Origin of the sequence: Nitrospira sp., from assembly GCA_030692565.1 — a bacterium.
In the GTDB taxonomy this organism is placed as follows: Bacteria; Nitrospirota; Nitrospiria; order Nitrospirales; family Nitrospiraceae; genus Nitrospira_D.
Genome location: JAUYAO010000059.1, coordinates 1 through 57,671, shown reverse-complemented (window position 1 = coordinate 57,671; position 57,671 = coordinate 1). Strand labels below are relative to the sequence as shown.

At 58.0% G+C, this 57,671-nt stretch carries 50 protein-coding genes and 2 tRNA genes (1 of these 52 running past the window's edge); 44 read left to right on the top strand and 8 right to left on the bottom strand.

All coding sequences use genetic code 11. The features are described 5' to 3' along the window. The 6 genes from Q8N04_20135 to Q8N04_20110 form a co-directional block, all read left to right on the top strand. Window positions 1-292 carry the final stretch of an FAD-binding protein gene (locus Q8N04_20135; GenBank protein MDP3092987.1) on the top strand. It extends 1,292 nt beyond the left edge of the window, so only the last 292 of its 1,584 coding nucleotides appear in the window; the start codon falls outside the window, past its left edge; it ends in the stop codon at window positions 290-292. Window positions 293-304: 12 nt separating this feature from the next. Then, window positions 305-1,483 (top strand): ADP-forming succinate--CoA ligase subunit beta, encoded by a 1,179-nt coding sequence (gene sucC / locus Q8N04_20130; protein ID MDP3092986.1) that lies wholly within the window; start codon window positions 305-307, stop codon window positions 1,481-1,483. Between the two features lie 76 nt (window positions 1,484-1,559). Beyond that, a complete protein-coding gene (locus Q8N04_20125; GenBank protein MDP3092985.1) occupies window positions 1,560-2,132 on the top strand; it encodes a hypothetical protein in 573 nt (190 codons plus the stop codon). Between the two features lie 196 nt (window positions 2,133-2,328). Continuing rightward, window positions 2,329-2,868 carry a hypothetical protein gene (locus Q8N04_20120; protein MDP3092984.1) on the top strand — a complete coding sequence of 180 codons (540 nt, stop codon included), beginning with the start codon at window positions 2,329-2,331 and terminating at the stop codon, window positions 2,866-2,868. 29 nt (window positions 2,869-2,897) lie between these two features. After that, a complete protein-coding gene (gene sucD / locus Q8N04_20115) occupies window positions 2,898-3,770 on the top strand; it encodes a succinate--CoA ligase subunit alpha (GenBank protein ID MDP3092983.1) in 873 nt (290 codons plus the stop codon). A gap of 235 nt (window positions 3,771-4,005) precedes the next feature. Then, entirely contained in the window at window positions 4,006-5,664 is a 1,659-nt protein-coding gene (locus tag Q8N04_20110; protein MDP3092982.1) for a radical SAM protein, read from the top strand. Window positions 5,665-5,667: 3 nt separating this feature from the next. Here Q8N04_20110 and Q8N04_20105 read toward each other — a convergent pair whose 3' ends face one another. After that, complete coding sequence (locus Q8N04_20105; protein MDP3092981.1) at window positions 5,668-6,630, bottom strand: VIT1/CCC1 transporter family protein; 963 nt, start codon at window positions 6,628-6,630, stop codon at window positions 5,668-5,670. Window positions 6,631-6,984: 354 nt separating this feature from the next. Here Q8N04_20105 and Q8N04_20100 point away from each other — a divergent pair, with 354 nt between their 5' ends. After that, a complete protein-coding gene (locus Q8N04_20100) occupies window positions 6,985-7,728 on the top strand; it encodes a DUF3365 domain-containing protein (protein ID MDP3092980.1) in 744 nt (247 codons plus the stop codon). 217 nt (window positions 7,729-7,945) lie between these two features. Here the strand turns inward: Q8N04_20100 and Q8N04_20095 are convergent, their stop codons facing one another. From Q8N04_20095 to metK, 3 genes are all read right to left on the bottom strand, one after another. Then, the gene (locus Q8N04_20095) at window positions 7,946-9,148 is read right to left on the bottom strand and encodes a hypothetical protein (GenBank protein ID MDP3092979.1); all 1,203 of its coding nucleotides are present in this window, start codon (window positions 9,146-9,148) and stop codon (window positions 7,946-7,948) included. Between the two features lie 243 nt (window positions 9,149-9,391). After that, window positions 9,392-10,648 carry an adenosylhomocysteinase gene (gene ahcY, locus Q8N04_20090; GenBank protein MDP3092978.1) on the bottom strand — a complete coding sequence of 419 codons (1,257 nt, stop codon included), beginning with the start codon at window positions 10,646-10,648 and terminating at the stop codon, window positions 9,392-9,394. 116 nt (window positions 10,649-10,764) lie between these two features. Continuing rightward, window positions 10,765-11,913 (bottom strand): methionine adenosyltransferase, encoded by a 1,149-nt coding sequence (metK, locus tag Q8N04_20085; GenBank protein MDP3092977.1) that lies wholly within the window; start codon window positions 11,911-11,913, stop codon window positions 10,765-10,767. Window positions 11,914-12,284: 371 nt separating this feature from the next. Here metK and Q8N04_20080 point away from each other — a divergent pair, with 371 nt between their 5' ends. From Q8N04_20080 to Q8N04_20060, 5 genes are all read left to right on the top strand, one after another. Continuing rightward, the gene (locus Q8N04_20080) at window positions 12,285-13,718 is read left to right on the top strand and encodes a cytochrome c biogenesis protein ResB (protein MDP3092976.1); all 1,434 of its coding nucleotides are present in this window, start codon (window positions 12,285-12,287) and stop codon (window positions 13,716-13,718) included. A 79-nt stretch (window positions 13,719-13,797) separates the two neighbouring features. Continuing rightward, window positions 13,798-14,712: a c-type cytochrome biogenesis protein CcsB gene (gene ccsB, locus Q8N04_20075; protein ID MDP3092975.1), complete on the top strand. Its 915-nt coding sequence runs from the start codon at window positions 13,798-13,800 to the stop codon at window positions 14,710-14,712. 147 nt (window positions 14,713-14,859) lie between these two features. Continuing rightward, window positions 14,860-15,504: a TlpA disulfide reductase family protein gene (locus Q8N04_20070; GenBank protein ID MDP3092974.1), complete on the top strand. Its 645-nt coding sequence runs from the start codon at window positions 14,860-14,862 to the stop codon at window positions 15,502-15,504. Beyond that, window positions 15,501-16,058 (top strand): TlpA disulfide reductase family protein, encoded by a 558-nt coding sequence (locus Q8N04_20065; protein ID MDP3092973.1) that lies wholly within the window; start codon window positions 15,501-15,503, stop codon window positions 16,056-16,058. The genes Q8N04_20070 and Q8N04_20065 overlap by 4 nt, the downstream gene beginning before the upstream one ends. Window positions 16,059-16,072: 14 nt before the next feature. After that, on the top strand, window positions 16,073-16,807 hold the full coding sequence (locus tag Q8N04_20060) for a cytochrome c biogenesis protein CcdA (GenBank protein ID MDP3092972.1): 735 nt from the start codon (window positions 16,073-16,075) through the stop codon (window positions 16,805-16,807). A gap of 276 nt (window positions 16,808-17,083) precedes the next feature. Here the strand turns inward: Q8N04_20060 and bamD are convergent, their stop codons facing one another. Further along, window positions 17,084-18,016 carry an outer membrane protein assembly factor BamD gene (bamD, locus tag Q8N04_20055; GenBank protein ID MDP3092971.1) on the bottom strand — a complete coding sequence of 311 codons (933 nt, stop codon included), beginning with the start codon at window positions 18,014-18,016 and terminating at the stop codon, window positions 17,084-17,086. A 166-nt stretch (window positions 18,017-18,182) separates the two neighbouring features. Here bamD and Q8N04_20050 point away from each other — a divergent pair, with 166 nt between their 5' ends. The 3 genes from Q8N04_20050 (at window position 18,183) to Q8N04_20040 (ending at window position 20,907) form a co-directional block, all read left to right on the top strand. Further along, window positions 18,183-19,175, top strand: coding sequence for a beta-ketoacyl-ACP synthase III (locus tag Q8N04_20050; GenBank protein MDP3092970.1), 993 nt, complete (start codon window positions 18,183-18,185; stop codon window positions 19,173-19,175). Window positions 19,176-19,268: 93 nt separating this feature from the next. Further along, entirely contained in the window at window positions 19,269-19,886 is a 618-nt protein-coding gene (locus Q8N04_20045; protein MDP3092969.1) for a DUF47 family protein, read from the top strand. Between the two features lie 28 nt (window positions 19,887-19,914). Continuing rightward, the gene (locus Q8N04_20040; GenBank protein MDP3092968.1) at window positions 19,915-20,907 is read left to right on the top strand and encodes an inorganic phosphate transporter; all 993 of its coding nucleotides are present in this window, start codon (window positions 19,915-19,917) and stop codon (window positions 20,905-20,907) included. Here Q8N04_20040 and Q8N04_20035 read toward each other — a convergent pair. Together Q8N04_20035 and Q8N04_20030 are read right to left on the bottom strand one after the other, a co-directional pair. Continuing rightward, complete coding sequence (locus tag Q8N04_20035; protein ID MDP3092967.1) at window positions 20,880-22,715, bottom strand: ATP-binding protein; 1,836 nt, start codon at window positions 22,713-22,715, stop codon at window positions 20,880-20,882. The two genes, Q8N04_20040 and Q8N04_20035, sit on opposite strands and share 28 nt — an antisense overlap. Continuing rightward, window positions 22,712-23,422, bottom strand: a complete 711-nt coding sequence (locus Q8N04_20030) for a response regulator transcription factor (GenBank protein ID MDP3092966.1) — start codon at window positions 23,420-23,422, stop codon at window positions 22,712-22,714. Before Q8N04_20030 ends, Q8N04_20035 begins: the two co-directional genes overlap by 4 nt. A 182-nt stretch (window positions 23,423-23,604) precedes the next feature. On the opposite strand from Q8N04_20030, the gene ispH reads away from it, so the two are divergent. The 27 genes from ispH (at window position 23,605) to Q8N04_19895 (ending at window position 54,125) form a co-directional block, all read left to right on the top strand. Next, the gene (ispH, locus tag Q8N04_20025; protein ID MDP3092965.1) at window positions 23,605-24,567 is read left to right on the top strand and encodes a 4-hydroxy-3-methylbut-2-enyl diphosphate reductase; all 963 of its coding nucleotides are present in this window, start codon (window positions 23,605-23,607) and stop codon (window positions 24,565-24,567) included. A 154-nt stretch (window positions 24,568-24,721) separates the two neighbouring features. Continuing rightward, window positions 24,722-28,426 (top strand): chromosome segregation protein SMC, encoded by a 3,705-nt coding sequence (smc, locus tag Q8N04_20020; protein MDP3092964.1) that lies wholly within the window; start codon window positions 24,722-24,724, stop codon window positions 28,424-28,426. 183 nt (window positions 28,427-28,609) lie between these two features. Then, complete coding sequence (gene shc / locus Q8N04_20015; GenBank protein MDP3092963.1) at window positions 28,610-30,784, top strand: squalene--hopene cyclase; 2,175 nt, start codon at window positions 28,610-28,612, stop codon at window positions 30,782-30,784. Continuing rightward, window positions 30,781-31,623 (top strand): hypothetical protein, encoded by an 843-nt coding sequence (locus Q8N04_20010; protein ID MDP3092962.1) that lies wholly within the window; start codon window positions 30,781-30,783, stop codon window positions 31,621-31,623. Before shc ends, Q8N04_20010 begins: the two co-directional genes overlap by 4 nt. Next, window positions 31,620-32,387: an MlaE family lipid ABC transporter permease subunit gene (locus tag Q8N04_20005; protein MDP3092961.1), complete on the top strand. Its 768-nt coding sequence runs from the start codon at window positions 31,620-31,622 to the stop codon at window positions 32,385-32,387. Before Q8N04_20010 ends, Q8N04_20005 begins: the two co-directional genes overlap by 4 nt. After that, the gene (locus Q8N04_20000) at window positions 32,354-33,148 is read left to right on the top strand and encodes an ATP-binding cassette domain-containing protein (protein ID MDP3092960.1); all 795 of its coding nucleotides are present in this window, start codon (window positions 32,354-32,356) and stop codon (window positions 33,146-33,148) included. The genes Q8N04_20005 and Q8N04_20000 overlap by 34 nt, the downstream gene beginning before the upstream one ends. Before the next feature lie 13 nt (window positions 33,149-33,161). Next, window positions 33,162-33,605 (top strand): outer membrane lipid asymmetry maintenance protein MlaD, encoded by a 444-nt coding sequence (mlaD, locus tag Q8N04_19995; GenBank protein ID MDP3092959.1) that lies wholly within the window; start codon window positions 33,162-33,164, stop codon window positions 33,603-33,605. A 56-nt stretch (window positions 33,606-33,661) separates the two neighbouring features. Beyond that, window positions 33,662-34,318: an ABC transporter substrate-binding protein gene (locus tag Q8N04_19990; GenBank protein MDP3092958.1), complete on the top strand. Its 657-nt coding sequence runs from the start codon at window positions 33,662-33,664 to the stop codon at window positions 34,316-34,318. A gap of 21 nt (window positions 34,319-34,339) precedes the next feature. Continuing rightward, entirely contained in the window at window positions 34,340-35,542 is a 1,203-nt protein-coding gene (locus Q8N04_19985; GenBank protein MDP3092957.1) for a BamA/TamA family outer membrane protein, read from the top strand. Between the two features lie 15 nt (window positions 35,543-35,557). Continuing rightward, the gene (locus tag Q8N04_19980; GenBank protein ID MDP3092956.1) at window positions 35,558-36,571 is read left to right on the top strand and encodes a DUF3187 family protein; all 1,014 of its coding nucleotides are present in this window, start codon (window positions 35,558-35,560) and stop codon (window positions 36,569-36,571) included. Between the two features lie 176 nt (window positions 36,572-36,747). Beyond that, complete coding sequence (dxs, locus tag Q8N04_19975) at window positions 36,748-38,697, top strand: 1-deoxy-D-xylulose-5-phosphate synthase (protein MDP3092955.1); 1,950 nt, start codon at window positions 36,748-36,750, stop codon at window positions 38,695-38,697. Between the two features lie 13 nt (window positions 38,698-38,710). Beyond that, the gene (gene ispG, locus Q8N04_19970) at window positions 38,711-39,895 is read left to right on the top strand and encodes a flavodoxin-dependent (E)-4-hydroxy-3-methylbut-2-enyl-diphosphate synthase (protein ID MDP3092954.1); all 1,185 of its coding nucleotides are present in this window, start codon (window positions 38,711-38,713) and stop codon (window positions 39,893-39,895) included. Window positions 39,896-39,985: 90 nt separating this feature from the next. Next, window positions 39,986-40,060: transfer RNA gene (locus tag Q8N04_19965), tRNA-Cys, on the top strand. A 211-nt stretch (window positions 40,061-40,271) separates the two neighbouring features. Continuing rightward, window positions 40,272-41,288 (top strand): adenosyl-hopene transferase HpnH, encoded by a 1,017-nt coding sequence (hpnH, locus tag Q8N04_19960; GenBank protein MDP3092953.1) that lies wholly within the window; start codon window positions 40,272-40,274, stop codon window positions 41,286-41,288. A 19-nt stretch (window positions 41,289-41,307) separates the two neighbouring features. Then, entirely contained in the window at window positions 41,308-41,703 is a 396-nt protein-coding gene (locus tag Q8N04_19955) for a hypothetical protein (protein MDP3092952.1), read from the top strand. Between the two features lie 304 nt (window positions 41,704-42,007). Then, window positions 42,008-42,508, top strand: a complete 501-nt coding sequence (locus Q8N04_19950; protein ID MDP3092951.1) for a hypothetical protein — start codon at window positions 42,008-42,010, stop codon at window positions 42,506-42,508. 208 nt (window positions 42,509-42,716) lie between these two features. Continuing rightward, the gene (locus tag Q8N04_19945; protein MDP3092950.1) at window positions 42,717-43,271 is read left to right on the top strand and encodes a c-type cytochrome; all 555 of its coding nucleotides are present in this window, start codon (window positions 42,717-42,719) and stop codon (window positions 43,269-43,271) included. 35 nt (window positions 43,272-43,306) lie between these two features. Next, a complete protein-coding gene (locus Q8N04_19940; GenBank protein ID MDP3092949.1) occupies window positions 43,307-45,010 on the top strand; it encodes a cytochrome ubiquinol oxidase subunit I in 1,704 nt (567 codons plus the stop codon). Between the two features lie 50 nt (window positions 45,011-45,060). Beyond that, a complete protein-coding gene (locus Q8N04_19935; GenBank protein ID MDP3092948.1) occupies window positions 45,061-45,867 on the top strand; it encodes a cytochrome c in 807 nt (268 codons plus the stop codon). After that, the gene (locus tag Q8N04_19930) at window positions 45,867-46,802 is read left to right on the top strand and encodes a ubiquinol-cytochrome c reductase iron-sulfur subunit (protein ID MDP3092947.1); all 936 of its coding nucleotides are present in this window, start codon (window positions 45,867-45,869) and stop codon (window positions 46,800-46,802) included. The genes Q8N04_19935 and Q8N04_19930 overlap by 1 nt, the downstream gene beginning before the upstream one ends. Window positions 46,803-46,807: 5 nt before the next feature. Beyond that, a complete protein-coding gene (locus Q8N04_19925; protein MDP3092946.1) occupies window positions 46,808-47,920 on the top strand; it encodes a cytochrome bc complex cytochrome b subunit in 1,113 nt (370 codons plus the stop codon). A 38-nt stretch (window positions 47,921-47,958) separates the two neighbouring features. Continuing rightward, complete coding sequence (locus tag Q8N04_19920; protein ID MDP3092945.1) at window positions 47,959-48,954, top strand: hypothetical protein; 996 nt, start codon at window positions 47,959-47,961, stop codon at window positions 48,952-48,954. 26 nt (window positions 48,955-48,980) lie between these two features. Next, window positions 48,981-50,837 carry a cytochrome ubiquinol oxidase subunit I gene (locus Q8N04_19915; GenBank protein MDP3092944.1) on the top strand — a complete coding sequence of 619 codons (1,857 nt, stop codon included), beginning with the start codon at window positions 48,981-48,983 and terminating at the stop codon, window positions 50,835-50,837. 27 nt (window positions 50,838-50,864) lie between these two features. After that, window positions 50,865-51,488, top strand: coding sequence for a cytochrome c (locus Q8N04_19910; protein ID MDP3092943.1), 624 nt, complete (start codon window positions 50,865-50,867; stop codon window positions 51,486-51,488). 9 nt (window positions 51,489-51,497) lie between these two features. Further along, window positions 51,498-52,217, top strand: coding sequence for a cytochrome c (locus tag Q8N04_19905; protein MDP3092942.1), 720 nt, complete (start codon window positions 51,498-51,500; stop codon window positions 52,215-52,217). 52 nt (window positions 52,218-52,269) lie between these two features. Further along, a complete protein-coding gene (locus Q8N04_19900; GenBank protein ID MDP3092941.1) occupies window positions 52,270-53,109 on the top strand; it encodes an ethylbenzene dehydrogenase-related protein in 840 nt (279 codons plus the stop codon). Further along, the gene (locus tag Q8N04_19895; GenBank protein MDP3092940.1) at window positions 53,106-54,125 is read left to right on the top strand and encodes a c-type cytochrome; all 1,020 of its coding nucleotides are present in this window, start codon (window positions 53,106-53,108) and stop codon (window positions 54,123-54,125) included. The genes Q8N04_19900 and Q8N04_19895 overlap by 4 nt, the downstream gene beginning before the upstream one ends. 7 nt (window positions 54,126-54,132) lie before the next feature. On the opposite strand, the gene ubiA is transcribed toward Q8N04_19895, so the two are convergent. Then, window positions 54,133-55,026, bottom strand: a complete 894-nt coding sequence (ubiA, locus tag Q8N04_19890) for a 4-hydroxybenzoate octaprenyltransferase (protein MDP3092939.1) — start codon at window positions 55,024-55,026, stop codon at window positions 54,133-54,135. 97 nt (window positions 55,027-55,123) lie between these two features. Here ubiA and Q8N04_19885 point away from each other — a divergent pair, with 97 nt between their 5' ends. Together Q8N04_19885 and Q8N04_19880 are read left to right on the top strand one after the other, a co-directional pair. Then, the gene (locus Q8N04_19885; protein ID MDP3092938.1) at window positions 55,124-57,175 is read left to right on the top strand and encodes a hypothetical protein; all 2,052 of its coding nucleotides are present in this window, start codon (window positions 55,124-55,126) and stop codon (window positions 57,173-57,175) included. Between the two features lie 114 nt (window positions 57,176-57,289). After that, a tRNA-Thr gene (locus Q8N04_19880) sits at window positions 57,290-57,365 on the top strand. The last annotated feature ends 306 nt before the right edge of the window (window positions 57,366-57,671 follow it).

Genomic DNA, 57,671 nt, shown 5'->3' with positions numbered 1-57,671 from the left:
CGTGAAGATCGATACGAATTCTGAAACCAACGTGAAGAATTTGTTCGTGGCCGGCGAAGCCTCCGGAGGCCTCCACGGACGCAATCGATTGATGGGGAATTCGTTGCTCGACCTGATGGTCTTCGGCAAGCGCTCGGGATTGACGGCCGCCGGGCGGGCCGGCTCGATGAAGCAGGGGAAGCTCACCGTGCAGCATCTGCAGCGGTTCCGGGCCGATGCGAAAAAGCACGGCAATCTGAGCAATGTGATCTCGCCCATGGTCCTCCCGGCCTACACCAGAAAAGAGAGCTAAGAGGAGTACAGCATGAATGTGCATGAGTTTCAGGCGAAGCAGTTGTTTGCGCAGTTCGGGGTGCCGGTCCCACGCGGAAAAGAAGTGACATCTCCGGAAGCGGCGACGGCCTGGGCCAACGAGCTGAACACGCCCGTATTCGTCGTGAAGGCGCAGATCCATGCGGGCGGCCGCGGCAAGGCGGGCGGCGTCAAGATCACCAAGGATAAGGCGGCGGTGGCAGGCCTGGCCAAGGAGCTGATCGGCAAGACGCTGGTGACTCACCAGACCGGTCCCAAAGGCCGTCAGGTCCATCGGCTCCTGCTCGAAGAAGGCGCGAACATCAGCAAGGAATTGTATTTGAGCATCCTGGTGGATCGCGATTCCGGTTGGCCCGTCTTCATCGCCAGCACCGAAGGCGGGATGGAAATCGAAGAGGTCGCGGAAAAGACACCCGAAAAGATCATCAAGGAATTGATCGATCCCGCCGTGGGATTCCAGGGCTACAACGGACGCAACGTGGCGTTTGCCCTCGGTCTCAATACGATCGAACCGGCCGTGATGAATCCCTTCATCCAGATGATGGGGAATCTCTATCGCATGTTTATGGAAAAGCACGCGGCGATGGTCGAGATCAACCCGCTCATCATCACCAAAGAAAAGACGATCGTCGCCCTCGACGGCAAAGTGTCCTTCGACGACAACGCGCTGTTCAAGCATGCCGATGTTCAGCAGATGCGCGATCTCAACGAAGAAGAGCCGCTGGAAATCGAAGCCGGTGCGAGCAATCTGAATTACGTCAAGCTGGACGGCAACATCGGTTGCATGGTCAACGGCGCGGGTCTGGCCATGGCGACGATGGATGTGATCAAGCTGGCGGGCAGCGAGCCGGCGAACTTTCTGGATGTCGGCGGCGGCGCGACCAAAGAGACGGTGGCAGCCGGATTCCGGATTCTCCTCAAGGATCCGAACGTCAAGGGCATCTTCATCAACATTTTCGGCGGCATCGTGCGCTGCGAGCGCATTGCCAACGGCGTGATCGAAGCGGCCAAGGAAGTGAAGATCACGGTGCCGCTGGTGGTTCGCTTGCAGGGAACGAATGCGGAAGAAGGTCGCAAGCTATTGGCTGAGTCCGGCTTGAAACTCGAAGTGGCCAACGACTTGTGGGAAGCGGCGCAGAAGATTGTGAAGCTGACCGGAAAAGCGGCGTAGGCGGGGCCTGCATTTATTTCTGTGAGAAAGTTTCGGTTCATGGGCCGGCGCGTGCGTGGAAGGTTGTGTGTAGAAAATGCCCTGGGTCATCATCACATTTGTCCTCCTGTCGTTGAGCGCTTCCGGATGCCTCATGGTCCGGGATGGGGCGTCATCGGTGTCGGGGCAGCACGCACCGCAGTCGGTTCAGCCGGCGAAAAAGTCCATTGCGCTCCATGTCGCCGGAATCGGTCCTCAGGGGAAGGAAGGGCTCGGCGATTCCCGTGAGCAGGCGGTCAAGGCCTATCTTGATTCCGGTGTGTTTTCTTCCGTTATCATGAACGGTGCGCCCGCGGATTTGCATGCAGACATTGCAGTGATCGAGGCGGGAGACGAGGGTCTTTCCTGGTCCGCGGCCGTATCCGCGATTACGTTTACCATGATACCCGGGTATGTTGCTCAAGATCTCGCGACGCGAACGAGTTATAGAGATCGCCAGTCGAAAGAGGTCGGGACGATCGAGCAGCGCCAAGGGATGGGGTTTTGGATTCAGTTCTTCTTGCTGTTTGCTATGCCGTTTGCTGACAGTCCTGCGGCAAAGCTGAGTGCTGCGCAGTATGACATGCACCGAGCCACCATTGAGGATGCGCACCAGAAGGGCCTTTTTTAGAAACGGGAGTCTGTGAAGGGGCGAACCAGGAAGAAGGCCGCAAACTGTTGGCGGAGTCCGGCTTGAAATTGGAGATACCCAACGACTTGTAGGAAGCGGCGCGAAAGATTGTGAAGCTGACGGGAAAAGCAGCGTGAGAAGTTTTCGAAAGATCCTCCCAATAGTCTTTCTCATCTTGAGCCTGTCGGGATGCCTTATGGTTCGGGAGGGGGATCTGAAGCCACCTGCTCAATGGCCTCCTCAACCGCCATCATTGGGGAAGAAGTCCATCAGCTTGAATGTGAGTAGAGGTGCAGATTCTGATGGGACGATCCCAGAAACCACACAGGCTACTGCAAAGCTGTTTCGAGAACAGGCTGCGAAAGCATACACAGAATCCGGATTGTTTTCTTCAGTGTCTGTGGAAGGTGAGTCGGCCGATATCAGGGCGGATATTTCTATTGTCGAGGAGGGGAGTGAAGGGCTGGCGTTTCTCTCTGGCTTTATCTCCGGATTTACCTTTGGCATGATTCCCGGATACGCGTCAGAGGACTTGATCACCAAGACCGTGTATAAGGGTCGAGATCAGAAGGTGCTTGCGAATATTGACAAAAAGGAAGAGTTGGGATTCTGGATTCAAATATTCCTGATTTTTGCTATGCCCTTTTCGGATGAACCCGAAGACGTTGTAAAGAGTGCGCATTATGATCTGCACCGTCTGACGATTGATGAATCTCACGCAAAAGGCATCTTCTAGAGCAGTAAAACGAAAAGAAGGATCAATCTATGTCAATTCTCGTTAATAAAAACACGCGAGTGGTAGTGCAGGGGATCACGGGCAAGGAAGGCTCGTTCCATGCGACGCAATGCAAGGCGTATGGCACGAAGGTCGTTGCCGGTGTCACTCCCGGGAAGGCGGGACAGGAAGTTGAAGGCATTCCCGTGTTCAATACAGTACGGGATGCGGTCAAGAAAGAGGGCTGTGACACATCGCTGATTTTCGTGCCGCCGCCTTTCTGCGCCGATGCGATTCTGGAAGCCGCCGATGCCGGGGTGAAGCTGATCATCTGTATCACCGAAGGTATTCCGGTGAACGACATGGTGAAGGTGAAGCGAGCGTTACATGGCCGCGATGTGCGATTGATCGGGCCGAATTGCCCGGGCGTGATTACGGTCGATGAAGCGAAGATCGGGATCATGCCAGGATTTATCCATAAGAAGGGCATCGTCGGTGTCGTCTCGCGCAGCGGGACCCTCACCTATGAAGCGGTGCACCAGCTGTCGACCTTAGGTCTTGGCGAAACTACCTGCGTGGGGATCGGGGGCGATCCGGTCAATGGAACCGGCTTCGTCGATGTATTAGCGTTGTTCGAGAAAGATCCCGAGACCCAGGGGATCGTGATGATCGGTGAAATCGGTGGCGATGCCGAAGAGAAAGCCGCTGAGTTCATCAAGAAGAATGTGAAGAAGCCGGTCGTGAGTTTTATCGCCGGCATCACGGCTCCTCCAGGCCGCCGCATGGGCCACGCCGGTGCCATCGTCTCCGGCGGTAAGGGCACGGCAGCTGAAAAGATGAAGACGCTCGAGTCAGCCGGTGTGAAGGTCGTGAAGAATCCGGCAGAGATCGGCAACGCCATCAAGCTCGCGTTGGGCCGCTAATCATTTCTATCGGTGTGTGGTGATCGGGGGTGCCGAGCGTCGCTCAGCACCCCCGATCTGTTTCAGTCCCTATCTTCCGCACTCGCAGGGCATCGCTCCAGCGGAGTCTTCAAGAGAAATATCCGCTTTCCCCCAACCTGATATCGTGTTAGTCTCACGCTAGGGATTGCACCTGTTGATTGTAACCCCTGCTCTTTCTGCCGCATCCTTCCGGTGTCCGCGCACTCAGTGGTAGTTGAAGTCGAACCAAGGAGTCTGTCTGCGAGTTTTTCTCATCCACGTCCGCGATCCCCAGTTCTACGCGCTTCCGGCGAAAACCCGCGCGAAAAACGGCAATATCCGTGTCATGGGTTTCCCGCCCATCGGTATCATGTCGCTCTCGTCCGTTGTGAAGCAGGCCGGGCACGAGTGCGTGATGTTCGATCAGGCGAATCCCGACACGCCGAACGACGTCATCATTGATCAGATCAATCGCGAGCAGCCGGACCTCGTCGGCCTGAGCTTCCTGAGTACGACCAGTTATCCCTACGCCAAAATTCTTGCACGGCAGATTCGCGCGACCAATCCAAAAGTAAAACTGGCCTTCGGCGGCGTCTTTGCCAGTCTCAATGCCCCGCTGGTCAAATTGCAGTGCCCCGAAGTCGATTATGTTTGTCGTGGCGACGGTGAGCAGCTGTTGCTTGATCTGCTCGCGAATTTTGACAGCCCGGAAGCCGTGGCCAGCTTGACGTGGATGAAGGACGGGAAAGTCGTGCACAATCCAAACCGTCCGATGGAACGCCATTTGGACCAGTGGCCCTTCCCTGATCGAGAGAGCTTGAAACTCGACTTCATTGAGTCGATGCCGTTGGATGTGCCGGCGGTGCTGTCGATGGAACGATTTACGACGATGCAGACCTCGCGCGGCTGCCCCTGGCCTTGCGTATTTTGCGACATTCCGATTTTCAACGAGGGCAAGTGGCGGGCACGAACGCCTGCGCATGTGGTCGCCGAGCTCAAGTATCTCGAAGAGCATGGCTATGGCTCGGTCTATTTCGTGGACGATCATTTTCTGCTTCAGCCGAAGCGGATCGAGGCCATTTGCCAAGGGGCGATGGATGAGAAGCTGACCATTCAGTGGGGCATTGAAGGGCGGGTCGATTCCGTCGCCCAGCATCTCTTTCCCGCGATGGCCAAGGCCCATTGCCGCACGGTTATGTTCGGGATCGAGAGCGGCAGTCAGAAGATCCTCGACCGGTTGAAGAAAGAGCAGACGCTGGCGGAAGTGACGACGGCGGTCAAGAACGCCAAGAAGGCCGGCATCGAGATCGTGCACGGATTCTTCACCGTCGGCAATCCAGACGAAACCGTCGAAGATATGAAGGCCACGTTTGACTTCGCCGCCAAGCTGCCGCTGGATACATTCGGCTTCAACCGGCTCTGTGTCTACCGCGGGACTCCGCTGTGGCAGGAATATGTGAAGCGCGGGCTGGTGCAGGAATCGACTGATTGGTACAAGTACTTCAAGTGCTCTGAAATCGATCCGACCTGTCTGCCGGGAGAAACCATCAATCGTGTGCGGCAGAAGGGGTTGCAGAAGTTGTTCATGTACAAGCTCTTCTGTTACCCGATCCAGACGATTCGTTTGCTCCGTCGATTTTTGCGGTTCATGCCGGTGCGTGACGTGGTATTTCTGATTACCAAACCCTTTATGGGTCAGAAAAAGGGCGCGACCAAATCAGAAGTGCTCTCGCGCGCGGTCGAGCACGCCGACATGAAAGATGCGGCGGCGCAGATGACGCAAATGACGGATGAGATGCTGCACGATGTGCTGGAAGCCTCCCGGGCTGAACGGGAGCGTATTCAACGAGAGGCGGAAGGATCACGCGAGCTTCCTATGTTTTCCGCACGATAGAACCTACAGCGCAATCCCCCAGTAGTTTTTTGCAACGATTCCGATCCCATAGCTGATGCTGACCGCCACGGTGATGATCACCAGGTTGAGCACGATGCGTCGTTTGATGTCCATGCCGGACAGGAACGATAGAATCGTCGAGACGAGCACCACCATGAGGCCGGCCGTCAGGATGGAAAACAGCGCATCGGTGGCGCCGATCAGCACGGGGAACACCGGGACGATGGCGCCCAGCAGGTAGGCTGAGCCGACCACCAGCGCCGATGACAGCGGTTGTTCTTCCATCGGGGTAAATTCAGATTCCTCGCCTAGAAAAAGCTTCTTTGCGACTTCGGTCGATTTCACTTCTTTCTCAGAATTAAGCGCCAGGAATGCACCGGCGGCCATCGACAGGGCCCCCGCGACGGCCGTGGTCGAAGCGGCGATCAGCACCATCGTCGTGCTGCCGAAGGCTCCGAAGAATCCGCTCACCGCGCCAAGAATCTCCACCAGGCCGTCATTCAGTCCAAGGAAAATATTGCGGATCTTCTCAGGATTGATCTTTCGCTGCGTGAGTGCCGTGACGAGCACGTCTTCATGCTTGAATTCATCCATGAGAATTCCGCGCAAGGCCTCGGCCAGCGGTTTGCCCTGGTAGGCCCGCCAGAGGGCCAGGTACTTCCGCACCCCGTGCACTTCGATCGCTTCGAGGACCAGGTGGACGGCCGTCGAGCCGAAGAGCCGGCAGACCAGCATCATGACGGATAATTTGATACGCCGTCCGAGGTCGAGCTGCTCCAGTTTGAGATTGAAGAATCGCTGCCAGAAGGCGAGATGCGCGGTTTCAACCTTGATCAATTCATCCAGCGTGTCATGGACGTCCGGTTCAGTCACACCTCGAAGGGCTTTGTAGAGGGAAAGATCGAATAGCTCGTCGAGGATCAGATCCCGTGCGAGGCGAGGGTCATAGGCTGAAGCAGCCTGCATGGTGAGACCTCAGAGGTAAGTTGAGTGTGTGAAACGATACGCCAGGTGTTCAGTTCAGTCAATGGTCATAGAATGAAAAGGGGGCCTTCTCCTCTTGTTGATGGGGCTGCCCACGACATGATCTTCGAGAAGTGATCTGATTTCCGAGATCCTCGCTGGAGGATGCATTGAAGTCGTGAGAACTCAATTAATATAATAGAGCCAATCCTTCACTGCCACGACCGAATAGCTCTAGTGTTGCCAGTGTAGTCGGCGTATAGTGAACGTCATTCTTTCATTCGCTTCATCTTCTTTTCTCGGACCTATCTGTTTCCTGGCACTCAGTCAGTCCAACCTGTCAATCGAGGAGGATCTATGATCCGACGAAGATTACTTCCGGCACTCGGAGTGTTTCTCGCTTCGGTGCTTGGCCCACTGTCGGTCTTTGCGGGGGATGACGCGGTTGAAACCGGTCGCCTTCTGGCCATCCTGCTGGACGCCGGGCGTGGCGCCGTTGCGGCCAATCAGCCGTTGATCAATGATGCGAGCAAAGGGGACAAGGGGTTTACACCTGATGTATTCGCCCAACAGCTTGCGGAGAAATTCAAGGCGCGAACTGGAGTGGATTTAGGTAATTTGAAAACAAGCGGTGTTCCTGGATCGGCGCAGAAACTTCTTCCGGAACTCGTCGCAGCCGCAAAACAAACGGTCGCAGATAATCAAGCGACCATCAACAAGCCTGGTGTGGGATACAAGGGGTTTACACCGGCGCACTTTGGAACGCAGACAGCTGCAGGGTTCAGCGCCAAGACGAGCATCTACATGAAGCAGACGACGACCGATACCTTGCTCCGAAACCCAAAGAATAAGGCAGATGCCTTTGAAGCCGGAATGATGAAAAAGCTCGGCGATCCCGGCTATCCACGCCAGGGAGACAAGATCATGAGTGAGCCCGTCGGCGGAGATGTTCGAGTGATGCTGCCGTTGTTTTACGGCAAAGGTTGCATGGGCTGCCACGGTGGGCCAAAAGGCGAGACGGATGTCTCCGGCTACAAGAAAGAGGGCGCGAACGAAGGTGACCTGGGAGGTGCCGTCAGCGTCAAGCTTCCTGCCAAATAGAGAGATCTTTCAAAATCGCGGTATATGGGGGGGCGACCTTTGTCGCCCCCTTTTCTATGTCCGTCCCAGATCCGGCCAGAGGCCAGCCGAATCAATTATGGATGCCCGTTAACGATGGCACGCACATCCCCACTTAGTACTTCTTGTTTTGTCGACCAGATGCATGGTGAACGCAACGCATCGCGGGTCATGCAAAACGACATGTCGGTTAGTAGATCTAGTCAGCGATCGCGCGCCTGGTTTCGTCCAAGTGCTTCTGGAGATAGGCCATGAAAGGGGTGCCACCAGTCCCTACGGCGCTGGGGTTGCTGGCATGGATTTGGTGTTGGCGATGGATGTAGCTATCGGCGTATCCGACATGGATGTCGCGAAACTGCGCCAGCAGATCCACGCAGATACAATAGCTCCTCCAAAGGTCTGGATTGTGCGATCTCCGGTTGCGGACATAGCCTGACAGCAGCGGCCTGCCTTTCTCATCAGTCGTCTGCTCGATCGCGCGGAGAAAGGCCTGGTGTCGTGGAGGCATGTACTCCCGCATTTCCTGCAAATACACAGTCAGCGGGTCTGGTGCGTGAGTGACTCCGAGTCCGGCATCGAGGCAGGGCACGATGGAACTCTGCGCGCCGGTTTCCCCGCGGAACTGTTGCGGCTGTTCTGCATAGGCCGCCACGCTTTCATAGACGAGGCCATGGGGGAGTGTAGGGTTGTTCTTCCAGGCATGAATGTAGGGACGTACGCGGTTGTAATACATATAGGGATCGCACCGCTCTTTCATGCGCAGCAGCGTGTCACGCATCGCGGTTTGGGCGGCAGCGAGCGATCGAAGTCCGGCGAGTACTTCGTCGGGCTTGTCGCCGGCGGCTCCGTTCATGGCCTGAATAAGCCCGGCTAACCCCGGCCCTGCCTGCCGCTCGATTTGAACGTGGATGACCACAAACCACTCTTCATCCAGACCGCCGAGAAAGTTCTGGAGCAGCACAATATTGTCGAGTTGGATAGGCTTGGCAGGATCCAGTCTTCGCCAGTTATCGAGGGCATAAGACGAGTAGGAGAGCACCGGGGGTCGGCCCAGCTTCAGCGCGACGTCGTGCCAGGGTTGTGCAAGTTGTGACGGCAGCGTCGCAGCCGGCTGGTCAGGCACTTCCCACACATAGGCATGACCGGCGAACGAGAGAATCCGCATCGCAGTCCGATAGTCCTGATCCCGCCACGTTGCAGGGATAGCCGGAAGGAGTTGTCGCTGCCCGTCGATGAATTGTCGGATCATCCGTGCGCTGAGCAACTTCGGCAATTCCTGCCCAAGATGATTGAGCATCGGCGAATCCGGCAGCTGTTCAAGCGGATCTGGCGGAAGAAACCCTTGTGTGGGGGAAATGCTGTAATTGGAGAGGTCGAGAGGAGTGACGTTCGTCGGTCTCATAAGAGACTCCGATCGGTAGGACCTCAGCTTCTGCTGACACTCTATCATACTGGGTTTGAATATGATTTAGCTCGAGGTTGTGAGAATTCCAATGGCAGCGCGTAGAGTCATGAGCCTTCGGCGCTCCGCTGAGTTTTAGTCCGCGGGAGTTGATCGAAAGGTTTGTCCGTGTGGTCTGAAGAAAAGAAAGGCCGCCTCATTTGAGGCGGCCTTTTCATTTACTCGCGCGTGTCTGAGACGGTCTTATGTTCCCATCTCCCACGATGCCAGATACTTCTCTTGTTCCTTCGTCAACTTGTCGATGTCCACGCCCATGCCGGCGAGCTTGAGGCGCGAGATTTCTTTGTCGATGACGGCAGGGACCGGGTACACCTTCTTCTCGAGCATCTTGTAGTTCTTCACGATGTATTCGGCAGCGAGCGCCTGGTTGGCGAAGCTCATGTCCATGACGCTGGAAGGATGGCCTTCGGCGGTCGCGAGATTGACCAGGCGGCCTTCGCCGAGGAGACTCACGCGGTTGCCGTTTTTGTAGGTGAACTGTTCGACGCCGTCGCGGACGACTTTCCGCTTCTTGGCCAGTTTCTCCAAGGCCGGAATATCCAACTCCACGTTGAAGTGGCCGCTGTTGCAGACGATGGCGCCATCCTTCATCTTTGCGAAATGCTCGCCGCGAATGACTTTCAAGTTGCCGGTTACGGTCACAAAGAAATCGCCGATCGGGGCGGCTTCCTCCATCGGCATGACGCGATAGCCATCCATCACGGCTTCGAGCGCTTTCAATGGATCGATCTCGGTGACGACGACATCTGCGCCCATACCCTTGGCGCGCATGGCGATCCCGCGTCCGCACCAGCCATATCCGGCCACGACGAAGACGGAGCCGCAGACCAAGCGGTTCGTCGCCCGAATAATGCCGTCCATGGTGGACTGACCGGTGCCGTATCGATTGTCGAACATGTGCTTGGTGTCGGCATCGTTGACGGAGATGACCGGGAACTTGAGGACTTTTTTCTCGGCCATGCTGCGCAGGCGAATGACGCCCGTCGTGGTTTCTTCCGTTCCCCCGATCACGTTGCGGAGGAGATCTTTCCGCTTCGAGTGCAGATGCGACACCACGTCGGCGCCGTCGTCCATCGAGAGATGGGGGCGATGGGCAATGGCTGATTCGATATGGCGATAGTAGGTGGCGTTGTCCTCGCCCTTGATGGCGAAGGTGGGAATCCCTTCATGCTGAACCAGGGCGGCGGCGACGTCGTCCTGGGTGCTGAGGGGGTTCGAGGCGCAGAGGCGCACATCGGCTCCGCCGGCTTTCAGCGTGATCGCCAGGTTGGCCGTTTCTGTGGTGACGTGGAGACAGGCGGTGACCCGTACGCCCTTGAGCGGCTGTTGCCGTTTGAACCGTTTCCGGATGAGTCGCAGCACCGGCATGGTGGCTTCGGCCCATTCGATCTTTAACTTACCCGCGTCTGCCAGCTTAATGTCTTTCACATCGTAATCCACAGAACCCTCCTGCGTGATGAGTGAGATGCGTCATTGGTAAAGAAACGTCAGAAAAAGAGGGGGCAGGTGTTACGTGCCTGCCCCCTCTTACCGTATCGGTCAGGGACTATCTCAATTTAAAGGCCTGCGTCCCGGCGCAAGGCCTTGGCTTTGTCGATCTTTTCCCACGTGAACTCCGGTTCGTTTCTGCCGAAGTGCCCATAGGCCGCGGTCTTGCGGAAGATCGGCCGGCGGAGCTTGAGATGATCGATGATGCCGCGCGGGGTCAACGGGAAGTGCTTGCGCACGAGTTTATCGAGGCTCTCGACGGCCATTTTCTCAGTGCCTTTGGTATCGACCAGCACTGAAACCGGATCGGCTACGCCGATCGCATAGGCGAGCTGGACTTCGCACTTGTCGGCGAGCCCGGCGGCGACGATGTTCTTGGCGATGTAGCGGGCCATGTACGAGGCCGAGCGGTCCACCTTTGTCGGATCCTTGCCGGAGAAGGCGCCGCCTCCGTGGCTGCCGTGGCCGCCGTAGGTATCGACGATGATCTTGCGACCGGTAAGACCGGTATCACCCATCGGACCACCGACCACGAAGCGGCCGGTCGGGTTGATGTGGTGCTTCACGCTGGTCGGGTTATAGAGCCCCTTCGGCATGACGGGCTTGATGACCTTCTCCATGATGTCGCGTTCGATCTGCTTATTGGTGACGTCGGGGCTATGCTGCGTGGATACGACGATCGTATCGATGCGCACGGGTTTCCCGTTCTTGTATTCGACGGTCACCTGGGACTTACCGTCCGGGCGCACCCAGTTGAGAATTTTCTTCTTGCGCACTTCGGCGAGGCGCTTGGTGAGGCGATGAGCCAGGACGATCGGCATCGGCATCAACTCGGTGGTTTCGTTGGTGGCGTAGCCGAACATCAATCCCTGGTCACCCGCGCCGCCGGAGTCCACACCCATGGCGATATCGCCGGACTGCTGGTGGATGGCTGTCAGGACCGAACAGGTGTGGGAGTCGAATCCCCAGGAGGCATCGTTATAGCCGACATCCCTAATCACCTCGCGGATGATATCGGGAATTTCCACATAGGCCTTGGTCGAGATTTCACCGGCGACAAAGGCGATGCCGGTCGTGAGAATCGTCTCGCAGGCGACGCGCGAGTATTTGTCCTGGGCAAGGATTGCATCAAGGATTCCGTCGGAAATCTGATCGGCAATCTTATCGGGATGCCCTTCGGTGACTGATTCAGAAGTAAATAGATAGTTGTTTCTCATGAACCCCCTCTAGTTTCTGGTTGTCGAAAACCGTCTGTGTGGTGTCTGGCCAGGTGAGCACTGTGCCCGCGACGGGTTCGTTTCTGTAGAATTGGCTGAATCTTAGCGGACTAAGGCTCTTTTGTCTATTTATTCGATAGTAGGGGCACGCTTTCCTGGGCGCGCTGGCGTTGCTTGACACTCGGCAAAATCCACTTGTAAGATGACAAAATTTTCGCGCACTTAGAAGCGCTTTTGGCAATCCAAAGCTTCGGCCGGGACGTAGACTCAGCGGAGATGCCGAGAGAATCGGCAACAGATTGTTTTGGGGATCATCCAAAATTCTCCGTACGAGTGAGTATTGCCCGGGCCGAAGACGAATATAGAGCTGCATGAATAGCCAACCTGACGCCCTCCCCAAAGAGCCCTCAATCCGTCCGTCGACTCCCGGTTTAGGCTGGGAGGAGTTCTCGCGTGAACTCGTTGAATTCTTTGCTTCCGTCAAGCTCGCGATCTTCCTGTTTCTGTTTATTGCGATCACCGCGACGATCGGGACGGTGATCCAGCAAGGTGAACGGGCAGAGGTCTATGTTCAGGAGTACGGGGAGAACGCGTACCGGTGGTTTCTTCGCCTGGGGTTTACAGATGTCTATCACACCTGGTGGTTCACGAGTCTGCTCGGCCTGCTCTGCGTCAATTCGCTGACCTGTTTTTATAAGCGGTTCCCTTCCGTCTGGCGCTCCATGAAGCAGGACAAGGTGGGCGTCACGATGGCGTTCATCAAGAACATGAAACAGCAAGCGGAAATTCCCCTCGACAACACCAAAGAAGCGGTGGCCCAGCAGATGGTGCATCATTTTGTAACGAAGGGGTACCGGGTTCTCGCGAAAAATGAGCCGGGAGAAGTGACGGTCTACGCCACCAAAGGGGTAATGGGACGTGTCGGCGCCCACATGGCCCATTTGAGCGCGACCGTCATTATCTTCGGCGGGTTGCTTGGGACCTATTATGGGTTTCAGGAGTTCGGCGTGTGCCTGGAAGGCCAGACCTATCATATCCCTCGAGGCAACTTCGACTTGAAGGTCGATAAATTCTGGATCGACTATCACGAGAACGGGTCGGTCAAATCGTACAACAGCACCTTAACCGTGGTGGACGGCGGGCAGTCGGTGGTCACCAAGACGATTTCGGTGAATGATCCGCTGGTCTACAAGGGGATCTGGTTTTATCAATCCAGCTATGGCGACGCGTGGGACCAGGTCGAAGTCGCGCGGGTCAACATCAAGGATAAAGAGACTGACAAGGTATTGAAGACGGTCGATCTCGAATGGCAGAAGGAACAGGCACTGCCCGACCTCAATGTGAAACTATCGATCACGGATTTCGTGGCAGATTTTGCCTTCAATTCCACGGAAAAGAAGGTCTATTCCAAGACCATCGAGCATGCGAATCCTGCGGTGAAGCTGGTGATCAATGAACGGGATTCCGTGCAGGCCACGCCGTGGCTCTTTCAACAATTTCCCGACCTCTTCAATATCAAAGACTCCAAGTACCAATTCGAACTGGTCGGGTATAAGCCGAGGAAGTTCACCGGGCTCCAGATCGCGAAGAATCCCGGGATCAATATTGTGTGGACGGGGTGTACCATGATCGTCGTGGGCATTACGCTTTCGTCGTTCATCTTCCATCGCCGTCTCTGGGCCAAGATTGTGCCGGGTCAGACGGGGGTGACGGTCCATCTCGGCGGGACGACTCATAAAAGCCAGATCGATTTTCAAAAAGAATTCCGGAAGCTGACGGAAAAGATCCAGACGTTCAAGGCGTGAGCCGGTAGCGACCGGCCTTGTCCTTGGGTATGATGCCGGGGCGCAGGACGCTGCGCAGTCGATAGACGGAGGATATGTGATGATGAAGTCATTGTTTCTGTTCGATATGACCTTCTGGCTGTATCTGGCCGCGTTGGTGTTGTACATCGGGTATTTGTTCGCCCGGCGCCCGTCGATGGCGCTCGCCCCGGCAGGGCATCTCCCGGATAGTTTCGATGAGCGTGACGGCGTGTGGGCGACGCAGCTTGGCCAAGTCGCGACGCTCGTGACCATCTTCGGATGGATGCTGAACACCGGCGCGCTCTTCACCCGGGCATTCGAGCGGATGGAACACTCCGGTACCTTCGCGCCCTGGTCGAATCAATTCGAAGCAATGGCCTATGTTTCCTGGGCGATTATTCTCAGCTATGTGCTCCTGGAGATGCGGTACAAGATTAAGGCGATTGGGGCTTTCGTCGTTGGCATCGGATTCATTGCTATGGGGGCCGCATCGCTCCTGCCCTACCGCTATCAGACGGCGGAACCGTTGGTGCCGGCGCTCAACAGCTATTGGATTTACATCCATGTGTCCGTGACGTTGACGAGCTACGCCGCATTTGCGACAGCGGGGGGGCTTGGCGTGATGTATCTCTTCAAGGAGCGGGCGGAGCGTCTCGGGAAAACAACCGGCTTCTATGCCGCATTTCCCGATCTCGAAACGATTGATGAGTTAGGGTATAAAGCCATTACCGTCGGGTTTCCGATGCTGGCCTTCGGGATTATTCTCGGCGCCATGTGGGCGAATTATGCGTGGGGCGGCTATTGGAGCTGGGATCCTAAAGAAACCTGGTCGCTGATCGTCTGGCTGATTTACGGCGCCTACATCCATGCCCGGATGACCCGTGGCTGGGAAGGCCATAAGGCGGCGATCTACGCGGTGTTCGGATTCTTGATGGTGATTTTCTGTTTCTGGGGTGTGAATTTCTTGCTTTCCGGCTTGCACGCCTACGCCTAGAGCAGGATGCTGAAAAAGTCCGTCAGCGGCGTTCTCGCGTCGCTCAGAGGCTCAACGTACCAGAGCGTACGCCTTCGCCTCTTCACTCGCTGCGGCCTTGCTGAACGGCCATTTTGAGCATCCTGCAAACTGTACGGGAGATTTGTCTTGGCTGATCAGGTAACTTCTTCTCAACCCACCAATCAGGAACGGCCGAAGGGCGGTTCGCGGTTGTTTATCCTGGCCGCCGGCGCAGTGGTGCTCGTCGTGACGTTTGCCATTGTCTGGCTGCAGAGTTCGAAGTATGAGCCGCTGGTGGTTGGGAAGGCGGCGCCGGATTTCTCTCTGATCGATCTAAACGACAAGCCCCATCGGCTCTCCGACTTTCGCGGGAAAGTGGTCTTTTTGAATTTCTGGGCCACGTGGTGCGCTCCCTGCCGGGAGGAAATGCCTTCGATGGAGGTCCTCAATAAGAGCTTTGAGAAAGACGGGTTGGTCGTACTCGCCGTGAGTATCGATCGGGTGACGACCACGAAGGATATTCCTCCGTTCGTCAAGAGCCTGAACCTGACTTTCCCGGTGCTTATCGATTCGTGGGGCATCACGGACAAGCCCTATAAACGGCTGGGAGTACCTGAGACCTTCATCATCGATCAGCAGGGCATCGTGCGAGAGATCATCATTGGTCCGAAAGACTGGACGAGGATCGACAACCTCAAGACGCTTGCGACCTTGCTGAATGTGACCCCCCAACCCGCATTTCCCCAGGGCCGTGGTACGATGAAGCCTGGAAGTTCTGAAGGGGCATTATGAAGCGGGTATGGGTCGCGTTGCTGTTGAGCAGTTTCGGTCTGCTGGATACGTCTACCGGAGTATCGGCCTGGACTCATGGAGAGGCCGGCGCGCGCGCTCTGCCGGTTGCCGATCGCGGGGTCGTCAAGGTGGGCGACGAAGCCCCCAATTTTCAGCTGCGTGATCTGGATGGGAACGTCGTGTCGCTTGCCCAGTTGCGCGGGAAAGTGGTGCTTGTGAATTTCTGGGCGACCTGGTGCGGGCCCTGTCGGATCGAAATGCCGGCGATGGAGCAGTTGTATCGGAGCTACTCGCGCAAAGACTTCGAGATTCTCGCCGTCTCTACCGATCCACAGGGCGCGGCGGTGACTCGGCCCTTTCAACAGGAAATGGGATTCACCTTCCCGATCCTGCACGATGCCGAGTATCGCGTCGGGTTGATGTACGGCGCGCGGAGTTTGCCTATGACGTTCATGGTCGATCGCAACGGCATTGTCAGGCAGAAGGTGCCGGGCGCCCGTGATTGGGGCGGCCCTGATGCGCGCGCACTGATTCAGGCCCTCATGAAATCCTGACGATGATGCAATCCATGCCACAGATCTCTCTGCTCGCCGCGTTCTCAGCCGGTCTGCTGTCCTTCGTATCGCCGTGCGTGCTGCCGCTCGTGCCATCGTACATTTCCTACATCACCGGGCTCTCGGTCGAACAACTGACGGATGCGAGCGAACGGAACAAGTTCAAATCCGCCATCATTCTCAATGCGCTCCTGTTCATCGGCGGGTTTTCGACGGTATTCATCGCGTTCGGCGCCTCTGCCAGCTTTCTCGGGCAAATCCTGATCACCTATCAGGATCACATTCGCCGGATCGGCGGCGTGATGATCATTGTGTTCGGGCTCTATCTGCTGGGTATTCTGAATCTCAACTTCTTGAAGGTGGAGCACCGGTATCAGTTCCGCAATCGTCCGGCCGGCTATTTGGGGTCGTTCTTCATCGGAGTGGCGTTTGCTGCCGGATGGACGCCCTGCGTCGGCCCGGTGTTGGGTACGATTCTGCTTTACGCCAGCACGACCGATTCGCTCTGGAGCGGGGTGGTCTTGTTGGCGTGCTACTCCCTGGGGTTGGGCTTGCCGCTGTTTCTCACGGCGCTGGGAGTCGACCGTTTCCTGGCCTATTTTAAAGAGGTGCGCGCCTATCTCTGGGGCGTGTCAACGGTGAGCGGCGTGCTGCTCATTGTGGTGGGCGTCATGATCTACGCCAATTCCCTCACGATGATCACCAGCTTCCTTGAACGGTATGGCATCGGCTGGTACCTCAGCCAGTAGCGGGACGTTGAAAACGACTTCCAGCGTCGTTCTCGGCTCGTTCAGTCCCTCAACGTACAGAGCCTACCGGAGGCAAAGTACCTACCCGCTCGCAGTTGATCGAAGCGAGCGGATCAAGCGAAGCTTGGTATGTACCTCCTCGGTCCTGCCCTCACCTGCGGCCTTGCCGGAAGATCGTTTTGAACATCCCGCAACAACCTTGGCGACTCTCGTAGTCCGATCCGCTAAGAAACGATAGCTTTTTCCGGAAATTAAAGTTTCCCCGGTTGCTGGTTTTCAGCACCAGGCGCCGAGACGGCAGGCGGTGAAGGATTGGCCCAGGGCATTGGCTGAGGGTAGCTTGAGTGCGCCGAATGCAGAGGCCGCACTGGGGATGTTGGGAAGATCGGATCTGTCGCTTGGGGAGGCATAGGGGCGGGCATCCGAAAAAGGCGTGGCGCTTGGGTCTTTGGCGATCAGAGTATCTGATTTCTTGCCACCGAGCTTGGCCATCAACGACTTTCCGTCGGCGGCCACTTTGCTGGTGGGATATTTTTCAGCCAGTAAGGTCAAGTTGTCGGCCGCCCAATCGTCTGCCCCCAGTTCATGATAACTCAAAGCCAGGAAATAGAGGGCATCGGGGGCTACCGGTTTATCCGGATAGATCTTCATGATCTGTTCGAATCGATGAGCGGCGGCTAAATACGACTCGCGGCGGTAGTAGAACTGCCCGACGAAGAGGTGCATCTGGGCGAGCCACTCGTGGCATTCCTGGATCTTTTGTTGCGCCTGGGCATCGTATCGACTGCCGGGAAAGTCCTTGCGCATGCGCTCGAGTGCCGTGATGGCTTTGGTCAGCGGTTCAGGGTCCCGATCGATGGACTTTGCCATTTTGAAATGGGACTCGCCTATCTTAAAAGCGGCGTAGGGGGCGAGCACATGACTTTTATGCAGGTCGAGGAAGTGGTTATATTCGACGAGCGCTTCGGCGTATTCTTCCTTGTCGAAAAAGGCCTCGCCGCGCTTCATGATGACGTTCGGATCGTAGTTCTTCTCGATCGTGTCGCCGAGGAAGATCTGCTCATCGGTGCCGCCGACAGCCTTGGCCCCTGCCGCAACGGCCGGCTCTTTGGGCGTACTGGAACATCCAATGGCCAGCAATGAAATGAGCAGAAGGCCGCTGGTCAGAATGCGGGACTGACGATGGTGGTTCTTCTGGATGCGTGGCAACTGGTCGATTCCTTTCCTGGACCGCTAAATTGATAACAAGAACCGGGCCTAAAAGCAATGGCACGCCTGATTGGTTGACCGGCTCCCCGCTGCCCCCTATAATCCCGCCGCGCATCAAATAAAACCAATATGGATGGCCTCGCCGCGCCGAGAGTGGTCAATTGCCATGAAACGAATGCGTGTCATAGGAACCGGCAGTTATCTCCCTGAGCGAATCGTCGCCAATAGCGAGATCGCGGGCTCTCTGGGACTGTCGCCGGCCAGGATCGAGCGGCTGACGGGTATCCGCGAGCGGCGGTGGGCGGCTGAGGGCCAGGCTTCTTCGGATCTGGCGATGGAGGCGAGCCGTCACGCCCTCCAGGCAGCCGGATGTTCAGCAGGAGAGGTGGATGCGATTATCCTGTCGACCACCTCGCCGGATATGGCATTCCCCTCGACTGCCTGCTTTGTTCAGCGAGGGTTAGGCTGTCGCGGAGTGGCCGCATTCGATGTGTCTGCGTCCTGCTCGGGGTTCCTCTATGGGTTGTCGATGGCCAATGCCATGATTTTGAGCGGGCAGGCAACAACCTGCCTGGTCGTGGCGGCTGAAGTGAAGTCGAGATTTTTGGATCCGACCGATGCGGCGACCGCGGTTTTATTCGGTGATGGTGCCGGGGCTGTCGTGGTGCGGGGTGAGGACAATCAGGGACCGAAGGGCCGCGGAGTACTCGGGATTCGGCTCCATTCGGATGGGTCGAAACATGATCTGATCCGCGTGCCCGCCGGCGGATCACGGGTGCCGGCGTCGGCGGAGACCGTAGCGCATCATGAACATGTGTTGCGGATGCAAGGTGCGTCGCTATTTCGCATCGCCGTCAGGCGGGTCGAGCAGGCGGTGCAGGACCTTCTCAAAGAATTTGGTGTCCGGATCGATGAACTCAGTCAGGTCGTACTCCATCAGGCCAACGGCCGGATTCTCTCGAATGTGGCGGACCGGCTGGGCATTCCGGCTGATCGGCTGATGTCTGTGATCGACCGGTACGGGAATACCTCCTCGGCGTCCGTCCCCATTGCGCTCGATGCGGCAGTCCGGGCGGGAAAGATTCGAACGGACGATGTGGTGCTGTTAGGAAGCTTCGGGGGCGGCCTGACCTGGGCGACAGGCTTACTGCGGTGGTAGCCGGGGAAACCGTGCAGGCAGGGAAGGCGTGCGTCACATTGCTCGCGGACACGATCACGGGCAGCAATTCACCATTCAGGAGCGCGGACTGCGATGTTTAGTCTCATACCCAAAGAAGACGCCTTTTTCGACATGTTTAAGAAGGCCGCCCACAATATGATCGAGGGGAGCCGCCTGCTGAAAAACATGATGGATCAGTTTGGCGATCCTGCGGCGCAGGCGAAGCACATTAAAGATGTCGAGCATATCGGCGACGGCATCACGCACGACATCGCGACCAAGCTCAATCAGACCTTCATTACGCCCATCGATCGTGAAGACATTCACGACCTGTCCAGCGCGCTGGACGATATTCTCGATGCCGTGGAAGCCGTGGCGGACCGGTTTGTCATCTATAAAATTACCAAGCCGACCGAGTCGGCGATTCGCCTGGCCGATATTCTCTATCAAGCCTCGGTCGCGGTCGGCCAGGCGGTCGATCGTGTAGGGATGTCGCATGCGCAGATCAACGAATGCAGTGTGAAAGTGAACAGCCTGGAGAATGAAGCCGACCGTGTGTCGCGCGATGCCATCTCCGGCCTGTTTGAGAAAGAGACCGATCCGATTTCCGTCATTAAGTGGAAAGAGATTTACGAGACGTTCGAGGCGGGAACCGATCGATGTGAAGACGTCGCCAACATTCTCGAGCGGATCGTCTTGAAGCATAACTGACGGGGGCCCGCCTTAGTATTGGACAATCATGCCTGATTTGACGGGGTTTTTATTGCTGACCGTTGTGCTGGCGCTGCTGTTCGATTTTTCGAACGGCTGGCACGATTGCGCGAACGCGGTGGCGACCGTGGTGTCGACCAGGGTGATGAGCCCCTTGGCGGCCGTCATGTGGGCCGGTGTGCTGAATGTGGCCGGCGCGTTTTTCTCCACCGCCGTGGCGAAGATGATCGGCGGCGGAATCGTCTTCCCCGAGGCCATCACCAGTGTGGTGGTGGGGGCCGCGCTGGCCGGCGCGATTCTGTGGAATCTCGTCACGCTGATTCTGGGCTTGCCGACGAGTTCATCGCATGCCTTGATCGGCGCCTTAGTCGGATCGGCCGTGGCGCACGGGGGCTGGTCGGTGGTGCAGTTCAAAGGGTTGCGGGCGATTCTTGAGGCGATGATTTTCTCTCCGTTGTTCGGGTTCTTGATGGGATTGCTGATTATGGTGGCGGTCAGCTGGTCGTTCTTCAAGGTGCCGCGGGGCGTGGCGCAGAAAGTCTTCAGCCGGTTGCAGTTACTGTCGGCGAGTTTTATGGCCTTCAGCCATGGGTCCAATGACGCGCAAAAGGCGATGGGGATTATCACGCTGGCGCTGGTGTCATCCGGCCAGCTGACCTCGTCGGAGGTGCCGACATGGGTCGTGGTGTCCTGTGCGCTGGCGATGGGCGCGGGCACGATGGTCGGGGGCCGGCGGATCATGCGTACGCTCGGTATGCGGATCGTCAAGCTGGATCCGGTGCATGGATTCGCCGCCGAGACCGGCGCGGCCAGTGTTCTCTTGTTCACGGCGCACTTTGGTCTGCCCGTGAGTACGACGCACACGATCACCTCGTCGATCCTTGGGGTCGGAGCGACCAAACGTCTCTCCGCGGTGCGGTGGGGTGTGACGACGAAGATTCTCTCCGCCTGGATTTTTACCATGCCGGGGGCGGGAGCCCTGGGCGCCCTCGTCTATATGATTTTGTCCTCTTTTGCGTGAAGAGGCCCTCTCGTCTGGCGAGTGATCGGCAGACGGACCACGAAGCGGCTTCCCTGCGGGGCGTGAGCCTCTACCCACACCTGTCCCCCATGTCCTTCCACAATATGCTTCACGATGGCGAGGCCGAGTCCGGTTCCTCCCAGTTCGCGTGAGCGGGCTTTATCGACCCGGTAGAAGCGCTCGAAGACGCGCGGGCGATCCTGCTCAGGTATCCCGAGGCCTGTATCGCTCACGGTAAGTTCTATTGCCTGGTCGGGCACATTTCTGGCTGTCACGGTAATCGTCCCCCGCTCGGGGGTGTATTTCACGGCGTTGTCGAGGAGGTTGGTTAGGACTTGCGCGAGGCGACCTTCGTCCCCGGCGATGGGCGGAATCCGGTCGTCGATGCGGGAGACGAGCCGGTGCCCTTTTTTGTCGGCCAGGGGTTTGATCATCGAGAGGGTCCGTTCGATCAAACTACGGAGATCGAGAGGGTCTTCTTTAAATGACACTCTTCCCGACTCGATTTTGGACAACTCCAGCAGGTCTTCCAAGATCAGGTTGAGCCGGTCGCTCTGTTTCAGGATGATCGTGAGAAAGCTGACGGCGGTGTCCGGATCGTCTTTCCCTCCATCCAATAGCGCCTCCACATAGCCTTTAATCGACGTCAGAGGGGTGCGCAATTCATGCGACACATTGGCCACGAAGTCTTTGCGAATTTTTTCCAGGCGGCGCAGTTCGGTGATGTCGTGAAAGACCAGCACGGCGCAAGCTTCGTTTTCCCGTTCGCATCCCGCCACCGAGGTTTCGATATGGAGACAGCGCCCCCCTGGCGTGAGGGTAATCTCCGCTTCCTGGCCGGCCCGATTCGTGAGGATGGTCGTGATCAGGCTGTTGAGTTCCGGATGGGCCAACACCTCCGTGCTGATCTGCCCGCGAATTTCAGTGCGGCGGACATCGAACATGCGCTCGAGTGCCGGATTGATCTGGAGAATGCGCCCTCGGCAGTCCAAGACCATGACGCCCTCGACCATTGAGGTCAACATGGCGAGGAGTTGAGCGCGGTCTTCCGAGAGTTCGTCGATCTTCGTGCGGAGCTGGTCGGTCATATGATTGAGGGTTTCGCCCAGCAGGCCGACCTCATCTTGGGAGTGAACCTGGATGCGAATCGTCGCATCGCCCGCCGAAAGCCGGCGAGCCACGCTGGCGATGTCCGAGAGCGGCTTCGTAATATTGCGGGCCATCCAGAGGCTGAGCAGGAGGGCCATCAGAAAGGCGACCCCGAGCGCGATGGCCAGATTGCGTTGGAGTGTGGCCGTCTCCCGCTCCAGCATCGTCATCGGCAGGCCGACGCGCAGGACAACCGACTTGCCTCCATGGCGCAACTCCGTTCGGAGCGCGCGATACATAGTACGAGCGCCGGTCGTGCGGCTGGCGCGTATATCTCGTCCCTGGCCGGTCGCGAGCGCTTGTTGAACCTCCGGCCGCGAGAGGTGATTTTCGACTGCCGAGAGTCCCGCGTCGTCCACGGCGCTATCGGCGATGACGGTGCCGTCTGCAGTGACCAGCGTCACCCGAGCCAGCGCTCTCGCTCCCAGCTGACGGACGACGTCTCTCAGGTGCGTCTGTTGTTCCTGGGATCGCGGCGCGGGGAACGCCGACCGGAGGCTGTATTCCACCAGGTTGGTTCTGGCGTCCAGCATGTCGTTGAGTTGTGTGATCTCTTGTTGCTCGAGCGATTGCATGGCCAGCAGGCCGGCGACTGCAAGCCCGCAGGTGACGGCGAGGAGGCTGCCGAGGGTCACCTTCCAGCGGATGGACAATCTCATCCGGACCCGTCCGCTTCTTTGAGCTTATAGCCGAGCGATTTCACGGAGAGAATGGCGTCATCCAGCAACGGGAGCTTTTGTTTGAGCCGACGGATATGCACATCGACGGTTCGGGTGGTTCCGTAGTACTCATAGCCCCAGACGGCGTTGAGCAGGACATCGCGCGTCAGTACTCGTCCGGGATGGCGGAGCAGATGTTCGAGCAGCCCAAACTCTTTCGCCGTGAGGGGGACTTCTTTCCCTTTTATCGTGACTTCATGGCGAGTGAGATCCAGGATCAGCGGGCCGTAGGTGAAACGGGTCGGGCCGTCCTCCGGTTTCCGTTCGAGCCGGCGGAACAGCGCTTTCACTCGCGCGACCAGCGTTTTCGGGCTGAACGGCTTGGTCACATAATCGTCGGCCCCTAACTCGAGGCCGATGATCGTATCTGATTCCTCGGCCTTGGCCGTGAGCATGATGATCGGCAGCATTGCGGTATCGGGGGCTGAGCGAAGGCGTTTACAGATTTCGAGCCCGTCGATTTCGGGGAGCATCAAGTCGAGGACGACGAGGTCGGGTTTTTCCGTGCGAACCTGGGCCAGCCCTTCCGATCCCGTCGAGGCCGTGACGGTCCGATACCCTTCCTTCTCCAGGTAGAGCTTAACGAGTTGAAGGATGTCTTTCTCGTCTTCGACGATGAGGACTTTTTTGATGGACGCGGTACTCATAATGGCGGGTCTCAGCCTACGGGGGAGGGGATGTCCTGTCAAGCGGCCGGGGCACGGAAGGGGCCGGTCGACGGAGTGAATCTGTTGACGACATTGGACGATCTGACGTAAGGTGAAACGCGTGCGGTGAGCCGACCGGGGTCGGTCTGGTCTCGTCAACCATTGAAGGAGCCTGAAGCCTTATGAAGATATACCTTGCCAATCCGCGGGGATTTTGTGCCGGGGTCGATCGAGCGATCGATATCGTAGATCTGTCGCTCAAAAAGTACGGCGCCCCTATTTATGTTCGCCATGAAATCGTCCACAGCCGCCACGTCGTCAATTCGCTTCGCCACAAGGGCGCCGTGTTCGTGGAAGAGCTCAGTGAAGTGCCGGAAGGATCGGTGGTGATTTTCAGCGCGCATGGCGTCGCGAAGTCGGTGTGGGCGGAGGCGAATCAGCGCCGGCTACACGTCATCGATGCCACTTGTCCGCTGGTCATCAAGGTTCACAATGAAGTGAATCGGGAATACACGCAGGGCTATGAGTTGATTCTCATCGGCCATGCCGGACACCCCGAGGTGATTGGGACGCTGGGGCAGATTCCCGATAAGTTCCACCTGGTCTCCTCGGTCCAAGACGTGGAGAAGCTCCATGTGGATAACACGCTGAATCTTTCCTATGTGACGCAGACGACGCTCAGCGTGGATGAGTGCCGGGACATCGTCGGCGCGCTCAATAAGCGGTTCCCGAACATCAAGGGCCCGCACCAGGAAGACATTTGCTACGCGACGCAAAACCGGCAAAATGCGGTGAAAGAATTATCCCGCTTGGTGGATGTCATCCTGGTCATTGGATCGCCGAATAGTTCGAACTCCAACCGCCTGCGCGAGTTAGGGGAGCAATGCGGGATCCCGTCCTATCTGATCGATTCCGCCAGTGATATTCACCCGGATTGGTTGAAGTCGGCCAAGGCGGTCGGGATCGCTGCCGGCGCATCAGCTCCGGAAGTCCTGGTGACGGAAGTCGTGGCGTTCCTCAAGAGCTCTGGCCCATCAGAGGTGGAAGAGCTGACCGTGATTGAAGAAGACGTCGAATTTCTCCTGCCCAAAGAACTCGTTCAGATCGAATCCGCCAGTAAGCCCGCTGCGGGCGCCGCCAGATAATCGTCTCACTCTGAGAAATTCATATATCTAGTAGGGGGCTGAACGGCCCCCTACTACCCGCGGTATTTTATTTTGATTTCCTTTTGGCCCTATGCTACAAGGGCCGAGCTATTTTTTCGCTCGCCAATCCGGCTGCTCAACCAAGGGTGAATCGATGTATTTGAAATCGCTCGATATGCTGGGGTTCAAGTCATTTGCCGAATCGAGGATCGAGTTCCCGCAAGGGGTGACGGCTATCGTCGGCCCCAACGGCAGCGGCAAGAGCAACGTGGTAGACGCCATTCTCTGGGTGTTGGGCGAGCAGAGCACCAAGACGTTGCGAAGCGAGAAAATGGAAGATGTGATTTTTAACGGCACCGAATTGCGCAAGCCCCTCGGGATGGCGGAGGTCTCGCTCATCATCGGCGGACTCGATCACACGGCCCTGCCGCAGGAAGGTGGGTCGGGATTGCCGAGCGAGTTGACCGAGTTCCAAGAACTCATGATCACGCGGCGGCTCTACCGGAACGGGGACAGCGAATACCTCATCAACAAGACGGCCTGCCGGCTCAAAGATATCCGGACGCTGCTCATGGATACGCGTGCCGGCAGCAAGGGACATACGGTCATTGCCCAGGGCCAGATCGATCAGATCCTGAACGCATCGCCTCAAGACCGGCGCGAATTGATTGAAGAGACGGCCGGGATCGTCCGGTACAAAAAGCAGAAGGCCGAAGCCCTTCGCAAGCTCGACGCGACCCAGCAAAACATGTTGCGCGTCCGTGACATCATCGCGGAAGTGAAGAAACAGCTGAATTCCCTGGAGCGGCAGGCGCGGCAGGCGCGCACCTACCAGACGTTGCAACAGGAAGCGCGTTCGGTCGAGATCGAACTGCTGACCAGGGAGTTTGTCGCGTTACGGACGGGCTTGAAGGACGTCGAAGCCGAGGTGCTGAGTCTCGATCAACAAGAGTCCGAAAAGGCCGCCGGGCAGGCGCGGTTCGCGACGGATTTGGAGCAATCCCGTTTGCGGGCGATTGAAATCGGTGAGTCGACCGGTAAGATCCGCGAGGAACTGGGCCGGATCGAGCATCAGCAGGCGCAGGCGCTGACGGCGGCCGAAGTCGAGCGGAACCGGAGCCAATTGTTCGAACAGCAGCAACAGCAAGAGTCCCATGAGTTGGAAAGTCTGGCGAACGCCCAGGAGGAGTTGGCGCACTCGCTGGAAACCATCGAAGCGTCGCTGGTCTCGCTTGAAGAGGAGTTGCTGTCGCGCGAGCAGGCCTTCGCCGCGCTGGATCAAGATATGGAGCGCCTCCTGCATCAGCGAGCTTCTGCCGTGGCGGAGGAAGAGCGCGGGCGTCTCGACATTATGCAGCTGGCGGTTCTGGTGGCGAATACCGAGCAGACGGTGGCGCAGTTGATTGCCAGAATGGGCGAAGTCTCCGATCGGGGGACCAAGCTGGCCGCGGAGCAAGAAGAGCTGGAAGGTCATCGATCGACGGCGTTGACGCGCCATGAAGCCTTGAGACAGGAGTATGGCGAGGCCGGGCGCATGGTCGCCACGATTCGCGCGCAGCAAGAGAGCGTTCAAACTGAGGCGTCCAACGTGGCGGCTGAACAGCAGGAGCTCGATCGTGTCATCCTCCAGCGGTCGGAAGAGTTGGCGGCCGTCGATTCACGGTTGCAGGCGCTGCAAGGCGTCGTGCGGGAAGAAATGGGGTACGGGCGGGAAGGCCAGGATGAAGGCACGGCGCTCAAATCCTGCGAGGGAGTTCGCGATGCGATCGCCGAATGGCTCGTGATCCCTCCCGGCATGGACCGGGCGGTCGAAGCGGTCTTAGGAGAGCGTGTGCACGGGTGGTTTGTCGATGAACCGTCGGTGGCGCAGCGCGCGATTAGTTTTCTTCGGGAGAAAGAACTGGGGCGCGGGACGTTTATCCCGCAACAGCCGCGTTGGGAACGCGCCGGATCAGGGTCTCAGGTCTGGTGGCAGGCGCTCGCCGATCAGGCCGGTGTGGTGGGCAGAGCGGTCGACTTGATTCAAGCGGACGAGGCTCGCACGGCGGCGAAAGACTGTCTGTTCGATCGGGTGGTGATTGTGGAGTCGTTGGACCATGCGGTGCGATTGTGGGAACGACAGCTCTGGGCCGGGGCTGAGGGACCGATCTTGGTCACCTTGGGGGGCGAAGTAATGGATGCCTCCGGCGTCATCAGCGGCGGCCATGCCCATGCGGGGCAAGGGTTGTTGGAGCGTCGGCGCGAGGTCGTCAGCCTGGAGGCCAAGCGGAGCGAGCTCACCGCAGCGGTCGAGTCCGACAAACAGCGGCGTCTTGAGTTGCAGGGGCTCGGGCAGAGTTTGACCTTGCAGATTCGGCAGTTGGCCGAATCCCTAAGGGATACGGAAATGCAGGATTTGTCCTTACGGAAGGACGAAGAAAACCTCCGGCAATTTATGGCGGATCTCGACGTGCGTCTGGCCGGGATCGCCGCCGAGATACAAAAAGGGATCGTCGACCGGCAGCGGTTCGAACAGGAGGCGCGTTCAGCGCAGGCTCAGTTAGGGCAGTGGCTCAGCGAAAAGGCCGGGCAAGAGGCCAGTTTAGGGCGTGTGCGGGAGCGGCTGACGGCCATCGATCAAGAAGGCCGGGTGTTTCAAGAACGGGTGACGGAAGCCCGACTGCTGTCCGAAAGTCTGCGTGCCAAACAAGGGCATGAGCAGGCGAATCGTTTGCGAATCAGGCAGCAGCAAGTCGAAAGCGAACAACGTCGGCAGGCCCTGCAGAGTCACCTTGAGGGATTGGACCGTGACATTCAACACAGCCAGGAAGAACGCAGCCGCCAGGAACTGTTGTGCCAGGAATTCGGCGAGGCCGCGGCAAGGATTAAGGCGCAGTTGATTGCCGCGCAAGAACAGCAGGCTCAAGAGATGGCTCTCGGACAGTCGTTAGAGGCCAGTCTGGACGTGGTGCGTCGCGACATGTCGGCGGTGCGGGATGCGCGTATGGCGGTGGAGGTCCGGCGGGCTGAACTGCGCACGCAGTTGAGCGCGGTCGAAAGCACCTTGTCGGGAACGTATCAGATGGATCCGGTTGCGCTCGCCAGCGGCGGTGCGGTACCCGGTCCCGAGGCTGTCGCGGATGCCGGGAGCGAGGGCGCTGCTGAGGCGGTTCCGAATCCATTGGCTCAGGCGCCACAGGCTGATCTAAAGGAACAACTGCAAAAACTGCGCGAACGGCTCGACCGCATGGGGCCGATCAATCTCGCCGCGATCAGCGAGCATCAGGAACTCGACCAGCGCTATACCTTTCTCACCACTCAGGAGCAGGATCTTGCCACGTCGATCAACTCCCTCAAGGAAATTATTCAGCGGATCAACAAAACGACGAAGGACATGTTCGTGACCACCTTCGCCGAGCTTCAGCAGAAGTTCACTGAAGTCTTCGGCCAGTTTTTCCCCGGGGGACGTGCGGAGCTGCTGTTGGTCGATGAGCCGGTCGGCGAAAACGGAGAAGGCGCAGGGAATCAAGAGCCGGGTGTGGATATCGTGGCGCAGCCTCCGGGGAAGCGTTTAAAGAGCATCACGATGCTGTCCGGAGGAGAGAAGACCTTGACCGCGATGGCGCTCCTCTTCGCCAGTTTCTTGATCCGGCCGACGCCGTTTTGTCTGCTCGACGAAATCGATGCCCCGCTCGATGAGGAAAATATCGGGCGTTTCACCAGCGTGCTTCGGGAGATGTCGAAGAACGCGCAGTTCCTCGTCATTACCCATAATAAGCGCACCATGGCGATTGCCGATTCGTTGTTCGGTGTGACGATGGAACAGCCGGGCGTGTCCAAGCTGGTGTCGGTGCGGTTGGGCGATCTCCAGCCGGCCTGAGGCAAGCTGCAAGGCTCGGATATCGCAGAGAACTTTCCGTTCTCGTTGCTTGACTCACGTAGGGGTGTCTGTTATATCCCCCACCGATGGGCGGCTCTCGCGCTCTGGTGGGTCGGCGTCTCCAGGGCCATGTGGCACGCCGTCACGTCTATCCCCCCATCTCCATGCGTTCACTAGGATTCCATGAAGCTCTTTCGCACACTGTTTGACCGGATCTCCAGTAGTTGGCTCGCGACGATTCCGGGGAAATACAATCCGGCGGTCGAATATGCGCAAACACCTCCGCTCAGGCTGGTCTCAGATAAAGTGGCTCCGTCGGCGGCCACCGATTCATCGCGCCGCCCATCGGCTCACACCGTGAGTCAACCGGACGCGATCGACGACGCGATCCGTCGGAGTCAAAGCTGGTTTTTATCCAAGCAGGATCCTGCCGAGGGGTTCTGGGTCGCTGAACTCGAGGCCGATACCACGCTGACGTCGGAATACCTGATGTTGCGGAGGTTTCTCGATTGCGTCGATCCCGTCAAGGAAGAACGCGCCGTCCGGTATTTAAAGTCCATGCAGTTGCCCGACGGCGGCTGGCCGATCTATTACGGTGGGCCCGCGGAAATCAGCGCCTCCGTGAAGGCCTACTTCGCGCTGAAGCTCAGCGGAATCCCTGCGTCCGATCCCTGCTTGCTGCGTGCGCGTGAGTGCATCATGACCATGGGCGGAGTCGTGCAGGCGAACGTCTTCACGAAAATTGCCTTGGCGTTGTTCGATCAGTACGACTGGGAAGGCGTGCCCCACATGCCGGTCGAGATCATGCTGCTGCCGAAGCGGTTTTATTTCAGCATCTACGCAATTTCCTATTGGTCCCGCGCCGTGCTCATTCCGTTGCTGATCGTGTTTGCGCATCAACCGGTGTGCCGGATTCCGCGAGAGCAGGGTATCGAGGAGCTGTATCTCGTTCCACGCGGGCAGGTGCCGTACTGGAAGTATCCGCCCTTCAACAAAGATCAAGCCTGGTTCACGCCGCATAATTTCTTCGTCATGCTCGATGCGGTGCTCAAGCTCTATGACCGGATGCCCCTCCTGTGGTTGCGCGAGAAGGCGATGCACAAGGCTGCCACGTGGATGTTGGATCACCTCAAAGGGAAGGGCGGGCTGGGCGCGATTTATCCGGCGATGGCGAATTCCGTGCTGGCGCTCCGGTGCTTAGGCTATGAGATGGATGACCCGCTGGTGCAGAAAGCCCTTCGCGAGATTGAAGATCTGGAAGTGCACGAAACCGCGACGGTGGATGGCCAGCGTGTCCCGACCTTACATCTGCAGCCCTGCCATTCTCCGATTTGGGATACGGCCTTGCTCATGAATGCGTTGATCGAAGCGGGCATGCCGCAAGACCATCCGGCGCTGGTGAAGGCGGGTGGCTATCTTATGTCCCGGCAGACGAAAACGGTCGGTGATTGGACGATTTCTTCACCGCAGGCCGAGCCGGGCGGGTGGTATTTCCAATTTGAAAACGAGCTATATCCCGATGTGGACGACTCGGCCGTCGTGTTGATGGCGCTCGCGAAGCTCAAGATGCCGGAGCCGGCCGACCTGCGGGAATCCATTCGCCGTGGGATGCAATGGGTGCTGGCCATGCAGAGTTCCGACGGCGGGTGGGGCGCGTACGACAAGGATAATAATCGGGTTGTCTTTAACTACATCCCGTTCGCGGACCATAAGGCGTTACTCGATCCGAGCACGGCGGATCTCGCCGGGCGCTGTCTAGAAATGCTGGGCGCCTTAGGTTACGACCGGTCCCATCCGGCGGTGCAGCCGGCGCTGGCGTTTCTCAAGAAGCAACAGGAGGCGGACGGGAGTTGGTATGGCCGCTGGGGCGTGAATTACATTTACGGCACGTGGTCGGTGCTGGCGGGCCTTCGCGCGATCGGAGAAGACGTCTCGTCTCCCTACATTCGCCGGGCCGTGTCCTGGCTTGAGTCCAAGCAGAATCCCGATGGCGGATGGGGTGAGGCCTGTCTCTCCTATGCGGAGGACGCGCATAGCGGCAAAGGCCAGAGCACCCCTTCGCAAACAGCCTGGGCCTTGATGGCGTTGATGTCCGCCGGGGTGACGGAATCGTTGAGCATCGCCCGTGGCGTGCAGTATCTGCTCAGGCATCAGCTCAAGGACGGCTCCTGGGAAGAAGTCATGCATACCGGCACGGGATTCCCGCGCGTGTTCTATCTTCGCTACCACTGGTACTGTCAGTATTTCCCTCTGTGGGCGCTCGCGATGTATCGCAATCTCCGGTCACGGGGACGCATGCGAGCCGAAGAGCTTCGGGAGCACGTCGAGTCTTCCGGATGCTATCGGTTTGATCGTTGACGGACGCGCACGTTCTCACGACGGTGCCGGTTTCTTCTCCTGTCGCTCCTCTGGTCCTCATCCGCATTGTGATATTCGTCGCCACGGTCTGGGAGTTTGCCGCAGTGCGGGCCGCCGTTCCCGGCGGTCGCATGGACAGGGTGCAGGGGCGACCGCGGTATTGCGCGTCGGCGGGCGTGGGGGAGTGCTGGGTGATTCAGACCGGGGTGGGTCCGCAGAAGGCGCATGCCGCCGCGCGGGAGGTCCTGTCGCAACAGACATTCGCCTTGGCCCTCTCGAGCGGATTCGCCTGCGCGCTGACGCAGGCCGCCATCGGCGATATCCTGATTGGAACTCGCGCGGCGACGATTCGTGACGGAGAGGCGCTCGACTATCTTGAGGTGGCGGGGGACGAACGGCAACGGTGGTGCGCCATGTTGAGCGGGAGCGAGGCGCTTGCGCGTGCCACCTTCGGCTGTTTCATTTCTGCGGATCGCATCGTCCACCGTGCTGCGGAGAAAGTGGCCTTGGCAGAACAAACGCGCGCGACGGGGCTGGATATGGAGAGCGCGGCGATAGCGAGTGAGGCGAAGGCGGCTCAGGTGCCATTTCTCATCGTGCGGTCGGTATCGGATTTATTGATGGAAGAACTGCCTCTTGACTTCAATCTCTTTCTCAGGCCCACTGGGTGGGTAAAAGGCGTAGGGGCTTTGCTTGCGCATCCGTCGAGTCTGCTGGGGCTCAACCGGTTGCGGAAACAGAGTGCCATCGCGGCGGCGGCGCTCACGAATAGTCTGCGGATCGTAGTCCATGCTCGTTTCGGAGTCAGGCCGGATTCACACATGACGATGACGCCATGACGATGCTCGAAGCGATAGGGCGGCTGGTCTTGAAGTATGTCCGGGAAATGGGCCGCATGCTCATTTTCCTCGTGTCATCGTTCGGGTGGCTGGTGCGACCGCCATTCCGGTTCATCCAGTTCGTCAAACAGCTGCACTTCATCGGATATAAATCCACCTTTGTCGTCGTGTTGACGGCCGGATTCACCGGCATGGTACTCGCCCTTCAAGGTTATTACACCTTGCGGAAGTTCGGCTCCGAGGGATTGCTCGGGTCGGCCGTTGCGTTGAGCATGATTCGAGAGCTCGGACCGGTGTTGGCGGCGTTGATGGTGACGGCTCGGGCCGGTTCGGCCATGACCGCTGAAATCGGCATCATGCGCATCACGGAACAGATCGATGCCCTCGACACCATGGCCATCAATCCGCTCCAGTATCTCATTGCGCCGAAGGTGGTCGGAGGGTTGATCGGAGTCCCGTTGCTGGTGGCCCTCTTCGACGTCGTCGGAATCTACGGTGGGTATCTGGTCGGCGTGGATCTCCTCGGCGTGAATGCCGGATCCTACTGGACGTCGATCGAGTCTGCCGTCGAATGGAAAGATGTCTACGGCGGAATTCTCAAATCCATCAGCTTCGGATTGATCATCAGCTGGGTCTGTTGCTACAAGGGCTTCTATACCCGTATGAGTGCCGAGGGATTGGGCTCGGCGACGACGGAGGCGGTGGTGTTGTCTTCTGTGGTGATCCTGGTGTGGGATTATTTTCTGACGTCGATCTTGTTGTAAGCATGCTCAAGCTTGTCGGTGTGAAAAAAACGTTGGGAACCCAGCCCGTGTTGCGGGGAGTTGACCTGACGATTCCGGCCGGGAAGTTGACGACCATTATCGGACGCAGCGGTGAGGGGAAGAGTGTGCTGTTGAAGCACATGATCGGGCTGCTGCAACCGGACGAGGGACAGGTCTGGGTCGGCGATGTCGATATTTCCCGCCTGCGCGGCCAGCCGTTGAATGAAGTGCGGAAGCGGTTTTCGATGTTGTTTCAGGGGGCGGCGCTGTTCGACTCGATGTCCGTTTTTGAGAACGTGGCCTTTCCATTGAAAGAAAAGCTGCGCATGAAGGGGCCGGAAGTGGCGGCGCGGGTGAACGAGATGCTCGAACAGGTCGGATTGGCCGGCATGGGGCACAAATTTCCGGCAGAGCTCAGCGGAGGAATGCGGAAGCGCGCCGGCTTGGCCCGCGCCTTAGTGATGCGGCCTGAGATTGTCTTGTTCGATGAGCCGACCACGGGACTGGATCCGTTGATGGCGAAGGCCATTCATGAGTTGATTACGGCGACGCAGCGGACCTTCGGATTTACGGCGGTCATGGTCAGTCATGAGATCCCGGAGATTTTCTTCCTGTCCGATTATGTCGCCATCTTGAAACAGGGACGGATTGCGGTGATGGCCCCGCCTGCCGAATTCATTCGAACGACAGATCCGGAGATTCAGGAATTTATTTCAGTCGGGGGGCCGGTCGTGCTGTCCGGCGCCGCTGCAAGCTCGTAACGGGAGTATGGCGATGGAAAATACCAAGCTCGAACTGGTGGTCGGCGCGTTTGTCCTGGTCGGGATTTTGTGTCTGGGCTATCTCTCCATCAAGCTGGGCAAGCTGGAGGTGATCGGCGGCGACCTATATGAAGTGACCGCGCTGTTCAATACCGCGACCGGCTTGAAGTCTGGCGCGACCATTGAAATTGCCGGCGTGGAGGTGGGGCGTGTCAGGGGCATTGCGCTCAAAGAGGATCGCGCGATCGTCACGCTCGCCGTCGGCAACGGGGTGAAGCTCTATACGGATACCATTGCGTCGATCAAGACGAGAGGAATTATCGGGGAGAAGTTTTTGGCGTTGTCGCCGGGCGGCGGCGGCGATCCCTTGAAACCCGGCGACACCATTCGAGATACTGAGTCCGGCTTGGACCTTGAAGAGTTGGTGAGTCAATATGTCCATGGTAAGGTGAACTGATTGCTTCGATTTCCCCTGGGGAATTTCGTGGCGTGATGTATATACAGGAGTGTCGTATGGTGACGCACAATGCATTGGGGCGAGCGGGGTCGGTAATGCGACCGGTCGGCCGGTTGGCCGCGGTCGGTCTGGTGGGGATCTGCCTTTCTCTCGGGGTTGAATTATCGCAGGCCCTTGCCGGGCCTCCGACGGATTCGATGAAGGGCACGATCGACGAGGTGCTGCGCATCATTCGCGATAAGGATTTGAAGCAGACGGCCAAGGCTGAAGAGCGGCGATCGTTGCTGGAGAAAGTGGTGGCCGAGCGGTTTGATTATCAGGAAATGTCGCGCCGGGCGCTCGGAGCCCCCTGGAACCAGCTTTCAGATCAAGATAAGCAGGAATTCGTGTCCCTGTTTCAGACGCTCCTGACCAGTTCGTACGCAGAAAAAGTGGAGTCCTATTCCGGTGAAGGCGTGCAGTATCTGAATGAACGAACCGAAAAAGACTATGCCGAAGTGCGGACCAAGATCCTCTCGGGGAAAACGGAAATCCCGCTCGACTATCGTCTCATCAACCGGGGCACGGACTGGCGGGTGTACGATGTCGTGGTCGATGGTGTGAGTTTGGTGAACAACTATCGCGGGCAATTTACCAAGATCCTTCGTGCGTCGTCCTACCCCGATCTTGTCGATCAGCTCCGGAAAAAATCCGATAAGCTCAAATCTCCGTAAGACCAGTCAGGCAGCCTGTTCATGTCCTCCCTGCGTCGACTTGTTAGTTTGATCGTCTGCCTGTGGGCAGGGACGGCCGCGGTGTGTCTCGTGTCCGCCTGGGCCGACACGCAAGTCATCCCCGTTCCGTCGGTCTCTACGACGCGCAACGACGGCAACGATCTCGGGCTGATCATGCCGATTTTGATCACCGACCCTGACGGGGAACTGAAGTATTTGATGGCCCCCATGGTGATTCGGAATTCGATTGTCGGAACCAGAGGGGCCTTCAATTTCTTTCAGTACGAGCCGGGCGGGCGGCAAATTCAGTTTATCGGCTCGTTCACGGAGAAGATCGAGCGCAAGCTCGTGTTTAACTATCTGGATCCCGCCTTCAGCAACGGGCGGTACTTTCTGCAGTTCGGCGGGTCGTTTTTCAAGAACGCCACGTCCCGGTTTTTCGGCCCCGGGCAGGATTCCATCGAAGGCAATGAGACCAATTACACTGCCCGGGAAATACGGGCAAACTGGCGGTTCGGCGTCTATATGAACGAGGTGACGCAGATTGCGCTGGCTCAGCGTGTTCGTGATGTGCAGCTTCAGCGCGGGGCCACCAACCTTCCGTTTACCGGTGAGCGGTTCGGGGATGTGGACGGTGTCAAGGGGCAATCGACGATCGTCGGGCACCGTGTTAGTTTTCACTATGACACGCGCAACAATCTGGTGACACCGACGGATGGGATGGCCGTAACCGCGTATGCGGAGTTGAATCAGAATGTGAGGAACGGTGAGCATCCGGTGTATTCGCGTTATGAACTCGACATCAAGAAGCTGTTTCCCAGCGAATCCAAGCGGGCCATTCTTGTCGTGCGGGCAAATTTGCAGGCCACGATCGGCACGCAGGTGCCATTCTTCGAACAAAGCTCGCTGGGCGGGCAGAACAATCTCCGCGGCTTCGGCGTCGACCGTTACATCGACAAGCATCTGATCTCCGTGAGCATCGAAGAGCGGATCCATATCGCCCGCACCAGACTGGCGGGTGTCATGGCGGATTTTGAATTGGCCCCGTTCCTTGATACAGGTCAGGTCTTCGGGAATTTCAAAGATGTCAGTGTCAAAGATTACCGGATGACTCCGGGGCTCGGCATCCGCGGTATTGTACGGCCGAATGTCGTGGGTCGCCTCGATTATGGATTCAGTCGTGAAGGCGGTGCGATTTTCGCCGGTCTTGATTTTCCCTACTAGGAAGCGAGTTGCAGGATGTCGTGGGGCCAGATTCTATTCGCCATCCTGTTCGCGAGTATTGCGCTGACTGGTGGGGTGAGCCCTCAGCTTGTGTTGGCTGAGGGGTTTGGACCGTTCCCCGTGAGAAATTTTCAGCCGGTGTACCAATTAGTGCTTGGAATGCCCGGCGATCGCGCGGCGGTCTTGAAGCCAGGATCCCTCGATCTCCGTATCGAACTCGCCAATACCGCCAACATCTTTTCCGATGCTACCCCGCAGACGTCAGTCACGATGAAGTTTGAGAGTATCCGGTCAGGATTGTTTCTCCGCTATGGAGTGACCGAGCGGCTGGAGATGGCCGTGGAAGTACCGATAGTGAACCGCTATCGGGGCATCATGGACGGCATGATCTCGGCGGTTGAGCGGGCGACGACCGGCCTGGCCCCTGATCGAAGGGCGCTCAAGGGAACAGGGTACGCCTACCAGGTGACATCGGGCGGACGTACCGTGGTTAACGCACGGGAGGGTGTCGTTGGATTGGGCGATGCCTCGGTTATGGGCAAGTATCAGGTGTTGACTGAGACGAGTTCATCGCCGGCCTTGTCTCTTCGTGCTGCGGTAAAACTTCCTACGGGAGATGAATCGCACCTCTTGGGAAGCGGCAGTCCGGATTACGGGTTTGGCTTGGCCCTGGAGAAACATGTGGCCAAGGACTGGATGGTGTATGCGAATCTCAATGGGGTGATTCCGACTGGTCACATTGCAGGATTCGGGTTGCAGCCGGTCGTCTCTGCCCTGGTGGCAGTGGAGTATCTCTGGTCGGAGAATTTCTCCATCGTGGGACATTTCGACTATTTCTCGTCGCCGCTGTACGGAACCGGCACGCATGTGTTCGACAAGGGAGTCACGGAAGGCGTGCTCGGTTTTAGCTATCGCTTGCGCCCGCAGCTGCTCTGGCAGGTGTACGCGGTGGAAAATCTCGATTTCATTGTCGGGAGTGCCGCCGATTTTACCCTCTCCACAGTGGTGACGTTTCAATTTGGGTCATGAAGAGTGATAACTCGATAGGCGGCGTCTCTAACTGCTTGACAGCAAAGGACCTTTGTGTGAAACTGACGAGCAATTCCATCTTAATTGACGGGGATGCGGTTGCATCCGTTTTTCTGCCTCCTCGTGCATGAAAACCAAGCAGAATAGCTGAGATACGATTCAAGGGAGACCATCCTATGTCGATCCTCAAGACCATTCAAAGTCCGGCAGATCTCAAGCGGGTGTCGCAGAGCCAATTGCCCGCGCTGTGCGAAGAAATCCGTGAACAGATCATTGGTACCGTATCCAGCGTGGGGGGGCACTTGGCGTCGAATCTCGGCGTGGTGGAACTCACGGTGGCATTGCACTACCTGCTGAAAACGCCGGCCGACAAGATCGTCTGGGATACCAGCAATCAGGCCTATACGCACAAGTTGCTCACGGGCCGTCGTGAACAGTTCCATACGCTACGTCAGTACGGCGGGCTCAGCGGATTTTGTAAAAGAGAAGAAAGCGAATACGATTCCTTCAATGCCGGGCATGCCGGTACGGGCGTGTCGGCGGCATTCGGACTCGTTGAAGCGCGCGAGCAATTGCGACAGAAAAATAAAGTTGTCTGTGTCGTCGGGGACGGCGCGATGACCGCCGGGATGACTCTGGAGGGTCTGCATCATGCCGGCGGGATGGGCAAAGATTTCCTGGTGATCTTGAACGACAATCAAATGTCGATTTCGAAGAACGTCGGCGCAATTTCCGCCTACCTGAGTCGAACCATTACCGGTGAATTTTACGGGAAGATGCGTGAGGAAACCGGCCAACTCCTGCGAAAGATTCCTCACATCGGGGAGGACATGCAGAAGCTGGCTCGCCGGGCCGAAGAGCTGGCGAAGGGAGCCATTCTTCCCGGATTGCTGTTCGAAGAACTGGGTTTCCAGTATTGCGGGCCGATCGATGGCCACAACTTTGAGCATTTGCTTCCGACCTTGGAGAATGTGCTGAGGATGAAGGGGCCGGTCTTACTGCACGTGATTACGAAGAAGGGTCTCGGGTATGAACCGGCCATCAATAACCCGGTCTGGTTCCATGCCTGTCCGCCCTTCGTGCGCGAGACCGGTGTGCCGGCGAAAAAGGCCGCGCGCCCCTCTTATACCCAAATTGCCATGGACTCGCTGGTGAAGCTGGCTCGTGAGGATAAGCGGATTGTCGCCATAACGGCGGCCATGTGCGAAGGCACCGGTCTCACCGGGTTCGAAAAAGAATTCTCCGATCGCTTGTACGATGTGGGGATTGCTGAGCAGCATGCCGTGACGTTCGCAGCCGGACTTGCGACACAGGGCCTGAAACCTGTGGTGGCCATGTACTCGACCTTCTTGCAGCGCGCCTACGATCAGGTGGTGCACGATGTGGCCACGCAGAATCTCCCCGTCGTTTTCTGTATCGATCGCGGTGGTCTCGTTGCGGAAGACGGCACCACGCACCACGGGGCGTTCGACTACGCCTATCTGCGGCATGCCCCGAATATGGTGGTGATGGCGCCGAAGGATGAGAACGAACTGCAGCACATGATGAAGACCTGCATCCAGCATGATGGACCGGTCTCGCTCCGTTATCCGCGCGGGGTCAGCCTCGGGGTTCCGATGGATGCCGCTCCTGCCGCACTCCCGATCGGGAAGGGTGAGTTGATGAAGGACGGATCCGATGTCGCAATCATGGCCATCGGAGTCTCGGTCTGGCAGGCGATGCAAGCGGCCGAACGGCTCACCAAAGAGGGTATTTCAACCGCCGTGGTGAACGCGCGATTCGTAAAGCCGCTCGATCAGGAGCTGATCGTCGATGTGGCGAAGCGGGTGCGATATGTGGTGACGGTAGAAGAGGGCTGCAAGATGGGGGGCTTCGGCTCCGCAGTGCTCGAAGCGTTGTCCGATGCCCGCATCACCGACGTAACGACCAAGGTGCTCGGGCTTCCGGATTGGTATATTGAGCAAGGGCCCCAGGATTTCTTGCGGGAGCGGTATGGGCTCACGGCGGAAGGTATTTATCAAAGCGTGAAGGAACTCGTCGGGAAGGCTCCGGTCACGAAGCAAGATCGGTTCGCGGTCGGCGCGTCGATCGATCATCTCCCGCACGGGGACGAGCAGGGGAGCTGAGCGACCTCACACCATGCATATAGCCAGACGAAAAACCAGGCAGATCAAGGTCGGTTCCCTCAAGGTCGGCGGGGACGCACCGGTGTCTGTCCAGTCGATGTGTTCGACCGACACCCGCGATGTCGCGGCGACGGTTGAGCAAATTCGTCAGCTTGAAACGGCCGGCTGTGAAGTGATTCGTGTCGCGGTGCCGGATGATGAGGCGGCTGCGGCTCTCCCGAAGATCAAGGCGGCGATGACCGTTCCGTTGATCGCCGACATTCACTTCGATCACCGGCTGGCACTCAAGGCCGCAGAAGTCGTCGATTGCGTGCGCATCAATCCGGGGAACATCGGGGCCTGGTGGAAAGTCGAAGAAGTCATCAAGGCCGTGAATGAGCGAGGCATTCCGTTGCGTGTCGGGGTCAACGGCGGCTCGTTGGAGCGCCATCTGCTCGACAAGTATGGCTGGCCTTCGCCGGAAGCTCTCGCTGAGTCTGCACTGAATGCGGTCCATGCGTTGGAGGACGTCGGCTTCACCAACATGAAAGTGTCGCTGAAGGCCTCCGATGTGCATCACGCCATTGATGCCTACTGGCTGTTTGCCCATCAATCCGATTATCCGCTTCATATCGGCATCACCGAAGCCGGGACGGCGATGACCGGTGCCGTCAAGTCGGCCATGGGGCTTGGTTATCTGCTCTCGCAAGGCATCGGCGATACGTTGCGGGTGTCCCTCGCGGCGGATCCTGTCGAGGAAGTCAAAGTCGGTTTTGAGATTTTGAAATCGCTGGAGCTCCGTCATCGCGGCATCAATGTGATCGCCTGTCCGACCTGCGGCCGCGTCGAGATCGATGTGGTGAAGATGGCCAACGAACTCGAAAAGAAACTTGGCCATATCAAGACACCGCTCAATGTGTCGGTACTCGGGTGCGTCGTGAATGGAATCGGCGAAGGCAAGGAAGCGGATATCGGGGTGGCCGGCGGCGAAGGCAAAGGAATTCTGTTTAAGAAGGGCAAGCTCGTTCGCAAGGTTCCTATCGAAGAGCTGATGGATACGCTGATCGAAGAAGTGGAGCTTCTCGCAAAAGAAAAAGAGGCTGAGGCGAGCGGGGAGGTTGTCGCTTCCTCTTCTAACGAGGGATGGGAGTCGTTGGGGCCGGATCCCTCGCAATCGACGACGCTGGGTAAAGAGATTCCCGTCCTGCCTAATCGCTAGGGCGATTTTTGCACGCCCCGGCAACGATCTCCTTCTAAAACGGTTGTTGAGATACCGGATGAAGGGCCGCTATAATGCGCACCTTCGTGAGGCGCCGTACCCAAGTGGTAAGGGAGCAGTCTGCAAAACTGCGATGCAGCGGTTCGAACCCGCTCGGCGCCTCCAATTTCACACCTGTCCATTCAGTTTTGTCGCGTGTACCCGGTACGGTGTTACAGCGTCTGTCAGTCGAGTGAGGGCCCGCATGGCGCTCTGGCTGGGCCGAAATTGACTGAGTTTTTTGCAGGTGTTAGAATTCGTTGAGTTTTTGGATGCCTCCATGTCCGGCTGCAATCACCAGCCGTCCACTATATAACTTCATCGGAAGGAGCAGGGAATGGCCGTACCGCTGTCCCAGATGTATACAGTCACGAAGTATGTGCTCACGCAGAAGGTGAAGCGCGTGAAGCGCTATCCGCTCGTCCTCATGCTGGAGCCGTTGTTTCGCTGCAACTTGGCCTGTGCCGGGTGCGGGAAAATCCAATATCCCGATCATGTGCTCGATAAGCATTTGACCCCCGAGCAATGCTGGGCGGCGGCCGAGGAATGCGGGGCGCCGATCGTCAGTATCCCAGGCGGGGAGCCGCTCATCCATCCCAAGATGGCCAAGATTGTCGAGGGATTGGTGGCGCAGGAGCGGTATGTGTATCTCTGCACGAACGCCATTTTGATGGAACGGAAGCTGGATGAATACAAGCCATCGAAGTTTCTGACCTTCAGTGTGCACATGGACGGATTGAAGGACGAACACGATTTGGCGGTGTGTCGCGACGGGGTCTATGACGTTGCGGTGCGGGCCATCAAGGAAGCGTTGAAGCGCGGCCATCGCGTCACGACCAATACGACATTATTCGATGATGCCAATCCCGAGCGTGTCCGGAAGTTTTTCGATGAAATGATGACGCTGGGGGTCGAAGGGATGATGATTTCCCCGGGCTACAGCTATCAAAAAGCGCCTGATCAGCAGCACTTCCTCAAGCGTGAACGTACGCGAGAGCTCTTTTCTCGTATTCTCGGCAGCCCCAAGCGGGGCTGGCAGTTCAATCAATCGCCGCTGTTCCTGGACTTTCTGATGGGAAAGCGGGAGTACCAATGCACTCCGTGGGGCAATCCCACGTATAACGTGTTCGGGTGGCAGAAGCCCTGTTACTTGCTGCAAGAAGGCTACACAAAGAGCTTCCGCGAGTTGATGGCAGACACGGCATGGGATCAGTACGGAACCGGTCGGAACGAAAAGTGCGCAGACTGCATGGTGCATTGCGGATACGAAGCCTCGGCGGTCGAAGATACCTTCGGGACGGTGTCCGGGTTCGGGCGAACCGTGAAATTGACCCTCTTGCCTACCAGTCGCTGAACAGAGGAGTGCGAGTCGCATGACTGATACGAAGAATCACAGTGCCTCGGGAGCCGCCAGCTCCTTGCAGGGGCGACAGTTTGCTCCGCACTCGTTTGCAGAGCTGGCAGAGGCGATTGAGTTGGCGTTCGACTATCGCGGAGATGTGACGGTGACGCTTCGATCGGGCCAGCACGTGACCGGTTATCTTTTCAATCGGACGGTGAAGGGGCAGGACTCGACGTTTGAAGTGTTTCCCGAGGGTGATTCTGGAGTGCAGGTGATTCGGTATGCAGATGTCGTATCGGTGGCCTTTTCCGGAGAAGACACGGCGTCAGGCAATTCCTGGGAGAGCTGGGTTGCGAAAAAAGAGTCGGAGCGGAAAGCCGAGGCTGACCGGATCGCACAGGATGCCCGCGCCCGCGGGCATCTCTAGGCTCGCGCCGTTGTGTTTTCATCCCTTCCAGCGCGGACATTTCCCCCCGCGCCTCCTCTGAAAATATCCTCTTCGTTTGAGCGTACCAAAACACGCGTTCCCCTCTTGTTCAGGGCCTTTCTTCCTTCCATCGCAATTGACAAAGAATAGGGGCTATGCTACAAGAATCGGCCTTAAAATTGGCTGGCGCATTCGACGATACTCTGCAAGTCGTCGCGTGTCATGGGATGATCCGGAATAAGGGGATTGGCACGGACGAGTGGAGTGGAAACCAAGAAGGAAGTCTGGCTTTCGGTGGATCATCGTGGTCGCCACGGCCGGCATCTGCGTCTTCGTCACACATCCAACCATTCTGTACGCTACCCATGAAGCCGACCATCGGTATACGGTCGAAGGGTTCGTGTGTAAAGCCGATGGGACGCCGAGCGCCAATACTGAAGTCTTAGTCAAGGATACGAGAATTTCTTATGGGCAGACCGTCACAACGGATGACGGAGGGTACTATAAGGCAGCGTTTCACCTGCATAATGACAACCTGGGTGATCCGCTTCTGGTTGAGGTAAAGGGCGAGCAGCAGCACCATAAGATTCAGTTCGATCCGAAGGATCTTGAGAGTGAGCGAAGGATCCAGGTCAATTTCGGATCCGGTTGTGTTCATGATCGTTCGGCGCCTCCAACATGGTTGTGGGTGGTGCTTGGGGTGGTCGGCGGGTTGGTGGCTCTCTTGGTTGGCGTGAAAGTCGTTCGGTCTCAGCGCAAGCAGGACGGAAGGCGAGAGAAGGGGCAGGGTAAGCGGAAAAAGTAATCGGCCGGTCCGGGAGCGGAGTGGGGCGCTCGCCGGAGTGGAAGGCCAGAGATGATGGGGCATGTGCAGCTGTGGTTGTTTTGGTGAACGCAGAGTAGCGCTTTTGTAAGGGTCGGCCCCTTGCGGAGGCGTTTTTTTCTGCCTTGAAGATGGATGGGTCGGTAATGAAAAGCATTGTGGGGCGTAGAAAGGGAGTGGAGGAAATCATATGAAAATGTCGTGGCATCTGATGATGGTGTTGGGAATGGGCTTGGCGATCGCAGGCTGTGGTGGTGGTGAGGGCGAAGGCCCGGTGGTTCCTCCTCCTCCTGCCCCTGCCGAGTATGCCGATAAGCACATGCCTGCCGGCTGGTGGGCGGATGCGGCCAAGCTCGAAGAAGGGCGGAAGCTCTTCATCGGCGAGACGAATCCTGACGTGAATTGCGCCAGCTGCCATGGCAAGGACGGCAAGCCGGTCAAGGCGGGCGCCCGCGATTTCCGCGTCGGCGACCGGATGAAGCTGTATTCGGATGCGGTGTGGTTCTGGCGCATTTCGGAAGGCGTGCCGAACACCAAGATGAAGGCCTGGAAGAGCAAATTGTCGGACGAAGATCGTTGGAAGCTCGTATTGTATGAGCGCAACTTCGGATTGGCCGGCAAGGGTTGGGATGAAGGTAAGAAGGCGTGGGTCGATGCGGCGGCCGTGTCGGCGGCTCCTGCGGCGGCAGCGCCAGCGGCGGCACCTGAAGCAGCGCCGGCTGCCCCGGCTCCGGCAGGCAAGTAAGATTTCACTCTAGTGAGGAGGAGCGGCGAGGCATCATGAAAACATGGCAGCGCAGTCTCATGGCTCTCATTGCGCTTCTAGCGCTGTTCGGCGGGACGGCCTACGCACAGGCGCCGGGCACGCCGCCGGTTGAATTCCCTTATACCGGGAATCGGACAGCTGTCTGGATCGTCGCTCAGCTCCACATCCTGTTCGCAGGATTCATTCTCGGGGCGCCCATTTTCGTGGTCATCTCGGAGTGGCTGGGATACCGGAAGCAGGATCCCCGTTACGATCGATTGGCAAAAGAGGTCACGAAGGTCACGGTCATTCTGTACAGTATGACCGCGTTGACCGGTGGTCTGTTCATTTTCGTGTTGCTGGCGACCTATCCGCAATTCACGACGTGGCTGATCAATCACTTCTTTATCGTCTTCGCCGTGATCTATCCCCTGTTATTCATCGGCGAGACATTCGTCCTCTACCTGTATTTCTATACGTGGGATGCCTGGAAGGGAAATAAGAAGGCGCGGCATATCGCGCTCGGAGTGCTCTTGAATTTGATCGGATCGATTACGCTCTTTGTCATCGACGGCCCTACCTCCTTCATGAACACGCCGGTGAAAGCCGAGGGTGTCTCTCCCGTTGAGTTCCTGGCGACTGCCAGCATCTGGGACAAGATGTTCAACTACAGTTGGATGCCGCTCAATATGCACCGGCTGGTTGGAAATGTGACGTTCGGCGGCTTTGTGGCCGGCCTGATCGCCGCGTACATGTACATGGGGTCGACGAAGGACGAAGAGCGGGCCTATTACGATTGGATGGGCTTCGTCGGCAATATGATCGGTGTGGGTGCGCTCTTGTTCCTCCCGTTCATGGGCTATCTGTTGGCCTATGAGCTGTGCGACTACGATGCGTCCATCTGCCCCTATATGATGGCGGACCAGTTGTCGATGTTCTTTGAGATGCAGGGGGCGATGATCGGGCTCATCTTCCTGGCCAGTAACTATTACATCTGGCTCAGTATGAAGCGCATCGAGGGCGTCGAGAAGGTCCGTATGACCATTATTGCCCCGATCGTGATGATCGCGCTTCCCCTGGTCATGACGAAGGTGTTGACGGATTACCCGGCTCCCGATCCCAAGTCGCTGATGTTTCTCTTGCCGATGTTGCTGGCGCCGGCCATTCTCGGTCGCTTTATTCCGATCACGGTCTCCTCGCGGACGGTGATCAAGATCGGCTTCCTGATGGTGGTGGTGGGCAACGCGATCTGGCTCACGCCGCACGGGTTTGCTCCGACCGGAGCCAAACTGGTCGCAGAGTTGGAATTGCCGTCCGATTGGAACTTCCTGGCCCTGATGCCGGCGAAGAATTCAGCGGCCTTCACGCTCGTCTTCGTCACGGTGGTCAATTACATCATCTACAATCGGGCCGTGACTCAGGGGACGATCGTCTGGGGCAAGATCGATTATGCTTCCCAGTTCGTTCTGATTTTCCTGGCCTTCAGCGCGATCTGGACGATGGGGCTGATGGGGGCGGTTCGCTCGCTCCTGCGGAAATACTTTCACACGTACAACCTGCTGCCGGACTTTACGGCGGAGTCCTTTACGCCGACGCTGGCCTATTCAGCTTGGTACATCACGGGGATTACTGTGGTGTTCTATGCGGTGGTGAGTTTTGCGATTCTGGTGACGCTCCGCGCCTCGCATCCGAAGGAGCATGCGTCTGAGGGCAGCCCGGTTCCGGCTGGGGCGAAGTAGGGTTCAGATTTATCCCGGTGCATTCATAGCGACTTAGTACGAGGAGCACTATGGGCAAGGCAATCATGAAGATCATCGTCGGATTAGTGATCGGGGCCGGGCTGTGGGTGGCCACAATGACGTTCGATTTTCCGCCTGTTTTCCGATGGCTGTTCTTTGGGTATGCGGTGCTCGGCACCGTCGTCTTTTTGATTCTCGATGCCCCGACCATGAAGGTGATGAGCGGCGGCAAGGCGCTCGTGTCCCTTCTGGTCTTCTATGCCATTCTTTGCACGGTGTTCATCTCCGGCGCGTCCCTCTGGCCGCAATACGATCCGGAAGATGAAAAGGGGAAGATCGTCAAGATTCTGAAGGGCAAGCCCAACATTCTCGATCCCTGGAAGGCGGACGAAGTCATTGCGCGCACCAAGGAGCTGGATCTCAAGGCCAAGGAATTAACGGAACGGATTAAGGCGTTGGGAGCGGCGCAGGGTTCAGCCGGTCAAGATGCCGGCGCGGCTGCGGCGGTTCCTGCTTCTGCGGCAGCCTCTGGCGGCGATGTCCTGAAAATCGGCGAAGAACAATGGCAGCTGCAGGAATGTTATAACTGCCACAAGTTGAAGGGCGAGGGTGGAAAGAAGCGCGGACCTGAACTCGATAACATCGGGACGCTCTTGCCGCAGGAAGAAATCACCAAGAAGATTCTTGATCCCAAGTCCTACAAGGCCGAAGGCTTTGATGCCGAGTATGACAAGGGCAAGATGCCGGACAAATATAAGGATCTGATGGAGCTCAAGGATGTGCAGGCCTTAGCTGCCTGGCTCTCGACGTTCAAGAATACGTCCGTCAATACACCGAAACCTATCAAGATGAAGTAATGATGCAGCCGAAACTCAAATCAAAAGTCCGCGTGACGGACCGCGAAATCGGGGAAGTCTCGAAGGTCATCGTCGACCCTCTCTCCCATGAGATCAGCCATATCGTTGTATCGATGAATGGCAGCGGGGAGCGGCAAGTCGCCATGACGTTCGTGCAGTCGGTCAGTGAGAATCTCGTTGAGCTGCGCGCGGCAGCCGGCGACATTCTCGAACTGCCCCCGTTCAAGCGTGATGACTATGTGACGACGCATGAAGTCGAGATTGCCCATCTAGAAGAGCGTGTGCATGTCACGCCGGGTGAGGTGCTGGTTCCCTTCCCTGAGTTGGAGAAGAGCGTCAAGCGCCGTACGTTCTTCATGAACTTCACGCACGTCATTGGATTCCTGATCGGCCTCCCGATTGCCTTTCCGGTTCTGCGCTATCTCATGAAGCCCATGTATTCTCCGTTCGACAACGGATGGCTTAAGATCGGCAATGTCAGCAAGATCAAGCGGGACGATATCGGTGTCCAGTTCAAGTATAAGCGCAAAGTCAAAGAAGCCTACATGCCCGAGTCTGAGATCGAGAAAAACGTCTGGGTGTTGAAGGTGACTCCTGCGGTCCTGGATAAGGTGTATCAGGGCAAGGACATGGAGTTTAAGGATGCCTTCGGCAAGACCGTCTGGACCAATAAGAAAGATTTCCCCTTCGTCGCGTTTTCCGGGAAATGTCCGCACCTCGGGTGCGGGTATAAGTGGCGGCAACACAAAGTGTTGGGGCAGGTGTTTCTGTGTCCCTGCCATTTGAGCATCTATGACGCGTCAGGGAAAGTGCTCGACGGACCGGCGCCGCGTGCGCTCGACGCCCTTCCCATTAAGGTGTCTGCGACGGGCGAGGTCGAAATCATCGATATGGAATTCAAGGCCGGTACTAAAACTCAAATCCGGATCATCTGATCACTATGCAACAGACACCGTCCTCTTCAACTGAGCTTACCACACTCGAAAAGGTCATTGCCTTTGTCGACGAGCGGGTCGGCCTTAAGACGATTCAAGCGAAGATGCTCAATGAGCCGGTTCCCGGTGGCTCGCGCTGGGCTTACGTATTCGGCTCCATTCTGTTGTTCATCTTCATCATGCAGGCCGTCACCGGCATTCTGCTGATGTTCTACTATGTGCCCACCGCCGACCACGCATTTGCCAGCACGCAATACATCATTCACGAAGTCGACTACGGGTGGTTCCTCCTCAGTTACCATTTCTGGGGTTCGACCGCGATGGTGGTCTGTGTGTTCGCGCATATGTCGCAGGTCTTTCTCTGGGGCGCCTACAAAAGTCCTCGCGAATTGATCTGGCTGGTCGGTCTGGCCCTTTTCGGAATCGTCATGGGCTTCGGGTTTACCGGTTATTTGCTTCCATGGGACCAGCGCGCCTATTGGGCGACGACGGTCGGCGTCGAGATCATGGACAAGACTCCGGTCATCGGAGATTTCATGGCCCGTTTCCTCAAGGGCGGGGCGATTCCCGGACAAATGACGCTCAGCCGCTTTTTTGTCATCCACGTGATGATTTTGCCGGCGGCCTTGATGGGTCTTGCCGGGTTGCATATTTTCTTGTTTAGGGCCGCAGGTCCAGCCGGGCCGTTCCGTGGCACCCCGGAGGAGATCAAGGCGAAGACCGACTATTTCTTCCCGCGCCAAATCTGGAAAGATATCGTCGGGATGATCACGGTGTTCTTCACCATCTGCGCGTTGGCGTTCTGGGAGCCGGTGGTGCTCCTTGAGGAAGCGACGCCGGATCCTGGTGACTATCATCCTGAGCCGGAGTGGTATTTTCTGTTCCTGTTCCAATTGCTGCGGCTCAAAATGTTCGGTGGCGAGTTCGGTCAGTTTCTGGGCGCCATCGCCTTGCCTGGCGCGTTCATGGCCCTGCTGGCCGCGTTGCCCTTTATCGATAAGGATCCGGAGCGGAATATTTTCAAGCGCCCCATCGCACTGATCGGCTGGATTGTCGTGATGGCGATGATTCTGCTCTTTACCGTGGCTGCCATTATCAACCGGGAATTTTTGGACTAGTTGAGCGGGGCGACGTGAACCGCGCCCCAGATGAAACTATGACCGAGCGAGAATTACCGTCCCCTGTCAAGCTTGGATTGAACGTCCTCTGGTCCACTTGTTGGACCGGGTTCCCAATCAAAATTGGAATTTGCCTCCTGTTCCTGGCGCTGGGACTCATTCACTTTGAGACCCGCATCGGCCTGGCGTTCCTGATGTATCTCGCCAGTCCCGTGACCGTGTTCGCCATGCCGATTCTTGCCATGGTGGCCGAGCCGCATCTCGGCGAGGGCGCGGGGATTGCGCTGCTCTTCCTGATTTGTATCCCCATCGACATTTGGGCGACCGGTGTCGTGGCCAGAACGTTGTTTCTTGAAAAACTCAGCAAAGAACCGCCGGATGGACTTGGATTATCGCTGTGGCTCAAGACCGCCCTCGTGGGCGCGCTCTTTATGCCGATCTTGTGGCTGGTGGTGGGATTCGCCACGCAGACGGCCATCGAATTGTCGCACAGCCTCTTTGAAACAGAGATGCTGAAAGCGGTTCCCGTCGCCGAAAAGATCGGGATCGAACTCACCCTCTGGGGCGGCGTCTCTACCACCGTCCTGATCGTCATGATGCTGCTGGGCGTGTCTCTCGTCGGTCGTGTGATCCGGAGCGCGGCGCAGAGTGCGGGACCCGCATCAGGAGATTATCAAGCGTTGGTCACGCGGTGGGATTTGATGCGTGTGCCGGCCGATCAAGGGCTGATGCTGACGGCCACCACGCTGGTGGGCCTCGTGCTCTCGATGCTGTTTTGGGCCGGACTGCCGGTCAGTACGCCCCATCCGCATGAATGCTGCAAAAAGCCGGAAGTCAAAGCCGCGCCGCTGTACAAGCCCGTTGATACCCTCAACAAGGCCGAGAAGCATGTGGCTCAGCTCACAGCGCAGGTTGAGGCGATCGAAAAGCAGAAAGCCGAAGAAGAGGCAGCGAAAGATAAAGACAAGGGGAAGGCCGGCAAGGCCAAGCCCGCTGATGCCAAGGCACCGGTGAAGGCTCCAGCAACACCCTAAGACTGGGCGACGGAGAGGTGAAATCCATGATGCAACGGCCTGGAATGATTGAACGGCTCATTCGGTTCTTTACCGAATCGCCTGCTGCGGTGGCTGCCTTCGTGGCGACCCTGGGAGTGCTTGCCGCTCCCGTCGTCGGGCTGGCGGCGGATTCCGGCGGCGCATCGGCCGTGGCCTATCGCGACGTGCCCGGAATCGGCAGCCGGAACCTGGTGTGGATCGTCGCGCAACTGCATCTCTTGCTCGCGGGCTTTGTGCTCGGCGTACCGATTTTTGCGTGGTTGTGCGAAGTGGTGGGCTGGAAGAGCGGCGAAAAGCGCTACGACAAGCTGGCCAAAGAATTTACCAAGCTGCTGAGTTCCGCCTATTCGACCACCGCCCTGTTCGGCGGCATTCTGTTGTTCATCCTCATCGGCGCCTATCCCAAGCTGATGGCCTATCTCAGCGACATCTTCTTCCCGTCGTTCATGGTCTATTGCGCACTCTTCCTGCTCGAGACCGCGACGCTCTACATGTATTGGTACGGGTGGGATGCCATGTCGGAAGGCCGCAGCAAGGTCTTTCACTTGGTGCTGGGTTTCCTCCTGAATGTCTTCGCCTTCTTCATCATGATCATCCCCAACTCCTGGGCCACGTTCCAAGCGAGTCCGGTCGTCATTGCCGAAGGGTCGGATATGGCGCGGGCCTGGGCGGCGACATGGAACCCCACATGGTGGCCGGTCAATATTCACCGGCTGATCGCCAACGTGGTGCTCGGCGGCTATATTTGCGGTGCCTACGCCGGTATCCGGTATCTCTCCGCGCGGACCCCGGAAGAGCGCGAGCATTATGATTGGATGGGCTACGTCGGAAATTTCATCGGCGTGTTCGGTCTTCTCCCGTTGCCCTTCGCCGGCTATTGGCTGATGCGCGAAATCTACCAGTACAACCAGCAGATGGGCATCACCCTCATGGGTGGATTCCTCTCCTGGCTGTTCATCCTTCAGGCCATGTTGATCGGGGTGCTGTTTCTCGGCTCCAATTATTACTTCTGGATGGGCATCACACATCGCATTCCCGGGTCGGAGCTGCGTTATCGCAAGCCGATTCTGGCCATGTTGATCATCCTCTTGCTCTGTCTTGGGGTCTGGATGACGCCCCACTCGCTGGTGGCGAGTCTGGAAGAGGCCAGAAAGATGGGTGGAACACACCATCCTCTGCTGGGCGTCTTCGGCGTCATGTCGGCCAAAATGACCGTGTCGAACCTCATGATTCTCGTGACCTTCATGAGCTTCATCATGTACTGGCGCGCGGGCAAGGAAGACACCGCCACCTGGGCGAAGTTGGCGAATGCCGTGATGGGCGGAGTTCTCATCATTGCCGGTATCGTGGTGGTCGTGTTGGGCGTCTGGGGTTACTTCGTCCCGGCGATCGTTCGCATCAACTACTTCTCGACCTCGCAGGTGTTGCTCGTCATCTTCGTCATGGTCACCATCACGCCGTTGACGGCGTTGCTCCTGAAGAGCGCGAAAACCACGACCGAGATGGTGTGGGGGAAAATGCCGCCGCGCGCCGGGTATTCGCTGGTTCTCAACGCCATTATGGTCATTCTCTTGATGACCTTGATGGGGTACGCGCGATCGTCTTCACGGGTCCATTGGCATGTGTACGGCGTCATGCGCGACTCTTCGCAATACGCCTTCTCACCGGCCTTGGGTTATGCCGCCGCGCTGATGGCCGCCAACACCTTCATGTTCTGCATGATCGTGGCGTTCATCTTCTGGGTGGCGACCATGGGCGATAAAGCGAAGAATGCGCATGGCGGCAAAGAAAAGAGTGGCGACGGCCATGGGGCATTGCCGGCTATGGCGGGTGGCTCTCAAACATTGGACAAGCAGATCTAACCGGATCGTCTTGCTCAGAGGAGTCCTATGAGTGAAGTCGTCAAATTACAGTTGATTGGTCTCTCGGTCATCGGGAGCGGCGTGCTCATTCTGCTCTTTATCCGCTCGCAGTTTTTGCGGGTCATCGGGTTTGTGGCCATCGTCCTCGGCCTCTTCTCGTTGGTCGCCTTGGCCGTACCGCAGATGGCCTCATTGCCGCCGGCGGAAGAGAGCATCGATATCGCCAGTATCAAGACGCCGGCCGATATGGCGTCGATCGGCCAGAAGATTTTCTTCAGCAAGGGCCAATGCGCGCTCTGCCATACTATCGGCCCGAGCGAGTCCGCCCGCTGTCCCGATCTCAAGGGCATCGGGGCAAAACTGAGCCGCGAATTCATCTTCGAAAGTTTGACCCAGCCTCAGGCCTACATCTATCTGGACTATCGCCACGAGGGGCTGCCGAAGGAATATCCGGCCAGGATGCCCTACATCAATAAGAATCCCATCGGATTATCGAAGAATGAAATTCTCTCCGTGATCGCGTTCCTGCAGCAGATGAGCGGCGAACCGATCTCGGTGAATCCGTCTGAACTGGAAATGCCCGGGGCGGCTCCGGCGGCTCCCGTGAAGTCGGCTCAAGCTGAAACCGTGACTGTCGCGCAAGCGAAGTAAGGAGGGGATATGGGCGGCTCCCTCGTAAGGCCAGTGCTTCTGATTCTCTCGATGTATGTGTTTTTGAAGTTTGTGGTGCCCAATATTCCGGGCTCCGCCCCCTTGCCGTCCAGCCTGATTTTTCTGTACCTCATGCTGACGACGACGGGCATCGTCATTTTCGCGACCCTGAGCCGCGAGTCGAAGGATGCCTTCTTCGCTCCGATCCTGAATTTTCTCACAGGCGAAAACATCGGGGCGATGCAGGCGGCCCGCTACGGCTTCCTGATCCTCTTCCCGTTGCTGGTCGGATGGCAAACCTACGGGAGCACCGCGACGAGCGATGCGCCTCCCGCGGAAAACCGCACCATCCATCCGGCGCCTCCGGGAGAGTACACCGGGCTCTCGAACCCGGTCTCGAAGACGCCTGAAAACATTATGCAGGGGAAAGGCTTCTACGCCGCGTTCTGTTCGCCATGCCACGGCGGCAAGTTTGACGGCAAAGGGCCGGCGGCCCGCGGCTTCAATCCTCCACCCGCGAATTTCTCCGATCCCACTACGATCGCCATGCTCCAGGAGAGCTATCTCTTCTGGCGGATCAAGAAGGGCGGCGTCGGCCTCCCGATCGAAGGTATGCCCTGGAAGTCGGCGATGCCGCGATGGGAAGTGGAGTTGCCGGACGAGTGGATCTGGAAGATCATCATGGGCGAGTACGATGGCGCCCATCAGTCACCGAGAACGTGGGAATAATGCGAAGCGACGATCGGTCGTTGTCCTTCTGTGAATCGAATACGAGGCCCGTATGAAATCGGCGAATCAGATCAGACAATGGGTGAACGGAGTCGGAGCGGTCGCAGTGACGGCCCTCGTTCTGTCGGGAGCGGCTCCAGGCTTGGCGCAGGAAAGCGAGAGTGTGTCTGTGAGCGCGCCGATGGTCAAGGGAACCCTTCCCGTTGACGATCCCAATGCGGCTATCTGGAGCACGGCCAAGCCGGCGAAATTCCCGATGTCCCCGCAGGTCCATTGGCCGAACCGTATTTTGGAAACCACCGTGAAGGATGTCTCTGTCCGCGCGTTGCATGATGGCACGCAAGTGGCGATATTGTTGGAATATGCCGATCCGACGGAGGACCCTGATGACGCCGCCGCGATCGAATTTATGGTCGGCGACAAGAAGGCCCACTTCGCCCATGGTCAGCCGATGTCGCAAGTCGAAGGCGGCCCGGTCAACATTTGGTATTGGAAGAACAAGGACAAGAAGGGCGTGGATATGAACGCCCAGGGATTTGGGACGCTGAAGGTCCAAACACATCAAGACGTGAAAGCCATCGGAGCGTTCTCGACCGGGACCTGGAAAGTGGTCTTCACGAGGCCGTTGGCGACCGAGCATTCGGCCGAAGATACCCAGCTTGCTCTCGGCGGATTTATCAATATCGCATTCGCGGTCTGGGATGGACGGAAAGACGGATCAGGCGACCTGGTCGAGAAGGGGTCACAGAAGGCCGTGTCTTCCTGGTGGTATTTCCGTGCAGAAGCGCCGCCGGATTATTCCGGCTACTACTACGCGGCCTTCGCGGCGGCCCTGGCGCTGGGGTTCCAGTTTGTCCTGATCAGAAAATTGAAGAAAGGACAGGCAGCATGAAGGCGGCAAGGCTACAAGTCATAGGCGCGGTCGCCGGCCTGATTGGAATCTGGGCCATGACCGCAGGCGGCTGTGCCAGTGAGCAGCAGAAGAAGGGGCACGAACTCTATACCCACTACTGCATGCATTGTCACGGCGAGAGCGGACGGCAGAACGAAGGCTTCAACTGGTCATCCATGCCGGATCCCAAGCCGAAAGATCTTTCGAATAAATCAGAAATGAGCACCTTCAAAGACGAGGATATTTTCAATACGATCTCTCGCGACATGAAGGACACCAGCCCGGGTGGAGATAAGATCGGCGACGACGACTTCGCCGTGCCGACGATGCCCACCTTCAAGTACACATTGTCCGAGGATGAAATCTGGGCGATCGTCGGGTATGTGCGGACGCTGCACGGGATGAAGCTGGAGTTCAAGGTTGAAGAGCGCAAGAAAGAATTGACCGATGCGCTGAAGACGGCCCAGGACAGTTTCGATCAGTCCAAGCAGGCCTATGAAGCGGCCGAGAAGAAGGCCAGCGAGGAAGCCGAGAAAAAGAGCGAAGCCACGAAGAAGGACGTGGAAGTGGATGAAGCGTCCTATGCGAAAGAGCAGGCTGTGATGGTTGCCGCCAAGAAGGCGCTCGATACTGCGCAGGGTATGCTCAATAATTTCGGGACTCGCCCAGGCAAAGGCCTGAATATCACGCGCCCGGACATGACGATGACGCCTGAGCAAGCCACGCAGCAGGCCGAACTGGGCAAGCGTCTCTATCAGAACAAGTATGGTTGCAACGGTTGCCACAGCTTGGCGGGCGAAGGCGGCAAAGTGGGTCCGGCTCTGGACCGCGCGGGCTTCCGGCTCAATTCGACCTGGGTGTATCGCTGGTTGAAGAACCCGCAGGCCATGAAGGCCGAAACCAGGATGCCGGCTCTGGGCCTCAGCGACGCAGATGCCAAAGCGGTGAGCATGTACTTGAACACGATGCGCGCGCCCAAAGCCGAAGAACCGGTCGCAGAGAAGCCGGCGAGCTGAGCCGCGCTTACCAGATGAATCCGGCGATCAGTCCGGCGAAAATCGCCAGTCCGACCCACACGTGAGCCTGAAACATTCGGAATGCCTGCGACGGGGTTACCGCCCCGCGCAGGATTCTGGTCTGCATCGCAAAAAATACACTCACAGCGCCCAGCATCAGAAAGTAGGGCCAGCCGATTCCGGTCTGCAGGCCTGCTGCGATTAAGAGCACCAGCATCACGCCCAGCATCAGACCGACCGCGAGCCAGAGAAATGAGCCAAAGAAGAGCGCGGACGATTTCACGCCGATGCGCCGGTCATCCTCCAGATCTTGAATGGCATAAATAGTGTCGTAGGCGATCGCCCAGACGATGGTGGCGGCAAAGACAGTCCACGCAGTCGGTTCAAGCGTTCCTCTGGCGGCCGACCAGGCCATGATCGTGCCCCAGCCGAACGCCAGGCCGAGCATCGCCTGAGGAATATGCAGGACGCGCTTTGAAAATGGGTACAGCGCGGCCAAGAGCAGGGCTATCGGTGAGAGCCACAGGGTGAGCGGATTGAGCAGCCACAAGAGACCGGCAGCGGGGACGAAGAGCATCGCGAGGACGACGAAGGCCTGCCGTCTCGTCAATTCTCCTGAGGCCAGCGGGCGGGTTTTCGTTCTCGCGACTCGGCGATCGAATGATTGATCGGCCAGATCGTTCAGCACGACGCCGGCGCTGCGCATCAGAAATGAGCCGGCGGAGAAAATCGCGAGCAGGCGCAACGAGGGGATTCCGTGTTCCGCTAGGGCCAGAGCCCAGCAGGTCGGCAGTAATAAGAGGGCGGTGCCGGTTTGATTGTAGAAACGAATCAAGCGCAGCCCGGATTCCCAGGGGGCCGAGGCTTGGATCGCGGGGACCTCTTGCGGTTGATCAGGCATGGGCGGGACCTTAGCCGAGGACGGAATAGCTGTCAATTTGTGATCTGAGTTGTGAACGGTCCTGCGATTTCTGTATAAAACAGTGGTGCAACGAGTGATGCTACGACGACATCAGACGGGTTGGTTCCGTGCTTCCATCGGGCTCTTGCTCATGGGGATTGCGCTGACCACGGGGACGGCCTGCTCGTGGTTCAAGCGAGCCGACGGCTTGGCGGGGATCGCGCCCATCGCGCTCTCGCCGGTTTTGCGGGTGCCCCCCTCGATGGCCACGTCGACCATTGCCTACCAAAACGCCTGCGGAGCGGCAGCCACAGTGCCTATCGGCAGTCCCTTAGTCGCTGCGCTCCAACAAAAGATGGGCCGGGTATTTCAGCATGTGGTGACGGATCAAGCCGTATCGTCGGACGGCGTCATTGAGGCGGCCGTCGGCTTGAAGCAGATCGATCTGGCGATTCCCCGGCGTATCAAGAAATCCTATCCGGTCACCGTCACCGTCGGCCTCGACGTCGCGTATCTGGCCGGCGATGGCTCGACGTTGTGGACGAAGAAGCTCCAAAGTTCCGGTCTCGGCGAGGTCGAGGTGCAGGAAACGTCGTGCGACGTGACGGGGCTGGAATCCGTCGTCAAAGAAGCGATCGATCTGGTGGCCGAAGGCGCGGCGAAACAGATCAGCGACTCGATCAAGATTCGTGAATATGCCGGAGCCAAACCGAGCCGCGGGCCGGCCCTCGCACCGGTTTCCGCCATGCAGCCCGCTACCGTATCCGATGTCGCGGCTGTGTCTGCCCGGCCGGTGGAGCCGTCGGCGCAGGCATCCCGTGAGAGGCTGCCGGTTGTCCAGAGCGCTGCCGAAATCCCGTCGAATCAAGCGGGGGAGGCCTCGGCGATGCTCACGTTCCGGGTCATCCTTCGGGATGACAACCGGGATCACATTCTTCAGCCGGATGAGCCTCTGACCGTTGATGTGGAAGTGAAGAATGAAGGGCGTACCGAGGCGCAAGGCGTCGAGGTCCTGGTGGAAGGGACCGGAGTCCTGACCGCCCAGCTCCCGTCAACCATCGCCGTCGGCGATGTCCTGCCGGGAGAAATCAAGCGTGTGACCGTGACGAAACCGATGACTAGCGCGAAAGAATCACTGCGCGGGGAATTGCTGTTCGGACTTCGATCCGTCTCGCCCCTGGCCCAGATCCCGCCGGTCAAGAAATTCACCATCCTGATCAAGCCGAGTCCGGCAGACGGAACTCAGGCGGCGATGGACGTCGATCAGCCGCCGAAGGGAACGGCGGCGCTCAAGCAGCAGAAAGCGGTCGTCGTGGCGGTCGGCGTGGGCCGCTTCCGCGATGCCCAGGTGCCGTCTGTGAAATTTGCGGCCCGGGATGCCGAGGTCATGGCCGCCTACCTGCAATCCATCGCAGGGCTGCCGGCCGACCGCGTGCGGGTGTTGACCGACGGGCATGGGCTCAAACAGGATCTGGCCGAGACGTTCGATGAATGGCTGCCGAAGCGTGTCGATCCCAGCACGGTGGTGTATGTCTATGTCGCCGGACGGGCACTGGTCGACGGGGTCACCGGCGCGGTGGCGCTGGTGCCGTACGACGGCACGACCGCGTCGACGGGCCGCCTGTATTCCATCCGCCGCTTGCAAGAAGCGCTGGGGCGCCTGCCGATCCAGCGGGCCATCCTCATGTTCGATGTCTCTTTGGAACATGCGGCAGGAGCCGATCCGGCCACCGGCGCGGCTCCGGTGTGGGAGGTCGGTGCGACGGACGCGAGCGCCAAGATGATGTGGATGATCGGAAACAATGGACTTCAAGAATCCCAGGCCTTTGAACCAGGCCGGCACGGACTGTTTACCTATCAGCTGCTCCGGGGCCTGCAGGGACCGGCCGATCTCGATCGCGACGGGACGGTGGCGGCGGGTGAACTCTGCGCGTTCGCCCGCGGCGAAGTCGCCCGCATGACGAGTGAGCAGATCGGGAGTAGTCAACAGCCGGTCTGTTTGCCGGCTCCCGGCCAAGGGGCATTGGTTCGGATCCAGCCCATGGCGAAAGGGAACAATCCGAAGCCGGTGGTGCCGGTCAAGAAAGAAGTTCCCGGACCGGGAGAGATTCCCGGCTCGTCGCCGGCGGGGGTCGGGCCAGGGCAGTAAATGTGACGGAGCAGCGCTCCTTCGTTGACAGGCCGCAGGCTGCGCCGCTATCATTGCGTCGGGCTCGCGGGACAGCGTACAGGATGCCCGAGCCATTCGCCACATGTCAGGATCGCCGACGTAGCTCAGTTGGTAGAGCAGCTGTTTCGTAAACAGCAGGTCGCCCGTTCAATCCGGGTCGTCGGCTCCATCCCTTCTTCTCAAATCATTGAACGGGCGAACTGCGGGGGATTCGAAGGGGGTGCGCCCCCTTCCATCTTTCCCCTCCTTCGTAAGGAGGGGCAGGGGAGGTCGAGTCTTTCTGCATCTGCGGCGGGTCGGTGAGCCGATATTGCTGCGGCAGCCACCACAAGTCTCTACCCCTCCTCGCCTCCCCTTGTATCTTAGAGGAGGCCGTGATGCATACTACAAGTCATCACCTGACGGAGCATGACAGACCGTCTCCCCTTCGGTCTCCACAGGCCGCTTGTAAGCGTGGGTCGTCCTGCTCCGCCTC

Bases quoted from the DNA above. Each gene is read 5' to 3' on its own strand.
- ispG (MDP3092954.1), top strand. From the start codon at position 38,711: ATGCATATAGCCAGACGAAAAACCAGGCAGATCAAGGTCGGTTCCCTC.
- Q8N04_19920 (MDP3092945.1), top strand. From the start codon at position 47,959: ATGACCGAGCGAGAATTACCGTCCCCTGTCAAGCTTGGATTGAACGTC.
- Q8N04_20030 (MDP3092966.1), bottom strand. From the start codon at position 23,422: ATGAGTACCGCGTCCATCAAAAAAGTCCTCATCGTCGAAGACGAGAAA.
- Q8N04_19990 (MDP3092958.1), top strand. From the start codon at position 33,662: ATGGTGACGCACAATGCATTGGGGCGAGCGGGGTCGGTAATGCGACCG.
- metK (MDP3092977.1), bottom strand. From the start codon at position 11,913: ATGAGAAACAACTATCTATTTACTTCTGAATCAGTCACCGAAGGGCAT.
- hpnH (MDP3092953.1), top strand. From the start codon at position 40,272: ATGGCCGTACCGCTGTCCCAGATGTATACAGTCACGAAGTATGTGCTC.
- ispH (MDP3092965.1), top strand. From the start codon at position 23,605: ATGAAGATATACCTTGCCAATCCGCGGGGATTTTGTGCCGGGGTCGAT.
- Q8N04_20060 (MDP3092972.1), top strand. From the start codon at position 16,073: ATGCCACAGATCTCTCTGCTCGCCGCGTTCTCAGCCGGTCTGCTGTCC.
- Q8N04_20035 (MDP3092967.1), bottom strand. From the start codon at position 22,715: ATGAGATTGTCCATCCGCTGGAAGGTGACCCTCGGCAGCCTCCTCGCC.
- Q8N04_20080 (MDP3092976.1), top strand. From the start codon at position 12,285: ATGAATAGCCAACCTGACGCCCTCCCCAAAGAGCCCTCAATCCGTCCG.
- Q8N04_20120 (MDP3092984.1), top strand. From the start codon at position 2,329: ATGGTTCGGGAGGGGGATCTGAAGCCACCTGCTCAATGGCCTCCTCAA.
- Q8N04_20105 (MDP3092981.1), bottom strand. From the start codon at position 6,630: ATGCAGGCTGCTTCAGCCTATGACCCTCGCCTCGCACGGGATCTGATC.
- Q8N04_20100 (MDP3092980.1), top strand. From the start codon at position 6,985: ATGATCCGACGAAGATTACTTCCGGCACTCGGAGTGTTTCTCGCTTCG.
- Q8N04_19925 (MDP3092946.1), top strand. From the start codon at position 46,808: ATGCAACAGACACCGTCCTCTTCAACTGAGCTTACCACACTCGAAAAG.
- sucD (MDP3092983.1), top strand. From the start codon at position 2,898: ATGTCAATTCTCGTTAATAAAAACACGCGAGTGGTAGTGCAGGGGATC.
- sucC (MDP3092986.1), top strand. From the start codon at position 305: ATGAATGTGCATGAGTTTCAGGCGAAGCAGTTGTTTGCGCAGTTCGGG.
- Q8N04_19945 (MDP3092950.1), top strand. From the start codon at position 42,717: ATGAAAATGTCGTGGCATCTGATGATGGTGTTGGGAATGGGCTTGGCG.
- Q8N04_20045 (MDP3092969.1), top strand. From the start codon at position 19,269: ATGTTTAGTCTCATACCCAAAGAAGACGCCTTTTTCGACATGTTTAAG.
- Q8N04_19910 (MDP3092943.1), top strand. From the start codon at position 50,865: ATGAGTGAAGTCGTCAAATTACAGTTGATTGGTCTCTCGGTCATCGGG.
- Q8N04_20065 (MDP3092973.1), top strand. From the start codon at position 15,501: ATGAAGCGGGTATGGGTCGCGTTGCTGTTGAGCAGTTTCGGTCTGCTG.
- smc (MDP3092964.1), top strand. From the start codon at position 24,722: ATGTATTTGAAATCGCTCGATATGCTGGGGTTCAAGTCATTTGCCGAA.
- Q8N04_19955 (MDP3092952.1), top strand. From the start codon at position 41,308: ATGACTGATACGAAGAATCACAGTGCCTCGGGAGCCGCCAGCTCCTTG.
- Q8N04_19935 (MDP3092948.1), top strand. From the start codon at position 45,061: ATGGGCAAGGCAATCATGAAGATCATCGTCGGATTAGTGATCGGGGCC.
- mlaD (MDP3092959.1), top strand. From the start codon at position 33,162: ATGGAAAATACCAAGCTCGAACTGGTGGTCGGCGCGTTTGTCCTGGTC.
- Q8N04_20040 (MDP3092968.1), top strand. From the start codon at position 19,915: ATGCCTGATTTGACGGGGTTTTTATTGCTGACCGTTGTGCTGGCGCTG.
- Q8N04_19940 (MDP3092949.1), top strand. From the start codon at position 43,307: ATGAAAACATGGCAGCGCAGTCTCATGGCTCTCATTGCGCTTCTAGCG.
- Q8N04_19915 (MDP3092944.1), top strand. From the start codon at position 48,981: ATGATGCAACGGCCTGGAATGATTGAACGGCTCATTCGGTTCTTTACC.
- Q8N04_19985 (MDP3092957.1), top strand. From the start codon at position 34,340: ATGTCCTCCCTGCGTCGACTTGTTAGTTTGATCGTCTGCCTGTGGGCA.
- Q8N04_20095 (MDP3092979.1), bottom strand. From the start codon at position 9,148: ATGAGACCGACGAACGTCACTCCTCTCGACCTCTCCAATTACAGCATT.
- Q8N04_19895 (MDP3092940.1), top strand. From the start codon at position 53,106: ATGAAGGCGGCAAGGCTACAAGTCATAGGCGCGGTCGCCGGCCTGATT.
- Q8N04_20005 (MDP3092961.1), top strand. From the start codon at position 31,620: ATGACGATGCTCGAAGCGATAGGGCGGCTGGTCTTGAAGTATGTCCGG.
- ccsB (MDP3092975.1), top strand. From the start codon at position 13,798: ATGATGAAGTCATTGTTTCTGTTCGATATGACCTTCTGGCTGTATCTG.
- dxs (MDP3092955.1), top strand. From the start codon at position 36,748: ATGTCGATCCTCAAGACCATTCAAAGTCCGGCAGATCTCAAGCGGGTG.
- Q8N04_19885 (MDP3092938.1), top strand. From the start codon at position 55,124: ATGCTACGACGACATCAGACGGGTTGGTTCCGTGCTTCCATCGGGCTC.
- Q8N04_19900 (MDP3092941.1), top strand. From the start codon at position 52,270: ATGAAATCGGCGAATCAGATCAGACAATGGGTGAACGGAGTCGGAGCG.
- Q8N04_20125 (MDP3092985.1), top strand. From the start codon at position 1,560: ATGCCCTGGGTCATCATCACATTTGTCCTCCTGTCGTTGAGCGCTTCC.
- Q8N04_20050 (MDP3092970.1), top strand. From the start codon at position 18,183: ATGAAACGAATGCGTGTCATAGGAACCGGCAGTTATCTCCCTGAGCGA.
- ubiA (MDP3092939.1), bottom strand. From the start codon at position 55,026: ATGCCTGATCAACCGCAAGAGGTCCCCGCGATCCAAGCCTCGGCCCCC.
- Q8N04_19930 (MDP3092947.1), top strand. From the start codon at position 45,867: ATGATGCAGCCGAAACTCAAATCAAAAGTCCGCGTGACGGACCGCGAA.
- shc (MDP3092963.1), top strand. From the start codon at position 28,610: ATGAAGCTCTTTCGCACACTGTTTGACCGGATCTCCAGTAGTTGGCTC.
- Q8N04_19905 (MDP3092942.1), top strand. From the start codon at position 51,498: ATGGGCGGCTCCCTCGTAAGGCCAGTGCTTCTGATTCTCTCGATGTAT.
- Q8N04_19980 (MDP3092956.1), top strand. From the start codon at position 35,558: ATGTCGTGGGGCCAGATTCTATTCGCCATCCTGTTCGCGAGTATTGCG.